A 57,671-nucleotide genomic window follows, 5' to 3' on the forward strand; every position below is an offset into this window, starting at 1 on the left:
GGGGGGGGGGGGGGGCCGGCGGCTCCCGGGGGGGCACCCCCCCCCCGCCGACCCACCCCACCGCGCCGACCCACCCCACCGCGCCGACCCACCCCACCGCGCCGACCCACCCCACCGCGCCGACCCACCCCGGCCGCCTGACTCCAGCACACGGGCCAGCCCCCCACCACACCGCCCCGCCCCGCCCCGCCCCGCCACATGAGCCAACCGCCCCGCCCCGGTCGCCTCCCCCCACCACACGGGTCAGCCGCCTCGCCCCGCCGCGGCGCCCCCGGTCACGCTCTGAGGAACGCCAGTACCGCCAGGACCCGGCGGTGGCCGTCGGTGTCGACGGGCAGGTCGAGCTTCTGGAAGATGTTGCCGATGTGCTTGTTGACGGCGGCGTCGCTGATGAACAGCCGGGCGGCGAGGTTCGCGTTGGTCAGGCCCTCCGCCATGAGGCTCAGCACCTCCCGTTCGCGCGCGCTCAGTCGCTCCAGCGGATCGTGGCGGGTCCGCAGGAGCTGGTGGACCACCTCGGGGTCGACCACGGTCCCGCCGGCGGCCACGCGCTCCAGTGCCGCCATGAAGTCGGCGACCGCGCCGACGCGTTCCTTGAGGAGGTACCCGACGGCGGCGCCGCCGTGTGAGTCGAGCAGCCTGACCGCGTAGGACCGCTCGACGTACTGGCTCAGCACGAGCACCGGCAGCCCCGGGTACCTCTCGCGCAGCGCCACGGCCGTCTGGAGCCCGTCGTCGCCGTTGCCCGGTGGCATCCGTACGTCCGTGACGACCAGGTCGGGCCGGTCGCGGTGGACGGCCGCGACGAGCGCGTCCGCGTCGCCCACGGCGGCCAGCGTGTCGTGGCCGAACCGCTGCAACAGGCCCACCAGCCCCTCCCGTAGCAGCACGGCGTCTTCCGCGACGATCACGCGAAGTGACATGGGATCTCCACGTGCAGCAGGGTCGGGCCGCCGGCGGGGCTGGACACGCGCAGTCGGCCCTCCAGGGCGGTGAGCCGGTCGGCGAGCCCGGTCAGGCCGCTGCCGGCGGCCGGGTCCGCGCCGCCCTTCCCGTCGTCGGTGATCTCCAGGACGAGCAGGTCCGCGTGGTAGCGGCCGTACACCGTCGCGCTGGTGGCGCCGCTGTGTCGAGCGATGTTCGTCATGGCCTCGTTGAGCAGGTAGTAGACGTGGGTCTCCAGCGGTCGGGGCAGTCGGCCCGGGAGCTGGAGGTCGACGGTGACCGGCAGGGGGAAGCGGCTCGCGTGGTCCTCGACGGCGGCGACCAGGCCGTGGTCCGCGAGCACCGGGGGGTTGAGCCCCCGGATCAGACTACGCAACTCCTGGTGGGCCACCGAGAGCTGCTCCTCGGCGGCGGTGAGCTGGGTGGCCAGGGGCGATCCGGCGGGGATGTCCAGCCGCATCAGGCCCAGCGCCATCCCGACCGACACCAGGCGCTGTTGCGCGCCGTCGTGCAGGTCGCGTTCGATGCGCACGCGCTCGGCGTCGAAGGAGTCGATGAGCCGCGCGCGCGAGGCGCGTACCTCCCGCAGCGACTCGCCGAGTTCGCCGTCGCGCGGCGCGAGGAAGGTGCGGGCCAGCGCCGCGCGAGCCCCGGCCCACGACGTCACGGTGTACGGCGAGGCCAGCAGCACCAGCGCGCCGAACACCGCCCACGGCCAGGTCGAACCGTCCTCCAGGGCGCTGAAGGTGAGGGCGGGCACGCCGAGGCAGAAGGCCAGGACCAGCAGGTCGAGCCACCACAGCGCCGCCGCGGACACGAGCGTGAACAGCAGCTCGCGCCAGGTGACCTGTTCGGTGAGCCGGGTGGCCACCCAGGCGCGCGGGCCGGGCGCCTCGGGTGCCCGGTGCGGGTCGGGCATCGGGTCGAGGTCGACCAGCCGCAGCCGCCGCCGCTCGACGGCGGCCACGGTGGTCGAGGACAGGACGACGCCGACCAGCGGGGCCACGCCGACCAGGACGACCAGCAGCACCAGCCCGGCCACCAGCCCGGTGGCGAAGACGGCCACGGCACCGGCGCCGACCACGACCCCGCTGGCCAGGTAGGCCAGCGAGCGCCACGGCCAACTGGAGGTCAGGAAGCTCAGCGGGCGTTGGGCCATCGCCTGCCAGGCTGTTCTGGGTCGCATGCGTCCGACGCTATCCCGGGGGGTCGGCCAGCGGGGTAGAGCTGGCTCTACCCCCGAAGTAGAGCGCGGGCCAGTGCGCGGACACCCGTGCCCCCGGTGGAATCGACCCCATGACCACCACCACCGAAACCCCGGCCTCCGACGCGATCCACCTGCACGCCGTCCGCAAGGTGCACGGCACCGGCGAGAGCGCCGTCACCGCGCTGGACGGCGTTTCCCTCGCCTTCCCCCGGGGGTCCTTCACGGCCATCATGGGGCCGTCCGGTTCCGGCAAGTCCACGCTGTTGCAGTGCGCGGCCGGCCTGGACCGCCCCACCGGGGGACGGGTGGTGGTCGCCGGAACCGACATCGGCGGCATGAACGAACGCGAACGCACCGTCCTGCGCCGCGACCACATCGGCTTCGTGTTCCAGTCCTTCAACCTGGTCGAGTCGCTGACCGCGGCCCAGAACGTCGAGCTGCCCTCGCGGTTCGCCGGCCGCCGGGTGAGCCGCGACCAGGTCGCCGGCGCCCTGGCGGCGGTCGGGCTGGCGCGGCGCGCGGGGCACCGGCCCGGCGAGCTGTCCGGCGGCCAGCAGCAGCGCGTCGCCCTCGCCCGCGCGCTGGTGACCCGGCCGGACGTGCTGTTCGCGGACGAGCCCACCGGCGCCCTGGACACCGCCACCTCGCGGGAGGTGCTGCGGATGATGCGCGCGCTGGTCGACACGGAGGGCCAGACCACCCTCATGGTCACCCACGACCCGATGGCCGCGGCCGTCGCCGACGTGGTCGTCTTCCTCAAGGACGGCCGTCTCGCCGACCGCGTCACCCTCAGCCGCGACGCCGAAGGCCACAACGCCTCCGCGATCGCCGCCCACATGGCCCAACTGGAGGCGTGATGCTGATCTTCGCCAACGTCCGAGAGCGCTGGAGCGGCTTCCTGGCGGCCTTCGCCGCCGTGCTGGTCGGCGTCGCGCTCATCACCACCACCCTGATCATCTACGACTCCTCCCGCCCCACGGTCCAACCCCGCCTGGCGGGCGCCCCCGTCATCGCCCTGCCCGACCGGGCCCTGGACGCGGACGGCCAGCGCCAGGACCGTGTCCCGTGGAGCGCGGCCGAGGCCCGCCCGCTGGTCGAGGAACTGCGCGCGCTGCCCGGCGTCGCCGCCGTCGTCGCGGACCGCTCCTTCTACGCCCAGGGCTTCCGGGGCGACCAACCCATCGCCGACGCGGGCGCGTTGGAGGCCGGCCACGGCTGGTCGAGCGCGCGGCTGGCCCCCTACGACCTGGTGGCGGGTCGGGCACCGGCCACGGCCGAGGAGATCGTGGTGGACCGGGCGCTCGGCGTGCCCGTCGGCGCGGACCTGACCGTCAACCTGGCCGCCGGCCGCACCGGCTTCCGCGTGGTCGGCACCGTGAACGGCCCCGGCTACTACGTCACCGACGCCTTGGCCGCCGCCCAACGGCCGGGCGTCGACGCCCTCGCGCTGCTCACCGAGCGCGACGCGTCCGCCGGGGACGTGGCGGACCGGGCCGCCGAGGCCGTCGGCGACCGGGGCACCGTGGTCACCGGCCACGCCCGCTCGACACTCCAGCCGGCGCACGTGGAGCACCAGCGGTTCCTCGGCGCGCAACTGATCACCGCCATGGCCACCCTGGGCCTGTTCATCACCGTCTTCGTCGTGGCGTCCATGCTCGTCCTGGCGACCGGGCTGCGCCGGCGGGAGATCGGCCTGCTGCGCATGATCGGCGCGAGCCCGCGCCAGGTCCGCCGGATGATCCTCGGCGAGGCGGCCGTCATCGGCCTGCTCGGCGCCGTGGCCGGCACCCTGGCCGGCGTCGCCGCCGCGCCACTGCTGCGCGACGTCCTGCGCGGGCTCGACGTCACCCCGCCCGACCTCGCCCTACGGGTGGCGATGTGGCCCCTGGCGAGCGCCGCGGCGATCGGCGTGGGCGTCAGCGTCCTGGGCGCCTGGTCGGCCAGCCGGACGGCCGCCCAGGTCGCGCCGATCGAGGCCCTGGCCGCCGGCGGGCCCGCCGGCCAGGCCATCAGCCGCGCGCGCCTGATCAGCGGCCTGGGCGTGCTGGGCCTTGGCGTGGTCTCCGTCGTCGCCTGCGCCTCGGCCGCCGCGGACAACCGGGTCAACATGGCCATCTGCGCGACGATGGTGCTCATCGTGGCGGCGGCGCTGCTGGCGCCGGTGTGCGTCGGCCCCCTGGGGCGGCTGCTGACCGCGCCGTTCGCGCGGTTCGGCTCGGCCACGCCGCTGCTGGTCCGGGCGGAACTGCGGGCCCACCCGGGTCGGGCCGCCTCCCTCGCCGCCCCGGTCATCGCGGCCGTCGGATTCGCCGTCCTGCTCAGCGGCGTGGTGGAGACCATGCGCGTGGCGTACCCGGCGGGCGGCGCCAGGGAGCTCAGGGGGCAGTCGATCGTGACCCCGGACGGCACCCCGGGCAACACCGACGAGGTGGTCGCCGCCCACCCGGTGGGCAAGGCGGCGCTGCCCACCCGCGCGTTCGTCCGCGACGCGGGCGGGGACCTCACCGTCATCGACGCGCTCGGCTCGCGCGACGCCCGCTGGGACAGGCCGGGCCAGGCCGTGCTCGGCGCGCGGATGGCGGACCGGTTGGGCGTACGGGCCGGCGACGAGCACCCGGTGCGGTTCGCCGACGGCGCCACCGTCAGGCTGCGCGTCGCCCGCGTCCTGCCCGATGACCCCGCCCGTGGTGACTTCGTCGTGTCCCGCGCGCTGGTGCGGGCGCACGACCCGGCCGCGCTCACCGACGACATCTTCCTTCCCTCGGGGACCCGGCCCGGCGCCGCCGTCCCCGGCACCGCCGTCCACGACGCGATGCGCTACGCGCTCGACGACTACGAGACCGACGCGCGGCTGGCCGAGAGCCTGACCACCATGCTCATCGTCATCGCGGTCGGCTACAGCGGCATCGCCGTGGCCAACAGCATGGGCATGACCGCCCACAGCCGGCGGCGCGACTTCTCCGTCATGCGGTCCGCCGGCGCCACCGTGCGACAACTGCTGGTGTTCACCGTCGGCGAGACCGCCCTGGTGACGGTCCTCGGCGCGACCCTGGGCGTCCTGGTCACCCTGGGCCCGCTGGCCGCGATGGCCTCCGGACTGTCCCAGTCGACCGGCACGGACGTCGCCCCCCACCTGAGCCCGTCCGTCGTCCTCGCGGTGATCGCCGGCTCCCTCGCCCTGGCGGTCACCACGAGCGCGGCCGTCACCTGGCGGACCCTGCGCCCCACGGCACGCTAGCCCGCCACCGCCCAGGCCCCACCGCGCTCCCCGCCACCCCCGGGCGGGGAGCGCGCGCGAGGTTTCACGGAAGGTGCCACCAGCCGGGCGCGCGGCGGGAGTTACGGAGTGGGAGTACGCGGGCGAGGGCGCGGGCCGGTGCGCGGCAGCGGTCCCGCGCGGGGGACGTACCGCCGCCCGTCGGCGCGGAGACCGGGCCGGCCGGGGTGACGGCGACGGACCGGCCGCCAGAACCGGCTGCCGTAACCCACCGTCAGAACCGGCTGCCACCCACCGCCAGCACCGACCGGTCGGACCCGGCTGTCCGACTCCCCTGCGACGCTCCGCGCATGGAGATGACAGTGCGGCTCACGATCGACTGCGCCGATCTGCCGCGCGTGGTGGCTTTCTGGGCCGAGGCCCCGGGGTACGTGCCCGAGCCCCCGCCGGGTACGTCACGTGGCGGGCCCACTGGGCGGCGGCGGGGCCCGAGGCGGAGTTGCCGGCCGGCGCCGGGGACTGCCCGGAGTCGATCGTCGATCCCGCCGGGCACGGCCCGAGGGTCTGGTGCCAGCGGGTTCCGGAGCCCAAGGCCACCAAGAACCGGTGGCACTTCGACCTGAAGGTCGGCGGCGCCCGTGACGCCCCCTGGACGTCCGCGCCCAGCGCGTCAGGGCCACGGTGGGGTCGCGCCGCGCGGCGGAGTCCGTCGTACGAGCGAACGCCCCGCACCGGGCCGCTTCGTCCATCCCGGACTTCGGCAGGTACCGCTCACGGTCCACCCATGCCCGACCCTTGGCCGTCGCGCGGGCGACGAAGACCCCGAGCCGGCAGATCTCGGTGCGGCCGACAGTGCTGGAGCACTGCCGCTGGAAACCGGCCGAAGCCGTTCCCGTCTTGATGAAGCCGATGCCGTCCAGCATCAACACGCCGTGCAGGCCGCCAAGCCGCTCGGCAACGTCATGCTGCACGTCGTCCCGGAGTGCGTTGACAGCCCAGGTCGCGCCGTTGAGCAGATGCTGCCAGCCCGCCGGGCCGCGGGGCCCGCGTACCGGTCCATCCGTTGGCGCTGCCGTCTCTGTCGTTGATCGGCACCCGCTTGATGGAGAAGTCCACGGGCCACACATAGGGCAAGTGACCGTCCCGGCGACGCGGGCGAGGACGGTGTCTCCGGCCTCCACCTTCGACGGATCGGTCGGGGCAACGATCACCTACTGTCGACTACGCATCAGTGGGGGACCTTCGAGTAGCCGCTGGGCCAGGACATCACGGTTGCCCCGCCAACGCCCCTGGCTACCGCAGCATGCAAACCATCCATCCGATGCCTCTGCACCACCCCCCCGATCAACTTCTCCGTGTCCCATTAGCGAGCATGGCGAATGTTGCCTGGCGTTGAGGTGACTGTCACTCGTCCACGTTCGCGTTACCCGGCTTGTCACGGCAGGAGAGACTCTCGATCTCGTAGACGGTGGGCCTGGCATCCTCACGGTCGGCCCTGGGGACGCGATCCAGATTGTTCTGGAAGTCCCGGTCCCAGTCGTTGCTGCCTGCGTAGTCTATAAGCGCCTGCTTGAGCTTCCGGCAGTCTTCGCGATGACCCTTGACCATGGCGATGCCGTAGTCGTTGATCGGTCCAAACACTAGGCCGTCTGGCACGGTGAGACCAGGTTCCGCTGCCTCGAACCCGTAGAGAATAAGCTGGTCAGTGGAAAGGGCATCGACCTTTCCGCTCTTCAGTGCTTTGATGCAGTCCTTTGCGTCCGTCTTCTCGACGGGAATGAGACCGCTATACGCTGTTTTTTCTAGCTCCCGTGCGGAAGTGGTGTCTTTCCAGACGCAGACAGTCCGCTCTTTGAGGTCTTTGACCCTCTTGTACCGTCCGGCGTTTTCGGTGCGTACGAGGATGCCCTGCTGGGTGGATGCGTAGGGCCCTACGAAGTCAAGCCCATCACCGCCTTCCGAAGTCGGCTTCATCCTTTGCGCCGTGATCGAAAAGGTGGCCGCGACGAGCTGGACAGCTCCATCCTGGAGCACGTCGGCCCGGTTTTGGGATAGAACACCCTCAAATTGCGGGGGCTTGGCCTCCACTCTGCGGAGCACCTCTCGGGCGACCGTGATGTCGAACCCGTTGAACTCGCCGTCGTGGGGTGAGTAGCTCGTGCCCGGCTGGTCACCCTTACTGCCGACCTCTACCTTCTTTCCGGCCAACATCGAAGCCGGTTCTGAGGAGCAGCCGGCCAGGGAAGCCCCCGCGAAGGCGACCACGATGACCCCGGTGCGGATTGTGCGGGAACGGCGCCCTGTTTTGCCCATGTACGGTCCTTGTGATTGTTTCGGTTCATGCATCGTGCAGCGTTCCTCGGGCTTGAGCGAGGCGCATGAAGCAGCCAGTGCCCGGTCGTACGGCGATTGCGAACTCGACTGCTACCTCGCGCCCGCCGAGGTCGAAGTTGATGGTCGACTGCGCGGGCACCTCCGAATTGTGCGGGGTGACGCCCGGGGTGACGGCGGTGATCGTCACTGTGGTCTTGCCGACGCAAGTGGGCGCGCTCGAATCGTCGTCCTTGACGGTCAACGTCAGGCGCAGCTTGTCCCGTACGTCGCCGGAAGCTGGCTGCTTCATCACCACCTTGAGTTGGCCGCCGGTGTCGCCTACGGGCTGCTTGCCCTGGATGATCATCTCCACGCTGACCTCGCCGGTACGGTCGACATCCACCCAGGCGAGCGCGCTGCCACCGCAGCAGAGCGTGGCAGCGCCGACGAGAATGGCGCGGACTATCCTGCTACGCCGTGTCCCGGCGGCCCGTTGCGCGGCGTCGCAGGTTTGTCCGGTCTGGCCGCTCGGGTACAGAGCGGCGGCACCTGCGACCAGCAGGGTGAGGGTCGTGAGGACGTAGAACCATACGTACTGCATCTGCGGGCCGCCGGGCCACTGGGCGACGGCAAAGATGCCGAAGGCGATGGTCGTAACGATGACAAGACAGGCGGACACCGGCATCCAGGCGACGTGCCTCAGTGGACGCCTGAGCTCCCATTTGAACGTGGCGTTGGCGCCGACCGAGCCAAACGAGGACGAGCCGACGCCACTAGAACTAACGTTGCCGGACTCGGGGCTCCCGCCTCCGCCGGGCTCGTCGGAACTCATGCTTCGGCACCGTGACGACTGCCGCCGCCGAAGTGGAACGTAGCGCCGTCTCCCACCGAGCCGATGGCGGCGGAGTTCGAACCGTAGGCCGTGACGTGGTGTACGCGCGTGGGCGCCGGCCCTGCTGCCATGAGCTCCGCCAGACGGGCCTCATCCGGACAGCCGTTCCGCTGTTCGCCGAGCCAGGCTGTCAGGGCTGAGGCCAGCCGCTGCCTGTCCTTGGAGGAGAGCGCGCCGAGTAGCTGGTCGGCGCGCTGTTCGCTACGGCCCTCGGGGAAGGGCATCAGGACGTCCTCCCTGCTGCTGCGAAAGAGCCTACGAAAGTAGCCCTGGCCCGCGTCGATCGACCCGTCCGACATGCGCTGTGCGGCACTAGCCACCACGGCGGCGCCCAAGACCTCGACTGACAGCGAGAAGTAGGTAGCGAGCTCGGCGGAGATTTCAGGAAGACTGGTCATGAGCGCCCCCGTAACTGACCTGCAGTGCATCTCATGTGCACTGTCAACTCTGCTACTTTAAGCAGGAGTTGAGGTCTTTCGCAGGTGTTCCAGGATTGCTCTGTGTGGGTACGTGAACCCTGATGGGGGACGTTCGACCGGTACGTGTCAAGGCCGCGCGGCCGGTGCCCGCCGACACTCGCCGCGCAACGTTTCACTCCCGAGCCCGGAACAGGCGGTCCCGCATCAGGGGCGCGCGGGGTGCCACTCTGTACTCATCTGGCCACACCAGCCCCCATGGGCATGGCAGTGCGATCCACTGCCTCACCATCTGGCGGAGCTGCTGGACTGAAGACGAACGGCTACGATCCGGGGCCGACGGGGCGGGCACTGGCTGACGCGACACCACGCTGTCCCGAGCCGTTCCCCTTGATGCGGCCGGTGTCGTCGACAGCCAATACACCTACTGAACAACTGAGTTAGGCAATAACGTAAAGCCCCAGGGTCCTAGTGCGTCCACCATCGCAGATCTACCTGTGAGAACCGGGCCGCCCCCGTGCTCCCTCGGCTGAGTTGCCCCGCCGACAGGCTTCCGGCGGCCTGGAGGATCCACCTCGCGCGGCTGCTCCGACGGATAGACGACCTCGACGGAGGAGTGGACGGTCACGGCGCACGCGCGGTGGGCCATCAGGGTGGAGACGAACCGCACCTCGTTGCCCCGGAGGTCGCTGAACTCCACGACGGGGCCGCACCTCTCGTGCCACGCGCCCACGTCCGCGTGGAGGGAAGTCCGAAGCGCCGACCCACTCACTCTGCGGGTCCCACTACCGCCCAACCTGCGGAAACGAGGGCGCGGGCGTGATCAGAGGGCGGACCGCCGACGTCTCGGGGGATGGGCCGAGCGACTCGCTTGGCACCCGTGCCGTGGCGGGGGGCGGGATCAGCCCCGCCACGCGCCGTCGCCCCCACGCCGCGCGTCCCGGAACGTGCCGTCCGCCACCCGCCGTACCGACTCCTCCCACTCCCGCACCACCCGCCGCCGACCGCCCGGCACCCGCGCCCAGGTGTCACGGGTGAGGGGCTGCCCGTCGTAGACGGGGTCCCAGGTCAGGGCGTGAAAAGGCCCGATGTCCGGCACGAGGGTGGTGAGACAGTGCAGCGTGCGCCGGTGGTACCACTTCCCGACGACCGCGATCCGCAACCCGGACCCGAGAGCCTCCCGCAGGTAGGGCCGCGCGAACTCCACGTTCTGCCACGTGTTCGCGGAGGCGTCCTCACACCGGATGGCGCTTTCCGGTACGTCGCGTTCGCGCAGCAGCCGCCGGAACTCCCGCCCCTCCACCACCCCGTTGTGCCGGTTGACCCCACCGGTCACAATGACCAGCGGCGCCGTCCCCCGGTGATACCACTCGGCCGCGAGCTCAGCCGGCCGCGACAGATGAGTCCCGAAAACGAGCAGAGCGACGGCCTCGCCGGCAGCCGGCGGCGCGGCGATGTCAACGAAGCCCGTGACCTCCCGAATCCGCGCGTCGCCGAGTTCCTCGTGAGCGGTGGACATGGGGGGCTCCTCCGGAGGGTGGGGGTGCGGGCGCACATTCCGTTCCCGCTCCGGAGCAACCGGAACCTCCCCACACGGCGGCCACCGGAACGCGCGCGGCACACCCGCCAGTGGGCATGGCCAGAAAGCGCCGAGGCATCCTTCGCCTACGCACGGTGACGTGATGCCATGGCCCCACCGTTACCGAGAACGTGCCCCAAGCAGCGACGAGAGCCACGCGGCGGCGCGGATCATCTCAGGTGTCGAGCGGGCGACAGGCGTGTAAGGCATGTGCGCGTCAGTGCACCATGCCTGACAGCTATCTAAGGGCCGTTCGGGCACGTACGGCATGTTCGCAACCCGGGTCCCGATCCCCGACACGCCCGTCATCGTCGAGCCTGAACCGTTCTCAGTTCCCCGGGCGTCCGTACGTGTGACACCGACCGTGGAGCCGCCGGCCATGAACGCACCCGAACCGCCAGCCTGGCCGCACTGCGCACGCGGTGCAGACCCTGCTGCCGACCCCGTCGGCTGCCGCGGCATCCACGTCCCCGGCTACACGGAATGTCTCGCCCACCTGGCCGGCGCCGACCGCGACGCCTATCTAGCCGGTCTGACCCCCGGCAGCGACATCGACCACCGTGGCACCGCCTTCACCGATTCCCTCCTTAACGCTTTACTCGACGCCCTTCGTGACTCCGCAACCGGGCGCCCTCGCTTAGGCGTGGCCGGGTTCGGGTCGGCGTCCTTCGAGGGCGACGCCTGGTTCGAGTCGGCGTCCTTCGAGGGCGACGCCTGGTTCGAGTCGGCGTCCTTCGAGGGCGACGCCTGGTTCGAGTCGGCGTCCTTCAAGCGCGACGCCTGGTTCACGTCAGCGACCTTCAAGGGCGACACCGTGTTCGCGTCAGCGACCTTCGAGGGCGTGGCCGGATTCGGGTCGGCGACCTTCGCGGGCGACGCCTGGTTCGGGTCGGCGACCTTCAAGCGCGACGCCTGGTTCTTGTTGGCGATCTTCGAGGGCGTGGCCGGGTTCGGGTCGGCGACCTTCGAAGGCGACGCCTGGTTCGAGTCGGCGACCTTCGTGGAGGTCGACCAGTTCGGGCCTTTGGTGTGTGCTGGGCGGCTTGTTCTGTCCGGTGCGATGTTCGGCAGCCCGGTGACCCTCTCATTCGCTGTGCGCCGTCTGGAGTGCCATCGCACCCGCTGGTCATCGACAGCGGAGATCCGCCTGCGCTATGCCACGGTGGACTTCGCTCACGCCGTGTTCGAGTACCCCCTCACGATTGCCGCCGAGCCGGACCCGTTCGTCAATGACGGCCGACCGCTCGCAGAAGATCTCTTTCCGAGCGCGTACGACCCAGGGGTGCGACTGTCGTCGCTGCGCGGGGTGGACGCGGCCCATCTGGTCCTGGCCGACCTCGACCTTTGGGAATGCCTGTTCACCGGCACGGTCCACCTGGACCAGATTCGCCTAGAGGGGGCCTGCACTTTCAACACCGCACCGCCCGCCCTGCACTGGCGGCGCTGGCCGCCCGTGCGGTTCACCGAGCGCCTCGTCCTGGCCGAGGAACACAACTGGCGCGCCAGTCAGCCGGGGGCAGTACAGGGCTGGGTCCCCGGCACCGGATGGGCCGGGCCGCCGCAACTGGCCGCGGTATACCGGGCGCTGCGCAAGGCCTTCGAAGACGGAAAGCACGAACCAGGGGCGGCGGACTTCTACTACGGCGAGATGGAGATGCGCCGCCACGCCGACAACGTCCCCCGCGGTGAACGAGGGCTGCTGACCGCGTACTGGGCGATGTCCGGCTACGGCCTGCGCGCCTCCCGGGCCCTGGCCTGGCTCAGCTTCGCCATGCTCCTCACCATCGTCCTGCTCATGGCCTTCGGCCTCGCGCAGGACACTCCGAAGCAGACCGCAACCGGCACCGTCCCGGCCGGCGGGGGAAAGGTGACCTTCGAGATCGACAAGGACGATCCCCAGAACCCCACCGGCGACCGGTTCACCGGCAAGCGCTTCGAGAAGGCCCTGAACGTCACGCTGAACTCGGTGGTGTTCCGCGCCTCCGGCCAAGACCTGACCACCGCCGGCGTCTACATCGAGATGACCTCACGCTTCACCGAACCCGTCCTGCTGGGCCTGGCCGCCCTCGCCATTCGCAACCGCGTCAAACGCTGACAACCCTGCTCCGGCCAAGCGCGGCCCCGTGACGCTCGATCGAACCGTCCACGTGTCTTCTTTGCCTACACCGTCGATCACGCCTGTGAGCTGAACGGATGCCCTTCGACCCCTAGGTATCGGCCAGAGGGAAGCCCGGGTGACCGAGAACGACGCGCGGAACGAAGCACCCGACGTACTGCGACAGCGCATGGTGGCGGGCCTTCGGGCGCGCGGGGCGATCAGTTCACGCGAGGTGGAGGCGGCCTTCCACGCGGTACCCCGAGACCTGTTCGCCCCCGAGACGAGCCCCGAGGAGGCCTACGCGGCGCCAGAGGCGATGCACACCAAGTCCAACGCTGCGGGTCGGCGCCCCAGTTCGATGGTCAGAGCGACGCTGGGCGCAGGCGCGCGAACAGCGGCCAGCTTCGATCGCTATGCGGCCCTGCTGGTCAGTTCCCTCGCGCGGTCGTTGTAGTCGGTCACGAGGCGATGAGCTCCGTACGTGCCCATGCGGCGGGACAGGTCGCGTACTGCCTCGGTGCAGCGGGAGGACTTGACCTGTTTCGCCAGACTGATAGCCCGTAGACCGGCAGCGTGCGCGGCTTCGAGGTCCCGGCGTTGGACGTGTGCCGCCGCGAGGGCGGCCTGTGACATGGCGCCCCGACGGGCCCGCTGTTGCCGCTTGGCCTCGCGAATGGACTCACGTGCGTGCACTTCCGCCTGGTGCGGTTCCCCCAGATCGCGAAACGTGTGGGCGTGTTCTCCGTGGAGATACGCCACGTCGATGAACTGCGCCCACTCCGGCTCCCTTTCGGGCCGCACTCGTGCAAAGGATTCCTGCGACTGCTCCACCGCGTGCTTGGCGGCCTCCTTCTGTCCGAGTCGCGCCAGCGCACGTGCTTCCAGGCACCACAGGTCCGCCATGCACGCGGGCGATGTGGAGTTCGTCAGACCGTGCCGGCCAGCCTGGGCGAGGCTGCGTCCCTCGGCGGGGTTACCAAGCAAGGTGGCTTGATCCGCCATCCCGGCGAGCACATGCGCCCCGAGAGCCGCATTGCGCGATTCCTGCGCGAGACGCAGCGACTGGATCAGGTATCGCTGGGCTGTGCCGTGCTCACCGTTGTCGTACGCCATCCAGCCGAGCAGGTACGTCTGCTCGGCCGTGGCTTCGCACAAGGCTTGGCGTACATCCTCGGCATGGGTGCGGCGAAGTAGCGGATAGACCTTGTCGTTCATGTACCGCGCGAGTGCGTGCCGGCCGGCCCCACCGCCCTGCATGACGTCCACGTGCTGGAACCTCGCGAAGACGCTGCGTACCGAGGTGACGTCCTCCAACCGAACGCGTCCCCCCGGCGTCGGCTGGCTCTCCAACGTGCTGAGCAACCAGTCGCGGGACGGCCCCACGGCCGCCACGGCAGCGAAGGGTGCGACTGCCAAGAAGTTGCGTCGTTCCACGTCCGCTCTCCCCAAGTCGGCTACAGCTTCCACCGTATCCACGAACCCCGAGCTGTAGGTGAGACCGCGTTCCGCAATGCTGCCGTCTCCGAACCCGATGTCGTAAGTCGTTACGCGATAACCCAGTGCGGTCGAAAGGACATCGGCGATGAGATCGGGCACCGGCGGCCGGGGGCGATGCCCTTCGAGCCAACGTCGCACCGTTGTGCCGTCTGGCTGCACATGAAGCTGCGAGCAGGCGTGGGCAGCGGCCCGGATACGACGTGCGAGCTCCTTGTTGCTGAGTCCTGTGCGATCAAGAAACCCGCTGAGTTCGGTGTTTGGCGCAGTCATCCGAACAGTCGCTCCCTCCCTGCGCTCAGAGCGCGGAAGTGCCACCCCTTGCCACCCTCGCGGCCGTACCCATCAAGCATGCCCGAGGTGTTGCTTAGAGAAAGCAGTCACACACGTCAAGTGATCGAGCAGCCTACTGGTTTGCCGCGTTCGTCGGCACGCCGTCGGGGGCCCGGCACGCGACGCTACCCGCCGTGGAAAGGCGAGCGACAACCATGTGGATCGATCGGAACTGCCGGAATGAACGAGGGGGGAGCGGCCAGTGAGCGTGCACCCCGAGCCACCCGTAAGGGTGGACCACTGGCCCCCTGCCCCCACCCCCGCTGACGCGAGGTTGGCGGCGTTGATCGACAAGCACGACCGACGGGCGTGGGAGGACGTGTCGGATTCGTGTGCGAGGCGTCGGGCGATCTGGATTGTCGCGGGGCGCGCGGACGCTTTGGGGGATGTGCGGCGGCGGCGTAAGGCCGTTGAGGTGCTTGGCATGCATCGCCGGCGGGACCACCAGGTTGAGGAGGGTGGGTGGTGAACGTGAGTGATCGGGTCAGGGCTGTGTTGACCGGTGAGCACGAGGTGCGTACCGCGCAGGGTGTGGTGTTGCGTTTCTTTCTCGCGAACGGGCCGCTGGCCGCGCCTGGTGCGCGGTGGATGCGGGCGAGCGATGTGGAGTTCCAGTACGCGTACGAGGTGGCGCAGTTCGATCCTCGGGCGCATGCGGAGCACACCGTTCGGCGCAACCCGGGGTGGTTTCAGGTGGGGTTGGACGCGTTGGTTGGTGCGGGGGGTTTCTTCTGGTCGGACGGCGCTGGTGTCTCGGGTGTGTTGACGACCAACGGGAAGGCTCCGGGGGAGTGTGGGCTCGACCTTGTGGCGTTGCACGCTCGCGTGCGTTCCGGGTTGGGGGTGTGGGGTGAGTAGGCGTGAGGTGCGGGTGAATGTGTTGGTGTGGCGTCCGCGTGATCCGGGTGCTCCGGGTGACTTGTCGGGTGGTTGGCCGTGTGTGTTGCAGGTGCGGAGTGTTCGTGCGCCGTGGCAGGTGCCGGGTGTGGTGTTGCGTCCGTATGAGTCGGTGATGGCGGCGGCGGGGCGGGCGGCGTTCGCGTTGGGGTTGGAGTTGCCGGTGGTGCATCGTGCGTTGACTATCGACCAGCGTCCGGCGTTGGGGCGTGATCCGGAGCAGTTGGTGATCGTCGTGGATGGTGGTTGGACTGATGGTGAGGATGTGCGGGTGGTGGGTGGTGGTCGGTCTGCGCGCTCGGGGGGTTGCTTGTATGAGCGTCGTTGGGCGCGGGCGGAGGACTTGGCTGAGGAGATCGCTGTGGCCACGGCGTTGAGTGCGGCGTTGGGTAAGACTCCGGCGTTCGTTGTTAATCAGCCGCCGGGGGGTGAGCTTCGTGGTGGGGGCTGGTGAGGGTTGTTTGTGGCGGGGCGTCCGTGGAGTGGTGGGGGTGGGTGTGGGGGAGCCCCGCGACTGCGGGGACGGAAGCGCCCTGAACATCTGGGCCGCCGCGATGGCGGGACCAACCCCGCGTGGGGGCCGACCTGCGACACCCGCTTTAGGGGAGCGGTGCTGCGGACCACGCCCGAACCGAGGACGCCGGCGCGGTGATCGTGGCCGCCGTCGGCGTCACGAGATCAGCCCCGCATCCGTGCGGGGACCGGGCTCCGAGGTGACCCGCGAGGACGCCAACGCCGGGGAGAACCCCGCAGTGCGGGGACGTCGGAGCTGTGCTCGGCGATCTGGCCGACCTCGGGGGAGCATCCCCGCATGCGGGGACCGGGCCAGCGCCACGACGACATCAGTCCTGACGCCGGGACCACCCCCGCGCGCGCGGGGACCAGTGACCGACTACGACTACGAAGCCGATGGCGACGGGACCCCCCCCGCGCGCGGGGACCAGTGAGGCCCTCAACGAGCGGGTGCCGAGCCGCTGGGACCACCCTCGCGCGCGGGGACCAGCCGCGCCGGTGTCGTCCTGGAGGGCGGTGAGGGGGACCACCTCCGCGCGCGCGGGGACCAGACCACCGCCGCCCAGCGGCGCCCCTCTTCCCCGGGACCACCCCCGCGCGCGCTGGGACCAGGTGGACCAGGAGATCATCGAGTACCTGACCTGGGGACCACCCCCGCGCGCGCGGGGACCAGGAGATCACTCGCACGGACGGCAAGGCGAGCTTGGGACCACCCCCGCGCGCGCGGGGACCAGAGCAATTGACCTGCGGTGTTGTCGCGCCGGTGCCCCGGATTCCGCAACTTCCTGAGAACGCGACATCACCCACATCCAACGCTTACCACCCACATCGTCAAACCCTCGGACACCTACGTCCAGGCTAGTCGTCGGTGCCGGGGCGTGCGCCTCGTACGCGATGTAACCCGATCCGCTCCGGCGGTTCGGTGGGGCGCGGCCCCGAGTCGGTCGGGGCGGCGGTGGGGCGGGCGGCGATAGGGCCCGCAGGTCGCGCCGTTCCCGCGTACGGCGGACGGAACGTGGGCGGTCCGCGTGCCGCGTTGGCTGGCCGGTGCTCCCTCGGCACAGTCGGTAACGCACCACCGACGCCCCAGGCGTCAGCCTGGCCTGCCCCAGCCTCACCCGTATTGCCCATGCCCATGCGTCAGCCGAGTCTGACCCAGCCCCACTCATACCGCTAAGGCCCAGGCGCCGGCCGGCCCCCGTCCCGCCCAGACCCAGGCGCCAGCCGACCCCGTACCACTCAGGCGTAGGCGCCAGCCGACCCCGTGCTGGTCGGTGCAACCGGTCCTGCGGGGGAGTTCGTCTTCCTGGGTGACGAGCCCTGGGGCCGGCCCGAGTCCGTGCGTCGCCTCGGTGGCAACCGCTCCGATAACACTCACAACCGGATCTACGACATCCGTGCGAAAGGCGGTCGAAAAGGGGAATGGGAGGGAAAGAAGTCGGTCGTCAATGGTCGAAGGACGATAGGCGAGTGGCACCAACGGAACACCAGCCGCCGACCAACGGGGCCGTGGAGCCTCGCGGGTAGGGGACGGGTGGCCCGTAAAGTAAGGCGAGCAGAGGGGAATTGGGCATGTGGCACACCCTGAGCGAATGTGATCACGACTGGATCGGCTGGAGCGGCAAGACCCGCTGCCGCAAGTGCGGCGCCACCCAGAACTGACGAGCCATCAGGCAAACGGTACTCACGAGTCCACACCGTGGACAGCGGGGGCACAGGACGTCCGGCCCGTGCCCCTGCCCCGGCAAGTGATCGGAACGCGATGACAGAACGTGTGCGGTGGGCCGACCTGCCCGCCGCCCTGCGCCGCGTGATCGAGGAGCGTACGGGTCGCGTCGTACGCACCGAAGAGGTTCCCGAGGGCCTGAACTGTTCGCTCGCCCTCGCTCTCGACACGCGGTGCGGCGAATCGCTGTTCCTCAAGGGCGTTCGTATGACCAGTCACGCGGACCGAGCCGGACTCCTGCGGGAACAGCAGGTCAACTCCCTCGTCAGCGAACTGGGGGTGGGGCCGGGAATCCTGCACAGCTTCGAGTACGGGGGCTGGCACTGCCTGGCCTTCGCGTACGTCAGGGGCGCGCACGCCGACCTCGGCCCCGGCTCCCGGGACCTGGCGGCGGTGGCGTCCACCCTCCAGCGCGTACAGCAGGCCCCACCCCCGCGGTTCCCGCTCCCGCGACTGGCCGACCGCTTCGCCGAGCACCTGTTGCCCGGCGAGGCGGAGGCCCTCGCCGGCGAGCACCTCCTGCACACCGACACCAACCCTCACAACCTCCTCATCGAGGAGGCCACCGGCGCCGCGTACGTCGTGGACTGGGCCATGCCGGCGCTCGGCCCCGCGTGGGTGGACGCGGCGTACACGGCCGTACGCCTCATGGAGTGCGGCCACACCCCGCGGGCCGCCCGCGCCTGGCTCGCGGCCTTCGCGGCCTGGCGCGCCGCCGAGCCCACGGCGGTTGAAGTCCTCGTCAACGTCGTCTGCCGCCACTGGATCGCCACGGTCGGCCCCCGCGACGCGGAACCGAGCAACGCGCGGTTCCGCAGTCTGCTGGTGAGCGGCCCGGTGTAGCCGCCTGCCGCCGGCGGCGAGCCCCGCCCGCGCGGGGACCGAGCCCTGCTGGAGCCGGCGCGCGCCTACGGGCTGGGACCAACCCCGCGCGCGGGGACGAGGACGGCGACGGCAACGAAGTCGCCCTAGGGTGAGGAGCATCCCCGCGTGCGCGAGGACGAGGTGAGGAGCCCCGCCTTCGCGGGGAGCGCGGACTCGTCGTGCTGAACGTCGGCCGCTTCGGAGGGTCATCCCCGCATGTGCGGGGACCAGGCCGAGACGTAGAGCAGCAGCGGCGCCATGAAGGGGCCATCCCGGCGAGCGGGACCAACCGGTGCCTCGCGTCTACGCCACCCCTGAGCAGGGGCTATCCCCGCGTGCGGGGGGGCAGCGGCTTCTTGTCCTCGCGCCTCTCGACTTCGCGGGGGCCACCCCCGCAGGCGCGGGGACCAGGCTTCCGGATGGCCCGGGTTGAACGGGAACGCGGGACCACCCCCGCACGCGCGGGGACCAGCGGCGCCCACCCCACCGGAAGGGCGCCGTCGTCGAGACCACCCCCGCACGCGCGGGGACCAGGGAGCATGACGGACGCGCAGTACAGCGCCGCCGGGACCACCCCCGCACGCGCGGGGACCAGAAGGACCTCGCCGACGCACGCGCGCGCATGCTGGGACCACCCCCGCGCGCGCGGGGACCAGCCTCCGTGGGCGCACGCGGACCTGCCGAACCCGGGACCACCCCCGCGCGCGCGGGGACCAGAGCAATTGACCTGGGGCTTTACGGAGCGGCTGCCCCGGAATCCGCAACTTCCCGAGAACGCGACATCACGCACATCTCACCCTTACCGCACATCATCGAGGCAGCGACAGATCGGGAGCCAGATTACCGGCCGCCGCCCCGCAGGAGACGTACTCCGTTGCCAACGCACCCCAAGCTCCACACCTGGCGTCCCGACCCCGGACCGCGCACCAACCCAAGTCAGGAAGCGGGCCGTTGGCTAAAGCGGTCGTTCCGGCCGGGGGGGGCCGGGGTTGCCGCACCACGGCTCCACGTAGCCAGCCTTGGGCGGGCCCGCTCCGGCCGTCACCAGCCCAACCCCACCCCACCCGCGGCAGGCCGGGCGCCAAGCCCACCCCCACGGTCGGGGCTGGCGGGGCCGCCCTCGCACCCCACAGCCCCCTCGGGCGCGGCCGGCCGCGTAAAGCCCGGACCACACCCACAGCCCCCTCGGGCGCGGCCCGCCGCGCAGAGCCCCCGGGCCACACCCGCAGCGCATAACCCGTCACCCCCCCCGCAGCCTGTCTCACTCCTCCTGCCCCTCAACTCCCGTCTCCGGTACGGCAATCGAGCCCGCCGCATCCACCTCGTCCGGCCCGGCCGCATGGCCGCCCGCATGGCCGCCCGCGTGGCGGCCCGGAGGTCGGTTCAGGAGGTGGCGGGGGTCCGCCGCGCGCGTGATGGCCGACTCGACGGCCGCGAGGCGGTCGGCCAGCAACCCCAGCGCGGCCACCGCCTCACCCAACCCCACCGCGCCACCCACACCCGCCGTACCGGCGAAGCCACCCGCGAGACCAGGCCCGCTCCCAGCGACCTCACCCGCACCACCACCGGCGACCTCACCCGCCTCGGCGCCGAGCCCACCCCCGGCGCCCGAGCCACCCTCGCCCAAGCCACCCGCAGGGCCTCCCGCGCGAGCGAACCCACCCTCGGCACCCGCACCATGGCCACCCCCCAAGCCACCCGCAGGGCCACCCGCGCGAGCGAACCCACCCTCGGCATCCGGCACACCCACATCCGGCACACCCACCCTCGGCACACCCACACCGAGGCCACCCGCAGGGTGACCCCCACCCAAGCCGCCGCCCCCGGCGACACCTCCGGCGGCGCCCCCGCCGGCCAAGGCCCCGCACAGCTCCTTCCAGCGGACGGCCTGCTCCTCTGTCAGCGTGCCGCGCAGGGCCGCCAGCTTCAGCAGGTTGGTCTCGGCCGCCGCGCCCAGCGTCTGGGCCTCGTTGCGGTAGTGGTCGGTGACCAGGGCGGCGAGTTCGGTGTCGTTCATGGCGGGGTTGACGCGGGAGGCGATCTGGTTCATGTCGCGGTACGAGCCCTGGAGGCCGAACGCGGGCTCGGTGCGGGTCTCGTCGGACTGGGCCGCCGACGCGATGTAGGCGGCGTTGACGGCGAGGACCGTCTCGCGGGCGGTCAGGACGTGTCGGAGTACGGCCAGGACACGGTCGAGTTCGGCGGGGGCGTACGGGTGGGTCAGCCGGTCGCGGCGGGCCGTCGGGTCGCTCGCCGCGAGTCGGATCAGCAGGTCGAGGTCGGCGCGGTCACGGCCCGCGAGGGGGGCCAGGGTGGGGTTGGAGGTCAGCGCGTTCTCCACGAAGCTGGCCTTGAACGCCTCCTCCTTGCCGGTGAGGACGTCGCCGAGGTTCCACACGTCGGCCCGGTTGGCGAGCATGTCCGGTACGCGGAAGCGCCGGCCCGACTCGGTGTACGGGTTGCCCGCCATGCACACCGCGAACCGCTTGCCGCGCAGGTCGTACGTGTGGGCCTCGCCGTCCCGCACGCCCTCCATACGTCGGGTGGCGTCGCACAGCGGGATGAACTTCTGGAGCAGTTCGGGCGAGGTGTGCTGGATGTCGTCCAGGTAGAGCAGGACGTTGTTGCCCGCCGCCAACGCGAAGTTGATCTTCTCGACCTCGCGGCGGGAGGTCGCGTTGGGCGCCTCGGCCGGGTCGAGCGAGGTGACGCCGTGGCCGAGCGCGGGCCCGTTGACCTTGACCAGGAGCAGGCCGAGCCGCTCGGCGACGTACTCGACCAGCGTCGTCTTGCCGTATCCGGGCGGCGAGACGAGCAGCAGCAACCCGCTGGTGTCGGAGCGCTTCGTGTCGCCGGCGGCGCCGATCTGGCGGGCCAGGTTGTCGCCGATGAGCGGCAGGTAGACCTCGTCCACGAGCCGGTTGCGGACGAAGGACGACATGACCCGTGGCCGGTACTCCGCGATCCGCAGCCGCGCCCGCTCCGCCGCGATCAGTTCCGTACGCCGCCGCTGGTACGCCCGGAAGCCGGGCACCACGCGGGTGGCGAAGTCGCTGGTCCGCGCGTGGAACTCGTCGATCCGCAACGCGAGCGACCGCCCGACCACGCGCGGGTGCGCGCCCAGCAGCCCGTCCACGCGCGCGGTCAGCTCCGCGTCCACGGTGCGCCGGTCGAGGTCGGGGCAGACCTCGATGGCCACCGCCTCGGCCAGATCCCCGTCCGGCGTATCGCCGGCCAGCCCCGCGCCGGCCGACCCAACGCCGGGCGCCGCCCCACCGCGCGCCAGCGCACCGCGCGCCACCGCACCGGCCGCCGCCGTACCGGAAGCCTCCCTCGCGCCCGACGTCCCGCCGGGCCCCGCACCGGAAGCCGCACCGGAAACCGGGCCGGGCTCCGCTTCGGCCAGCCCCCCGCCGGCCCGGCTCTCGACGGCCGAGCCCGCATCGGACCCGTCCACCCCACGCGCCCGGTCCGCCCCGTCCGCCCCCTCCGCGCCGCCCGGCGCCCCCGCGCCACCCGTACGGCCCGCGCCCCCGCGCGCACCGCCGCCCGGTGCGGGGGCCCCGGCGGCCACGCCGCCCTCGCCGGCCCGCGCCCCCGCGCGGCCCCCGGCCGCGACGTACGCCGTGAGCCAGCCACGCACCAGGCGGTGTGCCGCCGCCGGGTCGCCGGCGGCGAGCCGGGCGCGTACGTCGTCCTCGTACGGGGACGCCCCGACCGCGCGCCCGAACGCGTCCAGCAGCTCCCGCGCCGCCGGCCCCGTCACGAACGCCCCACCCAGCGCCAACTCCTCGACCAGATACGCCGCCGCCACCTCGGGCGATCCCGCACCGCCGAAGCCCCTGCCGAGCGCCCCCGGCGACGCGCCGGCTCCCGCCTCCGACGCCCCCGCGCCGCCGAGCGCCCCGGCGGCCACACCGCCGCCGAACGACCCCGCGCCCCCGTCCGCGCCCGCCGCCGCGCCCCGCGCGCCCACCCCCGCGCCCACGTCCCCGCCGCCACGACCGGGCCCACCCGGGCCCACTCCACCCGCCAGCGCCAGCGTCCCCGCGCTCCCGCCCCCGCTCGGCCACCCGGCCAGCGTGAACTCTCCGATCCGCCCCGCGAGCTCCGCTCGCAACGCCCCCAGGCCCGGCGCCGAGCCGAACAGCGTGCGGGCCCGCGCCAGCGACACCGCCTCGCGGGACCAGGACGCGCGGGCGGCGGCGGTCGTGCCGTGCGCCCAGAACAGGGCCGCCGTGGCGCGCGCCGAAGCCGGGTAGCGCAGCAGCTCGGCGCGGTCGTGCAGGCGGAGTACCGCCGTCAGGATCGCGGTCGCGTCGCGGTCGTGGACGCCGCGTTCGTACCCCTCGTCGTACGCCTCCTCCGCCGTCCGCCGCACCAACTGCGCCAACTCTTCCGGGGCGGTGGCGGCCAGGGCGGGGGCGCCGTGCTCGGCGAGCAGCCGGGCGGCGAGATGCTCGGAGCGGTAGACCTCGGGGGACTCCGAGGGCAGCGTCTGGCGCCAGTACGCGCGGGTGGCGGCGAAGGCCGGATCGGTGACGGGGGAGCGGTAGTCCGTGCCGGTCAGCGCGAAGGACATGCCGTGCCCGTCCGCGTCGGGCAGCAGCGTCAACTCGGCGTCCTGGGTGCTGACGGCGAACCGGTGCGCGCCGAGCCGGATGGTCTCGCCGCCGTCGGCGTACAGCTCGGTCCGGTCCCGCAGCGAGCGCAGCGCGTCCTCGCGCGCCGCCCCCAGCCGACCCGCCAACTCCTCGGCGCGTACGCCCTCGCCGAGTTCGCGCAGTTCGTCGGCCGTGCGGCGGACCTTGGTCACCAGCGCGTCGGAGGCGAAGAAGGTGGCCACCGCGTCCCGGTCCGGCAGTGTGCCGGCGCGTCGGGTCAGGGTCTCCAGGACGCGGGTGGCCGAGTCGGCCAGCGTGGCGGCGCGCCGGGCCGCGGCGTCCTCCAGCGCCTGCCGGCGGGCGGCGAACGCGTCGCTGACCTCGGTCCGGCGGTCGTCGATCTTGGCCCGGAACTCCTCGTGGTCGGCGAACCGCGCTTCCAGGTCTTCCAGCCGCAGCAGCAGCGCGGAGAGTTGGTCGTCGCACTGGCGCGGGCTCTCGCACGCGGCGAGCGCGCCCGCGACCGACTGGCCGAGGAGGGTGAACTCCGCCGCGAACTCCGCGCGCCCCTCCCGGTCGGCCAGCTCCCGGCGGCGCGCGTCCAGGGTGGCCCTGGCCCGGTTGAGTCCGCCGGTGACCTCGGCGATCCGCTCCAGGATGGCGGTGCGTACGGTGGCGTCGCCGATGTCGAGCCGGGCGATGACCTCGGTGACCTCGCGCAGTCCGGCCGAGCGTTCCGCGATGCGCTCGGCGAGCGGGTCGGCCTCGGCGACCGTGCCGATCTCGTCCGCCTCGGCGGTCAACTCCTCGGCCTGGGCGCGGTATCCGTCGAACGCGTCGGCGCGCTGGAGGAAGGCGACCGCGCGGCGGGCGGTGGTGGCGATGTCGGCCTCGACGTCGTCGGCGAGCGCGTCGATGCGCTCGACGTCCGCGTACCGCATGTCCTTGAGCGTCACCAACCGGCCCTGTGCCTGGCGCAGTTCGCCGATCCGCGCCACCCACTCCTCGGCGGTGGCCGGCGCCTCGCCGCGCACCCGGCGTACCAGGCGGGCCACCAGCGCCGCGCTCTCGGCCAGCGCGTCGGCCGCCCGCCGCGTCAGGTCCTGGACGGTCGCGAACTCCGCGAGCACCTGCTCGGCCGTCTCCCGCACCTCGGCCAGCGGCCCGCGCAGGTCGCCGACCTCCGGGTCGCCGAGCCAGTGGAACCGGTCGGCCGCCCGCGCGCACGCGGTGGCCAGCGACCGGTACATCTCGCCGGTGGGCTCCGTGTCGGCGACCTGCCGGGCGATGGACAGGCACTCCGCGATGCCCCGGACCAGGTCCGCGTTGCCGATCCGGGCCAGCGGCCCGGCGCCGGCGGTCGCGCTGGCGGCGTGGGTGTCGGAGACGTACGGGGTGCGCCAGAGCTGCACCGGGTGCACGCGCGTGGGCTCGTCGGACTCGGGGCGCAGCGCGACCAGGGTGCCGTCGTCGAAGAGGGCGTACCCGTGGCAGGGCAGCGGGGTGGCGATCTCCTCGCGGATCGTGTTGTACGCCAGCAGCAGCGTGCGGCCCCGCGCGAGGGCGTGGAAGGCGTACAGCACGTCCTCGCCGTTGGGTGAGCGCACCGCGTGCGCGAACTCCATGCCCTCGGTGTCCGCGTCGAAGCTCTTCACGGCGCCGGTGGCCAGGCAGTAGCCACCGGGGAAGACGATGCCCTGGTCGTCGGGGAGCCGCTGGCAGGACCGCCCGATGCCGTCCAGCCGCGCGACGGCGTGCGTGACGGTGTGGAAGACCAGGTGGCGCCAGGTCTCCTCCTTGTACGGCCGCACCCGCAGCAGCACCAGCGGCCCCACACTCGCGTACGCCACGTCCGCGTCGGCCAGCGACTGCAACGGCTCGTCCACCGGCTCGCGGTAGACGCCGTCGCCGCTCTCGGTGGTGTTCTCCGTCTTGACGGTCAGCGACCCGCCGACGGTGGCGACGTAGAGCGTGCCGCCGTCGATGGCGATGTGCGGGAAGCGGCCCAGGACGTGGTCCGCGCGCGTGGTCGCCGTCCACGTCACGTCGTGCGCGGCGGGGAAGACGTGGTCCCGCTCGCCGCGCGCGTCCAGGAAGCGGGCCGGCCCGTCCACGGGCAGCGCCCAGCGCAGCACGCGCAGGTCGTCGGCCTGCTCGCCGGTCTGGAAGACGGCCAGCAACTTGCCGTCCAGCAGGCGCAGTTGACGTAGTCGCGTGCCCCGGTAGTAGCGGTAGAGCGCCTCGAACTCGCGGACGAAGGCGGGATCGTCCAGCAGCCCCGGCGCGGCGTCCTCGGGCAGCGGGTTCAGCTCGCGGTCATAGAGGGTGAAGACGTCGCCGACGGTGGTGGCGCCGGCCTCGGGCCCGGTGGCGGCGTCGCGGCCGAACAGCAGCAGTTCGCCGACGGCCACGACGTCGCGGGCCACGCTGGCCCGCTCGGTACGCACCGGTTCGGTGCCGGTCAGCGTCAGCTCGGTGGAACCGAACTCCTCGACGCGCGCCGCGTTCAGGGCCTCCGCCCGCCGCGCCAGCTCGCCCGCCCGCGCCCCCAGCCGGTCGCGCAGCACCTCGTACGTGCCGACGTCGAGCCCGCTTCCCGTCCCGGTCTCCATCTGGTTCGACTCCCTGCTCTGGCTGGCGGCGCGTCCGGGACGCGCCGCGGTCGGTGGTGGGTGGGGTGTGCGGGCTCTGGTGTGCCGGACGGGGTGGTGGGTGTGATCGTGGTGCTGGTGCTGGTGCTGGTGCTGGTGATTGTGGCTGAGGCTGTGGCTGTCGTCGTGGCTGAGGTCGTGGCATGCGGGGGTGGGTGTGGCGTACGGGGTGGGTGGCTCGCGCACCGGCGCCCGGCCCGCGCGTGGGAGCTGGACCCGGGTGGGTCACGGGCCCGCGTACGCCGCGCCGGGTGCCCGTACGCCGCGCCGCGTACGTCGCGTGCGCCCCGCCGCCCCCGGGCCCTACCGCCCGGCCGCCCCCGGGGCGTACCCCCGTTCCCGAGGCGTACCCCCGGGTGCCGAGGCGTACCCCGGGCGTCGTACGCGCCGGGCCTCGGAAGCCTCCCCACCGCGCGCGCCGCGTGGTGCACTCTGCCAGCCCCGCCAGCCCTGCCAGCCCCGCCAGCCCTGCCAGCCCCGCCAGCCCTGCCAGCCCCGCCAGCCCCGCCGGCCCAGGCGACACGCGTACCCGGGTCCGGAGCCGCCGCCCCCCGCGCGGCGGCTCCGGACACCTCGACCGCTCCCCCGTGCGGTCGGCTCGGTGGGGCGGCGCGGCCCGGTGGCCGTTCCGCCCCGGGGGGGCGCGCTCAGGTCAGCGGCGCGCCGTTGACCGAGGGCGCGGGGGCGGGGCTCGCGCCGGCGCCGCCGAGCACGCCCGCGTCGCCACGGCCGACCAGCTCGGTCACCGGCAGGTCCGCCAGGCCCAGCTTGCGGGCCGAGGTCAGCAGCTCGTCGAGCTGGCTGGAACCCTGTGGCATCAGCTTCATCAGCAGCGCCGAAACGGTCAGGTTCTGTACGTCGGCGGTCGACGTCGAGGTCAGGACCTTCGTCAGGTCGTCGGTGAACGACGCCGAGCCGTCCAGCCAGGGCCCGGCCAGGGTCTGCGCGGTCTGCGAGTGCTGGACGAAGCTGTCGACGCTCTTGCCCAGCGAGATCGCCCCGACCAGCCGGTCGAAGAAGGCGCTCTCGCCGCCGACGATGCTGATGTCGGCGCTCTCCAGCCCGGTCGCCAGGACCGTGGCCTGCGCCTCGGCGACCTGCCGCTGTGCCTCGATGCCCGCCAGCCGTACGTCCTTGTCGGCCTGGATGCGCAGCCGGAACTCCTCGTGCGCCCGCGACGCCTCGTCCAGCGCGGCCATCGCCGCCGCCTTCTCGGTCAGGCCCGCCGCCTCGGCCTTCAGCTTCTCGCCGATGGCCGCCGCCTCCGCCAGCGCCTTCTCGCGCGTGCCCTCGGCCTCGGCGCGCAGTCGGGCCGCCGTCGCCTCGGCCTCGGCCCGGCCGGCCTTCTCGACGACCTCCGACTCCTTGTCCCGCACCTGCACGGCCGCCAGCCCCTCGGCCGCCGCCTCGGCCTGGATGCCCTCGGCCAGCCGTATCTTGGCCCGCGCGTCCATGTCGGCCGTCTTCGTGCGCGCCTCGGCCAGCGTCAGCTCCTCGGCCGCGCGGTGGATGGCCGCCTGCTCGGCCGCCTCCGCTGCCTTGATGTCCTTGACCAACTGCTCCTGCGCCTCGGCCTCGGCCGCGATGACCACCGCCTGCCGCTCCCGCTCGGCCTCCTCGACGGCGCGCAGCCGCTTGATGGACTCCTCCTGCTCGGCGACTGTGCGGTCCACCGCGATCCGCTCGCGCACCACCTCGGCGATCTCCCGGCGCTCGCCCTCGACCTCCTTCTCGGCGGAGATGCGGGTCAGCTGGGTCTCCCGCTCGCGGGCGATGACCTCAAGCAGCCGGTCTTTCTCGATGCGCTCGTTCTCGATGGCGATGACCCGCTCGCGGTTCTTCTGCGCCACCGCGACCTCACGGGCCTGGTTCTCGCGCTGGATGCCGAGCTGCTCCTCGGTCTTGAGGAACGCCGCCTGCGCGCGCAGCCGCTCCTCCTCCACCACGCGGGCCGTCTCGGCCTCCTCGCGGGCCCGCACGGTGTCGATCTCCCGCTTCTGCTTGATCTCCGCGTCCGCCTGGCGCCGCTCCAGCTCCAGAATCGCCTCGCGGGCGTCCACGTTCTGCCGGGTGATCTCCTTCTCCTCGTGGCGCTGGAACTCGTTGGTGCGCACGTGCTCGACGGCCGTCAGCTCGGTGATCTTGCGGATGCCCTGGGCGTCGAGGATGTTGTGGGCGTCGAGCTGGTTCAGCGGCGTCTGCTCCAGGTGGTCGATCGCCGCGTCCTCCAGGCTGTAGCCGTTCAGATCGGTGCCGATGACCTCGATGATCCGGTCTCGCAGCTCCTCGCGCTTGGTGTACAGGTCGGTGAAGTCGAGCTGCTTGCCGACCGTCTTGAGCGCCTCGGAGAACTTGGCGTTGAACAGCTCCTGCAACGTGGCCTTGTCGCTCGCGCGGGCCGTGCCGATGGCCTGGGCGACCTTGATGACGTCCTCGACGGTCTTGTTGACGCGGACGAAGAACGAGATGCGGATGTCGGCGCGGATGTTGTCCCGGCAGATCAGGCCGTCACGGCCGGTGCGCGAGATCTCCATCGTCTTCACCGAGATGTCCATCACCTCGGCCTTGTGCAGCACCGGCAGGACGACCCGACCGGTGAAGGTGACGTCCACCTTGCGCATCTTGGACACGATCAACGCCTTGCCCTGCTCGACCTTGCGGAAGAGCCGACTGGCCACGAACAGCAGGACCAGGGCGATGAGCAGGACGACAACGACGAGTACGCCGATGCCTATGGTGAAGGTACTCATGGAAAGTCCCCGTAGAAGAGATGGAGCGGAAAGCGAAGCGGGCGGCCGGAGCCGGGGCGCGCGACGGCGTCGGGCGCGCCGGTCGTGATCGGCGGTGGGTGTGCCGGCCGGGCGGGTGGGTCGGCGGCGGTGGTGGTGGTGCTGGTGGTGCGCGGTGGCCGGGTGGCGGATCGCGCGGGTGGGCGTTCGGCGAGTGGGGGCGTTCCCCTCGTGCGGGTCGGCGCGGGCGGTCGGCGCGGGCGGGTCAGCCTCTGGGGTCGAGCGCCGCGTCGAAGGGCGCGACCCAGAAGAACTCGCCCGAGTCGTCGTAGGCGTACAACAGCCCTGTACTGCCCAGGGCGAGGTGGTCCCCGTCGTTCTGCCGCACCTGCACCAGCGCCGTGGAGCCGTCCCGGGCGGTCACCTCCGCCTGACCGAACCTCGCGTCCACCCGCCCGGTGCGAATGATGCAGGTCAGCCCGATGAAGTCCTGCCGGGACGGCTCGGGTTCGTCGGGGAAGAGGGTGGCCAGTGGTCGGTTCAGCAGGCGGGCCACCCACCACGCGCCGAGCACGCTGCCACCCAGGACGGCGAACTCCAGCGACAGCCGCGGGGAGCCGGTCAGGTCCGCCTCCCCGAGCAGCCGGGAGCCGGCGAGACTGAGGAACCAGCCGAACGCGATGAACAGCGAGGCCGACACCGCCACCGGCACCCCGCCCAGGTGTAGGGCGTCGGAGTTCACGTCGGTGTCGAAGGTGCCGTGGCCGGCGGCCCCGAAGGCGACCAACAGCCAGAAGCCGACCACGACCAGCAGGGCGGCGCTGAACAACACGGTGGGAAAGCCGGCGGCCACGTCCAGGAAATCGGCCATCGTCATTGCCCCCTCAGCGCGACGCCCGCCCACGACCGCGACTGTTTCCGTGCCCCGTCGAGCGGGACACTCCACTTCCGGCTGCCGGCACCGCATGGTTCCGACCGCCCCGGCGATCTCATCCTGCCAGCGCACAGCAGCGTCGCGCATTGCCGCGCGCCGGCAGTCTTTACGCCCTCTTAATGCCGATGGCCGCCCCCGTCATGCCGCGTGCAACCCTTGAGCCCCGCGCGCCACCAGGGCGACGGCGGCGCGCGGAGGGCGGAGGAGCCATGACGGAACGCGGCATACCCGAGGACTACCTGGAGGGTTACGCGGAGATCCTCACCAGCGCCTGCGCCACCGGCCGGCGGCTGGTCCGCGCCGAACTGGTGGCCCTGCGCGCACGGGGGGAGAGCGCCGCCGAGGCGGGCCTGGGCCTGCGCGCCCTGGTCCACGCCCACCTGGTCACCGCCCAGGCGGTCCGCCCGGACCTGCGCGACGCGGACGCCGACCACCTGCTGGCCGCCGCCACCCAGGCCATCGACGCCTTCGCCGAGGGGTACGAGCGGGCGCAGCGGCTCGCCGTGCGCCAGGAGGAGGCCGCGCGCCGCGAGTTCATCGACGACCTGCTCTACGGCCGCAGCGACCTGGGCCGCCTCGCCGAACGCGCCGAACGCTTCGGCCTGCTGCTGGCCCACGCGCACGCGGTCGCGGTGGCCCAGGGCGCTGAACCGTACGACGACGGCGACCCGGTCACCCGCGGCATCGAGTCGTCACTGCTGGCCCGCTTCGGCGACCGCCGCATCCTGCTCACCACCAAGGACGGCCGGCTGATCTGCATCGCGCCCGTCGACGAGTTCGACGTCCTGCGCTACTTCGCGAAGCAGGCGTACGCGGCGACCGACGGCGGCCAGGTCGCCATCGGCCGGGCCCACCCCGGCGTGGGCGGCGTCGTCCACTCCTACGAGGAGGCGCTCAACACCCTGGACCTGGCCACCCGCATGAACCTGAACGACCCCGTCCTCAACGCCTCCGACCTGCTCGTCTACCCGGTCCTCACCCGCGACCGGCAGGCCATGACCGACCTCGTACGCACCGTCCTCGGCCCCCTCCAGCAGGCCCGCGGCGGCGCCCAGCCCCTCATCGACACCCTGGCCGCCTACTTCGACACGGGTTGCGTGGCCGCCGAGGCCGCCCGCCGCCTCTCCCTCAGCGCCCGCGCCATGACCTACCGCCTGGACCGCATCCGCAAACTGACCGGCGCCGACCCCGGCGACCCCGTCCACCGCTACACCCTCCAGACCGCCGTCATCGGCGCCCGCCTCCTGGACTGGCCAGAAGCGGGAGCCTGAACGCGCCCCACCACCCCCCGAGCCAGGCCGACCGGGCCTGACCGGGCCACCAGCGCCCGAGCCGGGCCCACCCCGCGTGGGCGGGGACGACCACCCCTCGTCGGTCAACAGCGCCGTGTAGACCGGAGCAACCCCGCGTGGGCGGGGCGGGCCGGATTTCGGTGGCCTTCTCGTTGTACTCGCGCGGGCCAACCCCGCGTGGTGCGGGGACGACCACCCTTCGTCGGTGAACAGCCCGGTGTGGACCGGAGCAACCCCGCCGGCGCGGGGAGGGTCCTACCCCGGTGGAGTCTCGTCGTCCGCGCACGGGTCGGCCTCGCCCTGGCGGAGCGACCCCACCCCCGTTCGTCAACAGCCTGGTGTATACCGGACCGACCCACCCGTGGCGACACCCGTCGCGGACCGGCGGGTGGGTGTGCCGTATCCGGGTGTGGGGTGGCGCGGTGGGTTCGTTCGGGATCGCCGTGTCGGGGCCGCGTCGTCGCTGGTCGCCCCCGGCCCGTCATTTCTACAGTGTTGTAGATTTGCGGCAGTAGCCAACGCAGGGGAACAGGGGAAGGGCAGATCATGGGTGTTTCGCTCGCCAAGGGTGGCAATGTCTCGCTGAGCAAGGAGGCGCCGGGGCTGACCGCCGTGGTCGTCGGACTCGGCTGGGACGTGCGGACGACCACCGGGACCGACTACGACCTGGACGCCAGCGCCCTGCTGTGCAACGACTCCGGCAAGGTCGCGTCCGACCGGCACTTCATCTTCTACAACAACCTGACCAGCCCGGACGGTTCCGTCGAGCACACCGGCGACAACCTCACCGGTGAGGGCGACGGGGACGACGAGGCCGTCAAGGTCAACCTCGCCGGCGTACCCGCCGACATCACGAAGATCGTCTTCCCGGTGTCGATCCACGACGCCGCGGCCCGTGGCCAGAGCTTCGGCCAGGTGCGCAACGCCTTCATCCGCGTGGTCAACCAGGCCGACGGCGTCGAGCTGGCCCGCTACGACCTGACCGAGGACGCCTCGACCGAGACCGCGATGGTCTTCGGTGAGCTGTACCGGCACGGCACCGAGTGGAAGTTCCGCGCGGTGGGCCAGGGTTACGCCTCCGGTCTGGCCGGCATCGCCGCCGACTTCGGCGTCAACGTCTGACCTGGTAAGGGCGGCTTTCCGTCGCACCACCGGGGCCGTGCGGCGCGCACCGCGCGCTGATGGCCCCGCCCCACACGGGGCTGCCCGGGCCCGCCCCCTGGCCGGGCAGCCCTTCCTTCGTCGCCGCTCGCGGCCGGCCCTCGTCGCGTGGCCCCGGCGGCGACCCGACCCGGCGGCGTCCGACCCGACCCGGCGGTGTCGAACCCGTCCCGGCCGCGTCGGACGCCGCTTGGTCCGCCCGCGCCGCCGCGTCCCGCGCGTCACAGCGCGGTGGCCGCCTTGAGCACGACGAACAGGGCCACCGCCGCGTTCAGCGAGGAGAGGGCCGAGGCGGCGGTGCCGGCCGCCGCGATGAGCGCCGCCGCGTACAGCGAACCGTCGGCCGGCGGCCACAGCCGGGGCGAGGGGACGGGCCCCAGCAGCGCGGCGATGCGTCGCGGCACCGGGCCGGCCGCCGCGAACGCGGCGATGCCGGGCGCCGGCGCGGGCCCGGCGATCAGCGCCGCCTTGCCCACGGCCGTGGCCACCACACGCCGGTCACCCACCTCGCGGGCCGCCTCCTCGTCCGCCCAGCGCTCCGCGCTGAAGGCGACCGCCGTCCACAGCGGGCGCAGGAACGGGTTGGCGCTCGCGGCCAACCGCGAGCCCAGCAGATAGCGGTGGTGCCGCCCGGCCAGATGGGCCCGCTCGTGGGCGACCAACGCCCGCCGCTCCGAGGCGCCGAGCCCGGCCAGCATCGCGTCCGAGACGACGACGCGCCCCGACCCCGACCGGTCGGGCAGCGCGTACGCGTACGGCACCTCGTCCGGCAACACGGTCAGCGCGGGCCCGCCGGCCCCCACGAGGGTGTCGGTGCCCGCCAGGGTGCCGCTCCCCGCGCGTGGGCCCGAGGCGGTGGGCGGCGCGGAGGCGGCCGGTGCCGGGCGCGGCGCGGAGGGCAGTTCGGCGAGCGCGCGCCAGGCCCCGTTGCGTACCCGGTAGTGCCGCCACAGGGTGCGCCCGCAGGCCGCCGAGACCAGGGCCAGGACGCCGATGGCGGCGAAGCCGACGTTCTCGTCGTACGGCACGGCCGCCCGCACCTCCGGGTCGGCCCAGCCGTCGGGCAGCGGGTTGCCGGGGACCTGCGCGGTGCCGACGACGACCAGCAGCACCAGACACAGCGTGCTGCACACCGCGAGGATCACGCCGACGCCGGTCAGCAGGACCGTCGCGGTACGCGGGTGCAACCGCCGCTCGGCCAGCCGCGACATCGGCCAGGCCGTGAGCGGCAGGACCAGCGGGAGGACGACGAAGACACCCACCGGCTCACGGCTCCCGTTCGCGGTAGCGGCGCGCGGGGTCGTCGGCGGGGGCCGGGCCCGGCCCGTCGTCGACACCCTCCGGCCCGGCGGGCATGCCGTGCAGCAACTCCCGGACCAGCCGCTCGTCCTCGGCCGACAGGCCGGACACGAAGCTGGCGAGCACCGCGTCCCGGTCGCTGTGCCCGTCCAGCACGCGCCGCATGCGCTGCGCGGCCAGCCCCGCCTCGTCGGCCGCCGGCGCCCACCGGAAGGACCGGCCCGAACGGCGCCGGGTCACGCTGTGCTTGCCGTGCAGCCGGGTCAGGATCGTCACGACCGTGGTGTATGCCAGGTCGTCGCCCAGATCCTGGCGCACCCGCGCCGCGGTGACCGGTTCGCCGGCCTCCTGCAACACCCGCATGACCTGCGCCTCCAACTCGCCCTGGCCGCGCCTGCGGCCCCGCTGTGGCGAAGGCCGGGCAGCGTCCTCGTCCTTGTCGTCACCCACCGGTCCCGCTCCTTCCCGCGCGCCGTCCCCGATCGCCGGGGCCCGCGAGCCCGCGTACGCGGGCCGCCGGCCGGCCCGGCTCCGCGTGGGCCGCGCGCCGTCCCGGCCGATCCGGGAGAGCGTAACGGCAGGCGGGCCGACGGGCCGACGCCCGCCCGCCACTTCCGCGGGCCCGGCCGTTCGCCCCGGCTTGTTCCGCCCCCTTGACGCGCGCGCCGGTGCGCGCGCCGGCCGCGCATTCGGCCGTTGTCGCGGGCGGATGTGCCGGGCCGGCCGTCGGGGCGGGGGTCGGTTGGTTACGCTCGCCACGGCGGGCGGACGCGCCCCGCCCAGGTGCGGGAGGGGGCCAGTGGTGAGCTTGACGGGACGCGAGGTCGTGCGGGCGCGGCCGGGGGAGCGCGGGGCCACCGGCGCCGGGCCGACGCCCGCACCGGACCCGGCGACGACGGTCGCCCCCGTGACGGCCGAACTCGCCCGGGCTGCGCTCGGCGCGGCGCTCCACGACCGTTACGAAGCCCCGTTCCGGCCACCGACCGCGCCCACCCCCATCGCGCACCCGAACGGCTTCGTGAAGCTGCCCCTGGCCCAACTCCGCACCGACGGGCGCCGGTTGTTCCTGCACGTGTGGCAGGCCGGCGGCGAGGACGCGCAGATCCACGACCACCGCTGGGACTTCGCCGCCACGGTGCTGGCCGGCGAGCTGTACAACACGCTCGTCGAGATCGCCCCCGACGCCCCGCCCGCCCCCTCGAACCCGGCCGCCGCCCCCGCCGCCTACGCCCCCGAGGCGTACGACGTCGTGCGCTACCGCCCCCGGGACGGCGGCTTCCACTTCGACGCCGGCGACGCCCGCCGGGTGCGGGTGACGTCGGCCCGCACGCACACCGTGCCCGCCGGCGGGCACTACGGCATGGTGGCGGACACCCTGCACCGCGCGGGAGCGGCCCCCGGCACGCTGACGCTGGTCGCCCGGGGCCGGCCCGTACGCGAGGCGCCCCGGGTGCTGGTGCGCGGTCCCGTGACCGAGGGGTTCCGGCAGTGGCGGTACGTCGACGCGGCCGAACGCCACCGGCACCTGCGCGCGGCACTGGACCTTCTCGGATGAGCCAGCCGGCCGACGGCGGCGCGGGAGGCGGGGCCCCGGGGGGCGCGCCCGGGACGGCCGACCCCGACGTACTGGTGCGCCGGGACACCGTGTTGATCATCGCCGTACGGATCGACGAACCCCCGGGTGCTCCCTTTCACCCCGGGCCGCTGGTGCGCGTCTGGCGTCGCCGTCGCGGCAGCGGCGACGTCGACTCCTCGACCCGTCGCCGGGTGGGCCACACGGATCAGCGACTGGTGCCGTTGCTGTGGGAACCCACGGTGCGCTGGCACACGGAGGAGGTCGACCCGCGACCCTCCCCGGGCGGCTTCGTGCTCAGTGCCGTCGAGCTGATCCGCCTCAACGACTCGGCGCTCGGCATGCTGCGCCGCATGGACGTGAGCCCGACGGCGAACGGCGTCGCCCTCCTCCACGGCAGCCTGCCGGCGAAGCCACCGGCACAGATGCCCGGAGCGCTGCGGAACTGCGCCGACCTCGATCCGCACCACGCCGACGGCGTCCACCGCGCGTGGGCCGCCGACCAGCTCCCGCCCGGCTGCCGCATCTCCACCGCCGAACGCGAGGCCGTCTACTGCACCCTGCTCACCGCCCGGGGCGACCTGCCACGACTCACCACGGACAGCACCCCACCGGGCTCGGAGAGTTGGAGCGCGGTGGACCAGTGGCTGTGGCAGATGTACCACGCGACGAACTTCCCCCCGGGGCCGGAGGCGCGGGCCAAGCTGGAAACCCTGCGGCTCCAGCTCCCCAGCAAGGTGAGCGGCGTGCTCGGCCTGCGCGGGCTGGTGCTGGTCGGCAGCGAGCCCGACCCCGGCCGGGACGACCGGGGCAACTACTACAACGGCGCCACGCACTCGGTGGCGACCCTGTACGCCGACGCCCTGGCCCTGGCCCGGCTGCACGAGATCGTGTTGGCGGCCTTCGGCGCCGAGGTGGCGCGCATCGCCGAAGGCATGCCACGCCAGCGGGTGGTCGCTCAACTGGAACGCGACCTGCTGGTGTTCCGGCGTGGCTACTGGGCGGCGGATTTCGGCCGTACCGAGACCGCCACCACGCTCCTGCGCACCTGGCGGCTCAGCGCGGGCCTGGCGGACGAGGTGCAGTCACTCAAGGACGACCTCGGCGAACTCTCCCGGCAGGTGCTGTCGAGGGAGACGGAGGCCAGCAACGCCATCCTGGGGCTGCTGGCCGCCGTGGGCCTACCCCTCAGCGTCGGGCTCGGCATCTGGCAGGGACTGCCCGGCTCGGGCGGTGCCGCCCTCGCCCTCACCCTGGTCATCACCGGCGTCACCATCGCCCTGCTCCTGCTCGTCTTCCCCGGCCTGCGGCGCCTGTTCGTCCACCTCTTCCAGTGGGAGACGTGGCGGGAGTGAGCGCGGTGTGGTCTCCACGGGATGTCGGGCGCGGCCGGTCGGTTCGGCGGGCGGAGGTGGCGGCTGTGGCTGTGGCTGTAGGGAGCTTCGAGGGCCCGGCGGGCCGGCCCGTGGGCGCCGGGGCCGCGTGTGGGGAACCGCGTGCCGCGCGCGAGGGTCGGAGGCGGGCGTGACCCCCGCGTACCGCTGGCCGCCCCGGCACGCACCCGGCTTCCCGGCCGACTGCGCGGACGCGGGGGACGTGCTGGCGCACGTCGCCGACTCGGGTGACCGGGCCGTGACGCTGATCGTCGTCACCAGTGCCCTGCGGGCCAGTGTGGAGGACGACGGCGACCACGAGGCGGGCCTGGAGCGGGTACGCCGCAGCCTGGCCGCCGTCGGTCGGGCGGCGGGCGCCGCCTGGCACCCCGCGTACTACGGCAAGGACCTGGTCCTGGTCCGTACCGCGCCGGACGGGCCCCGGGAGCCCGTGCCCGCCCCGCTGGTCGCGGGCGCGCGCGGCGTACGGCACGGCTGGGCGTGGGACCACGTGCCGCTGGGCGCCGGCGGGGCCGCCGAGCGGCGCGGTGCCCTGCTGCGCGCCTGCTACGCCGTCGCCATGGCCGCCCGGCTGCGCCGGGACCGGCCTGACCTGCCCTGGCGGCGGGCGCCCGAAGCGCTCGCCCGGGTTCCCGAGCTGCTCTCCGTGCCGGCCAGCGCCTCGCTGCTGGCCGGCGTGCTGGTCCGCCCGCTGGACGGGCAGCCCACGCGGGCGGGAGCGGGCGACGGCGAGGATCCGAGGCTGCCGGGCGTGCTGTCGGCCGACGGCGCGTCGGGGCGCGTGGCGGGCGGCGCGCGTGGCCTGTTCACGGTCACCGACGTGCACGACATCGAGTGGGGCACCACCTCCCGGGCCGGCGACGGCGCCCGACTCACCCGGGGCAACGCCAGCGAACTGCTGCCGCTGGCCACCGCGTGGCACCGCGCGCCGCTGCCCGTCGCCGACCTCGTCCGCCGCGCCTACCCGTCGCGCGCCGCGCGGGAGGCCGTGCTCGCCGACCACCTGCGGGCGATCAGCGACGGCCTCGCGGGCACGGGACGGCTGTTCGCGACCCTCGGCGACGGCCTGTCGGGCACGGTGACCGACGCGGACGCGCTCCGCGCGGCGGTGGCCCGCGCCAACCGGTGGAGCGCGGGCCAGATGCACAGCGGCGCGGGGGCCGCGCCGATGACGGCGGGCGAGGGGAGCGCGGCGGGGCCGGCGGACGCCCGCCGCCGCGCCCACTTCAGCCTGCACGTCACCAAGACCCTCAAGGGCACGCGACACCCCCAACGCCTCCTGCACCTCTACGGGCAGCCGCTGCCCCCCGACGCGGCGGACGCCACCCTCGACTTCCTGGCCGCCCTCGGCACCGCCGGCCCCGGCGCCCCCGGCGCCCACCACCTGACCCACGCCAGGCGCCTGCGCGCCGACTGGCGACGCCACCTGCCTCCCGCGCACTTCGACCACCTGGAGCGCCTGTTCACCACGACGGAGGCCCGGTAGGGGGCGCTCTGGCCGCCCTGCCAGTGGGCCGCGCCCCCGTCGGTCCACTGCCCCGGGTGCGCGTCGGCCGCGGTGTGCCCGGCGGTCGAGGCCCGGGGTGGCTCACGTGGGCTGCCACCGCCACGCGGTGGGGGACCAGGACCGGGGCGGGGCGGTGGCGTCCGTCGGCGTGGGTGCGAGGTCGCCCGGCGGCGTCGCGGGTGGCGCGTGCGTGGGGTCGTACGGTGCGGCCGGCGCCGCGAGGACCGGGGCCCAGAAGGCCGCGAGGCGGCGTACCGCCTCGGGCAGTCGGCCGAAGGGCCAGCCGGCGCGGAAGGTGGCCGTGTCCCAGAAGTCCAGCCACTCCGGTGGCGGCGGGGGCAGGGCGGCCGGCCACGCGCGGCCCATGGCCGCGAACTCGACCGCCACGTCCCGGCGCAGCTCGTCCAGGTCCAGGCGCGGGGCGCGGTGGCCGGCGGCGGCGATGAGGAAGTCCGCGAGGTCGGACCAGCGCGTGTTGATCTTTCCTGCTTCGCGCTGCCGTGTGTACCGCAGCAGCTTCTGGGCCAGGCATCGGCTGAGCGTCGCGGCGGGCACCGGGTGGGCGCCCGCGTCGGTGGGGAAGGCCAGCGGCGCGGTGCGTGTGTCGCGGGCGGCCGTGGCCTCCGGGACCAGCAGCACGTTCACCAACACGGACCCGTCGACCCGTTCGCCCGCCACCTCCACCAGTGCCCGATGCACCGCGGCCCGGCCCGGTGAGCTGAAGACCACCGGCTCCGCCCGCGACAGCCGCACGCGTTCGCCGCCCGGCCCGCATGGCAGCGGAGCACCCCGCAGCAGCTCGCGCCCCGCGCCGGCCGGTACCGCCAGATCCACATCGCCCGGCATCCGGGCCACCGGCCCGAGCCAGCCGAGCAGCGCCGTCGACCCCTTCAGATGCCAACGTCCGCTGGGCAACGCGCTGTCGAGCGTGGCCACCACCACGCCGATCGTGCGCAGTTGCTCCCGGTCGGCTCTGGCCAGGGCGGCCCAGTCGGCGGCCCCCCAGGCACCGCGCGCACCCCCCGGCCGCGCCGTGGTCCCGCTGCCGGCCATGACCGGACCCGCCCCCTCCGCTCGCGCGTCGCGTACGTCATCGACCCGGCCGCTGCTCACGAAACCCCCCGTCACCGTGCCCCGCGCCCGAACCCGCCTCGGCCCCGTCCCCTGCCCGGGCCCGTCGCCCGCCCCGCGCCCCGCGACCCGCGTACGGCCTCGCGTGCGGACTCGACCCCGAGCCGCGCCCCTTCACCGCTGCCCGGCGCCCGCCGACCGCTCCGCGCACACCGCCCGCCCGGCACTCGCCCACCCCGGCCACGTGACAGCCCCGGTTCGCCGCCTACTCCCCGGGCCCGCGTCCGCCCGCTCTCGACGGCCCGGTGCGCGGGCGTCACAGCAGCGTATCCACGCTCGGCGGGGAGTCGCCGGCGTGGCCGCCGGCGCTCAGCCAGGGGCGTAGGCGTGGGGTCGGGTCGGGGGCGAGGTGGGGGCGGCGGGCCAGGACGGCGACCCGGGTCGCCAGTTCGCGCAGGCCCACGGGCGAGAGGTCGTCGGCGGCCAACTCCAGCACCGCGTCCGGTACGAGGTCGGCGACCTCCGCGTACCGGCTCGCCAGCGCGAGCAGCCGCGCCGCCGCGTACCGGTCCCGCCCGACGCCGTCGAGCAGCTCCGCCACCGCCGCCCGCCCGTCCGTGGTGTCCACCGCCCTGTTCAGGTACATCACGGCCCGGGGCAGCAGTGCGGGCCACTTCCGCACGGCCGCCGGCACCTCGCGGGAGGCCCGGGGGTCTGGGGGCAGGCGCGGCAGCGCGAACCGCATCCCGCGCAGGTCGTCCTCGCGCGTGCTCGCCCGCCACACCCTGCTCGGCGCGCCCGCCACGTCCCGCGCCGGCCCCGCCAACACCGTGGCCGCCGGCCGCAGGCCGCCCTTGGCCGACGCCAGCGTGAGCCCCAGGGCGGCCAGCGCCTCGCGCACCGCCTCGCGCACCCGGTCCGCCTCGGCCTCGTCGCGTACGAAGACGTGCCAGTCGTCGGCCCAGCGCAGCCACCGGCCCGGCACCAGACCGCCCAGCGTCGCGTCGACCGGGGCCAGCGCCGCGCCGCCGACGCGGTTGGCCCAGCGGTGGCTGGAGAAGACGACGTGACCGGCCGCCGCGTGCAACTGGCTGACCAACGCGCCGAGTTGCTCGCTCATCCAGGACGCGCCCAGCACCGTGGCCAGGGGGAGCGAGCGGCCGAAGCGGTGGACGTCCAGGCCCAGCACCAGCGGCAGGTCGTCCCGCCCGGCCAGGTCCCGCAGGCGCTCGCCGCGCCGCCGGAAGGCGGTGGTGTAGTCCCAGCCCGGGCCCCGGTAGCTGAACACCTCGGGTGGTGCCGTGACGCCGCGCAGCGCGCGCTCGGTCGCGTGGTGCAGTCGGGCGCGGACGGCGGTCGAGACCACGGGGACGACCTCGCGGCGGTGGGCCAGCGGCACCCGCAACCACTCGACGGCCAACGCGCCCGAGCCCGGCGCGCGCCCGGCCGCCAGCCCGCGCAGGACATCGGTCGCGCCGAGCGCGTCGGGTATCCAGTCCGTCAGCAGATCGTGGCCGAAACTCACGCTCAGGGCCAGGTCGTCGTCCGTCACGGCGGCATGATGCCACCGGGGGTGGGACCGGTGGTCCCGGCTGGTCAGCTTGGCCGTAAACGATGGCGGAGCGGACCGAGAGGGACGCCCTGACCACAGCGACGAGGCGAGGGAGGGACGGCATGCCCGACGGGCCGTACCGTGACGCGTGGGACCCGGCCGTGTCGTTGGGTGTCTGCGTGGCCAAGACGCCCCGGCGGGGCAGCGACGAGACCATGAGTCTGGTCGCCACCCACCTGCTGGACACCGCGGCCGTCGCCGAGCGCCTGTGGGACGACTACCTGGCCCCGGCCGCGCGCCGTCAGCTCGACGAGGCGGCCGGCGGCCCGGGCCGGGGCCGCACCCTGCTGGCGTGGATCTGCGGCCTCCACGACCTCGGCAAGGTCACGCCCGCCTTCCAGTGCCGGCTTGAGGGCTACCCGCCCTCGCTGCACGCGGCCGGTCTGACCTGGCCCTCGCTCGTCCCGAGGGTCCCGTGGCGGCACGGCGCCGCCGGCGGCTACCTGCTCATCCCGCTGCTACGGGAGGAGGGTTGGCCCACCGAGCAGATCGCCTGGGTGTGGCCGCTGGTGGCCGGCCACCACGGCATCCTGCACGCGGCGCAGGAGCTGGAGCCGGCGCCGAAGGGTCTGGGCGAACTCCAGGGCGGCGAGCGCTGGGCGCGGGCGCGCCTGACCCACCTGCGCTACGTCACCGAGCAGCTCGGGCTGCCCTCCGTCGCCGCCGTGGCCCCCGTGGCCGTCCCCTCGCGCGCGCTCCAGCTCATGGTCAGCGGACTGGTGGTGATGGCCGACTGGATCGCCAGCGGCACCGCCGAGTTCCCCGGCATCGACGACTTCGCGCGGGTCGGGATGGCCGGCGCGCGCGAGCGGGCCGCCGCCGCGTGGCGGAGCATCGGCCTGCGTGGCGGCTGGGGCACACTGCCCACCCCGCCCGCCGACGCCTTCGAGCGACGCTTCCAGCACCCGCCCCGCCCGGTGCAGACCCTGGCCATGGAGACGGCGCGGGCCATGGAAGCGCCCGGGCTGCTGGTCGTCGAGGGTCCCACCGGCGAGGGCAAGACCTGGGCCGGGCTGATGGCGACGGAGATCCTGGCGTCGAAGTTCGGCGCCGACGGCGTCTTCGTCGGCATGCCCGAGTGGTCGGCCAACGACCCGCTGTTCGCCCACGTCCGCGAGTGGGTCGGCCGCGTCGACCCCGAACTGGCCCCGCACGTCGCCCTCCTGCACGGCCAGCGCAACCTCATGCGGGAGTGGAGCGCCCTGATCGCGGCCCCCGCCGAGCGCCAGCGGGCGGCGGTCGGCACCTGCGACGAGGACGGAGAACCCGGCGCGGAGGGTGGCGGCGACGTGCGGGCCGTGCCACGACAGACGCCCGCCGACTGGTTCTTCGGCTACGACCGCGGCCTGCTGTGCCCGTTCGTGGTCGGCCCCACCAGCACGCTGCTGCACGCGGCGACCCGCACCAAGTTCGTCATGCTCCGGATGGCCGGCCTGCTCGGCAAGGTGGTGCTGCTGGACGAGGTGCACGCCGCCGACGTCAGCGGCTCCCGCTTCCTGCTGGAGGGACTGCGCTGGTTCGGTGAGGCTGGCGTGCCCGTGGTGCTGCTCTCCGCGACCCTGCCGCCCGCCCACCGGCAGGCCCTGGCCGACGCGTACCTGGCCGGCGCCGCGCGGCGTGAGGAACCCGACCACCACGCCCTGGCCCACCCGGACCAGCAGCCGGCGGTCACCGCCGTCTGGCCCACCCCGGGCGGCCCCGCCAGCCTCACCCGTACGACGACCGCCCGCCGCCCCTCGGTGCCGCTGAGCGTCGAACCGATGCCGGAGACCGTGCCGGCGGCCGGGGCCGGGCCGGCCGCGCACGCCCGAGCTCGCGCGGTCTCGGACGCGGCCGTGGCCGGTCGGCTGCGCGCCGAACTCGCCGACGGGGGCTGCGCCCTGGTCATCCGCGACTCGGCCGACCGCGCCCAGAGCCTGTACACGCGCGTGCGAGGCCACCTCCCCGACACCCGCGTGGTCCTGCTGCACGAGCAACTGACCGCCGCCGAACTCGCCACGCGCATGGCGGAGTGCCTGGACGTGCTGCGGCCCGCCCGGCCCGGCGAGACCACCCCGCCACCGCGCCCCCACCGGATGGTCGTGATCGCCTCCCAGGTGGCCGAGCAGTCCTGCGACCTCGACGCCGACCTGCTGCTCACCGACCTGGCCCCGCTGGACCTCCTGCTGCAACGCGTCGGCCGACTGCACCGTGGCGACCACGCGCCCCGCCCCGAGCGGCTGCGCACACCGCGCGTCATCGTCACCGGGTACGCCGACGGAGACGCCCCCGCACCCGAGGCCGCCGCGCCCGCCGCGCCGCCCGCGACCGCCGGCCCCACCCCGCCGGGCGGCCCGGGAGCCCACGTCCCCGTACCCCGTTTCCCGGCGGCGGCCGAGGACCGGTACGGGCGCCACGCCCTGCTGCTCGCCGCCGCCCACGTACGCCGTGCCGCGCGGCCCGAGCACGCCTGGTCCCACCCGGCCGACGTGCCCGGCCTGGTGGCGGCCGCGTACGACGACACGGACGAGACGGGTCACCTGGCCGACGTGGTGCCGGGGAGCTGGCGCGAGACGGTCGCGGTGGCCCGCCGCGCGGCGGAGGAGGAACGGCGGTCGCGCGCGGTGGTGGCCGACGAGCGCGTGCTGTCCCGACGAGGGGCGCGCGAGACCGCCACCCTGGAGGGCCTGCACCGGCTCACCCAACGGTTCTCCGGCGGCCCCGACGACCTCGACGCCGTGGTCCAAGACCACGCCGGCGAGCGGGCCGCGCTGCTGACCAAGGACGGCGACGTCCTGCGCACGGTGGACGGAACGGAGTTCGGCGAGAACGAGCGCCCCGACGCCGCGCTGTGCGCCGCGGTGACGGCCGCCACCGTGGGCCTGCCCCCGTCGTGCCACGGCGCGGGCCGCCGGGACCTGCCCACCCGGCGGCCCTGGGGGTGGACCCCGCTCGCACACACCCGGGTCCTCATCCTGTGCTCCGACGGGCGAGCCACCCTGGCCGGCCGCACGCTCCGGTACGACCCCGAGCTGGGCCTGGTCGACGAGGGACCGGCCACGTGAGCGCCTGACCCACCCGCCGCGTGCCCCCGGTGACACCGGCGGGCAGCCACCCGGGCGGGCGCGGGCGGACCGCGTACCGCCCGGGCGGGCCCGAGCATCCCCGCGAGGCGCGGGGCCGACCTGCGTCGCGAGACGAAAAGCGGGACAACCCCCGGCGCGCCGGGGCGCGGACGCACCCATTCAGCTCCCGCTTCAGGAGATTCTTGCATTCGGCCCGCGACGCCTCGCCGGCTGTGCCAAGCTGACATCCCCCCACCCCGTAGACGAAAAGCATTGTGTGGAGGCTGGGTTGTGGAGTCTGCTCGATGAGCCGTGGCTGTCGGTACGCGCCGCTGACCAGGGAGATACGTCCGCGTCACCGAGCTCGGTGGAGCCAGGTGGACATGACGTAGGAGTGCGCGAACTCCTGCTGGAAGCACACCGTTTCCGGGACTTCGAGGTGGACATCCCCACCCAACGGCCGGCGATCTTCCGACAGCTCCTGCTGCCGCTGGTGGTGGACGCGCTGGACTTCCCGAAGAACGCCGCCGACTGGTCCGAGCGGTTCTCCCGGGGCTCCTTCACCAAGGACGAACGCGAGCGCCTGAGCGCCTACTTCGACGCCCACGGCCACCTCTTCCACCTCTTCGCCGCCGACGGGCCCGCCGCCCGGGACGGCGACCTGGACGAGCGGCCACCGGCCACCGACCTCTTCGCCCAGGTCCCCGGCCTGCGGACAGCGAAGGGTGAGACCAAGACCTCCGCGCTGCTGGTCCCCACCGCGGCCCAGGGCAACAACGTGCCGCTGTTCTCCCCGCGCACGGACGCGGACCCGCTCGCCCTCACCCCCGCCGAGGCCGCCCGCTGGCTGCTGCACACCCACTGCTGGGACACCGGCGCCATCAAGACCGGCGTGGTCGACGACGACCAGGCCAAGGGTGGCAAGACCACGGGCAACCCGGTCGGCCCGCTGGGCCAGTTGGGTGTGGTGATGCCGCGCGGCACGACGCTGTACGAGACGCTGCTGCTCAACATTCCGTACGGCACGACGCGCCTGGCCGGTGACCTGCCGCAGTGGTCGCGCCGGGAGCGGGGTGAGCAGGCCGCCCGTACGCACTCGACGGCCACTCCCAACTGGCAGGCCCGCACGGCGGCCGGCCCCCTGGAGGTGTGGACCTGGCAGGCCCGGCGCGTGTTGTTGGTGCCCGAGCGGATCGCCGACGGGAGCCTGCGCGTCACCCGGGCCGTGCTGGCGGCCGGGGACCGGCTGCTGCGGGTCTCGCAGGACCACGAGACGCACACGGCCTGGCGGGAGGAGAGCCCCGCCTCGTACGCCAAACGCAAGGGAAAGGCCGCCGAGGTGCCCCGGACGCGCCCGCTGCGACACCGCGAGGGGCGCGCCGCCTGGCGCGGGTTGGACTCACTGCTGGCCGTGGACCGTTCCTTCGACGCCACCAAGGCCCCGAACGACCAGCACGGCTACTACACGAGCGAGTTGCTGAAGCAGCTCAGCGCGGCGCGTCAGGAGTACGGGACACCCCGCTCGGACTACGCGCTGCAACTGGAGCTCACCGGCGTCACGTACAGCAGCAAGCTCGGGGCCGTCGAGGACCTGTTCTTCGACGAGATCCCGCTGCCGCTGGCCGCGCTGGACCGGGCGGGCAGGACGCGCGGCGCGCTGCTGGGCGCGGTGGAGCAGGCCGAGGAGCTCTCGCTGGCCGCCAACCGGCTCGCGGCCGATCTGCGCCGGGCCGCCGGGGCCGACGCGCCACGGCGCGGCACCTGGGAGTACCCGGGCGAGGCGCTGCTGCACGCGCTCGACCCACGGGTACGAGCCCTGCTGGTGGAGCTGCGGAAGGCCGACGAGGACGGCGAGCGCATCCAGGCGGAGCTGGCCGCGTGGGAGGAGATCGCCGCCCGCGAGGCGTGGAAGGTCGCGGACCAGGTCCTGACGAACGCCGCCGCGCCCGGCCTCTTCCAGGGCCGCGTGGTCGCCAAGGGCGACGCCAGCCGGGTCTACCGACTCAGCGAGGCGGAGGCCGGGTTCCGCAAGAGCCTCAACAAGATCCTCTGGCGGCGGACCGAACGGCGGGCCGAGGGGCGGCGCGCGCGAGCCGCGGAGGCGCAGGCGGCGCGGGCCGCCGCTGAGGCCGAGGCCGCCGGGGAGGCCGGTGTCCCTGGGCCGGGCGCGGCGGAGACACCGGGGCCACCCGCCCCCGACGCCCCCACCCCCGAGGCCACGGGGCCCCACCCTGTCGGCCCTGACGCCAGCGGACGCCACCCCGGCGCCCCCGACAGCCCCGGGTTGGACGGCCGCGTGCCCCGGCCCGACACCAGCCAGCCCGACAACCCGCCGACGGAAGGCACCTCGCGGTGAGCATCCCACCCCAGACCGCGCCGAACCCCGCGCCCGCGCGGGACACCGCGACCGCGCCCGCCCCAAGCCCTGCGACACCCGCGACCGCACCCGCGCCGGCCACCCGGTACTGGAGCCGCTACCTGGACGCCAGGGGCCGCTGGCAGGGCCACGCCCTCAGCGGCCCGCCCGGCGAGGAACTGGCCGACCTGCGCGCCGGGTTGGGCCGGCCGGCCGGCACGGTGCCCGCGATGTGGCCGTACTACACGAGCCCCACCGACGGCGAGGTCACCCTCGAACTCGACGCCGAGCACGGCGCGCTCGCCCTCTACGGCCTGCACCAACAGAGCCAGCAGCGCCCCATGCACCGGGCCGACATCAACCTGGGAACGGCGCTGCGCTCGCTGCGGGTGGCCGACCGGTTCAGCCCGGAGGCCCTGGACCGGCGGGTGGCGGCGGCCGTGAACGCCACGTCGGTGAAGGCCCTGCTGCACCGGCTGCGCGGCCTGATCCCGCAGCTCCGCGCCGAGGCCATCGCCCTGGACTACGACTGGCTGACGCTGGACCTGGCCCGCTGGACCCGCCCGGAACAGCGCCAGCGCGTCCGCCGCAACTGGGGCCTGTCCTACCACGCGTGGAAGCCGCTCGGGGACGACGCCGCGACCGACGGGGCGTAACCGCACGGCACCATCCGGCCTTCCGCCGCGCCCGGCACCCCACGCCCGGCACCTCCTCGTCCACCCGCCCACCCTCATCCGCGTGGCCGCCACGGCCGCGCGGCTCCCTACCGAGCCCTGGAGGCCCCATGGAGCTGCCCGCTCCCCGCGCGTTCGTCGACATCCACATCCTGCAGACCGTGCCCCCGGCCAACCTCAACCGTGACGACCAGGGCAACCCCAAGGAGGCGTTCTACGGCGGGGTGCGCCGCTCCCGCGTCTCCTCGCAGGCGTGGAAGCGCGCCACGCGGCTGCACTTCACCGACCAACTGCCCGAGCAGGACCTGGCCACCCGCACCCGACGGGTGGCCGCCGCGCTCACCGCCCGGCTGCGCGAGACCGCCGGCCTCGGCGACGAGGGCGCCGCCCGGCTCGCCACGGCGCTGCTGGCCCCGTTGAAGATCCGCGCGGGCAAGAAGGAGGGCGACACGGCGTACCTCTTCTTCTACGGACATCGCCAGCTCGACGCCGTCGCCGCGCTCGTCCGCGACCGGGCCGCCGAGTACGTCGGCTACGACGACAAGAAGCTGGCCGACGAGATGGAGAAGCTGCCGATCCAGGACGTGTTCACCTCGGGCCATCCGCTGGATGTCGCCCTCTTCGGCCGGATGGTCGCCGATATCCCCGCGCTGCGCGTGGACGCCGCCGTCCAGGTCGCGCACGCGCTGTCCACGCACGCCGTCGAGCTGGAGTTCGACTACTTCACGGCCGTCGACGACGAGGCGCGCAAGGGCCAGGAGACCGGCGCCGGCATGATCGGCACCATCGGCTTCAACTCGGCCACCCTCTACCGGTACGCCAGCGTCGGGTTGCACCAGCTCCGGAACAACCTGGGCACCGTCGAGGACGCGATCGACGGCGTGCAGAAGTTCGTGACCTCCTTCGCCCGCTCCGTCCCCAGCGGGTACGGCAACTCCTTCGCCCACCGCACCCTGCCCAGCCTGGTCGCCGTCACGGTCCGCACCGACCAGCCCGTCAACCTCGTCTCCGCCTTCGAGGAACCCGTCACGCCGGACGTGGGCATCGCCGCCGAGTCGGCCCGACGGCTGGCGCGGGAGCACACCACCGCCCTCAAGCTGTGGGGCGACGCCCCGGAGCACCAGTCCGTGTGCCACGCCTTCGGCGACGACTCCACGGCGGGCACCGCCATCACGACCGCCTTCGGTAAGGGGGTCACCTTCCCCGAGCTCCTGACCGGCCTGGGGGAACACCTGACGTCGCTGGCCGGATCGGCCGCCACCCCGGCCAACCGATGACGCTCCCCGGCCCCGCCCACCGGGGCACACCCGCGCCCGTCGCCCCTCCACCGGCACCGGACAGCCCGTCGGCGGTCCTCCTGCTGCGCCTGGCGGGCCCCCTCCAGGCATGGGGCTCCAAGGTCGCCCTCAACCGTCGGGAGACCCACTCCGAACCCACCAAGTCCGGCGTGATCGGCCTGCTCGCCGCCGCGACCGGCCGCGACCGCGACGAGCCGCTGGGCGAGCTGCTGGACCTGCGCCTTGGCGTACGCGTCGACGTGGCCGGATCGCTGCTACGCGACTACCACATCATCTCCGACTACCGGGGCCGCCCGCTGCCCCAGTCGGGTGTCTCCGCCAAGGGCGTCCAAAAGCCCACGCAGCCGGCCAAGTTCACGCACGTGACCAGCCGCTACTACCTCCAGGACGCGACGTTCCTGGCCGCCCTGGCCGGCCCCCGCGAACTGCTGGAGCGCCTCGACCGGGCCGTCCGCGCCCCCGCGTTCCCGCTGGCGCTCGGCCGCCGGTCCTGCCCGCCCACCCAGCCGGTCGCGCTGGGTGTGCACGAGGGGGAGCTGGCGGACGTGCTGGGCGCCCACCCGTGGCAGGCGTCCGCGCGCCTGCGCGCGCAGTACGCGGCGCGCACCGGCCGCGAGCAGGGCCTGGACCAGCCCGTGTACCCGGCGCGCATCGACCTGTCGGTGACCGTGGAGAGCCCGCGGGGCGACGACGAACTGTGGGACGCGCCGCTCTCCTTCGACCCGCTGGCCCGCCGCTTCACCAGCCGCCGGGTGTACCGCGACTGGTTCGCCGTACCCACCGGCTTCCCCGCCGCCGACATCACCCCCGACTCCGGCCCCGGGGACGCCGACCCCGGCGCCACCGGGCACGACCCCTTCGCCCTGCTGGGCAGGTGACCGAGATGACCTACCTCTCCCGCGTCCGCATCAACCCGCTCCGGGCCGAGAGCCGGCGTCTGCTGGCCAGCCCACGCGCCCTGCACGGCGCGGTCCAGGGCGGCCTGCCGGGTACGTCGAAGGAGCGCGTGCTGTGGCGCCTGGACGCGGACAACCCGCGCCGGCCCCACCTCGTCGTCCTGACCCGCTCCCGACCCGACTGGACGCACGTGGTCGAACGCGCCGGCTGGCCCGACGCCGAGGGCGAGCACGCCCTCGTACGCGACTACACCCCGCTCCTGGCGCACATCGTCACCGGCCGCGAGTTCGCGTTCCGCCTCACCGCCAACCCGGTGCAGAACACGACCTCGCCACTGTCCCCCACCCCCGCCCAGGCCAAGCGGCTGGCCGACGTGCCCGAGGGGGGGCGGCCCCGTGGCTTCCGGCTGGCCCACCGCACCGCCACGGCCCAGCTCAACTGGTTCCTCGACCGCACCGCCCGCTGGGGCTTCGAGGTCCCCGCCTCCCGCGTCGACCCGGCGGCCCCCGGCCTGACCACGGCCCCCCCGCCGGACCCCGAGCTCGCCTCCGACGCCCGCGAGGTCCGCATCACCGCCCGCCACCGCCACTCCTTCACCAAGTCAGGCCGAGGCGCCCACGTCACCTTCCACAGCGCCACCTTCGAGGGCCGCCTCCGCGTCACCGACCCGGAGTCCCTCACCACCCACCTGCTGACCGGCCTCGGCCCGGCCAAGGCCTACGGCTGCGGCCTCCTGACCCTGGCGCCGTTGGCGGGGTGAGTGGACGCGGTGCCGGGCCGCCACCGACGACTACCAGCCATGTCAAGTCGCACAAAAACTGTGTGCGGCAAGGGAGTTGGATGGCGTGCAATGTATGCGTTGTGTCTCAGGCGTTCGGTGTGCGTTGCACCGGAGCCGTGTGCCACTGTCTACTCGGATCAGCACACTGTCGTCGCTTCGTCGCGGCAGGTGATCAACGGGGTGTGCCCGTCGGCGTGGGCGGGGACCCGCACGGGAGGGGTTACCAATGGGTATGAAGTTCGACATGGGCAGTCAGACGATCTCCACGCTGACCAGTCAGTCACGCTATTCGTCGGACGACCTCGGCGGCCTGATCAGGCAACTGGTGGACGCGGCGCAGCCGTTGGAGGGCAAGTTCAACGGGCAGGGCAAGGCCGCCTTCGACCAGTTCAAGGCGCGTTCGGACGAGGTCACGGCCGGGCTGAACGCCGCGCTCGCGAAGATCCTGGGCGGTCAGACGGGCATGGACAAGGCGTTCACCTCCGGCGACCAGGAGTCCGCCGAGAACGCCCACCAGTCGATGGCGTCCGCCAACTTCGACGCGGCGCGGTTCGGCGGACGCTGACCCGCGGGGACGTACGACGGCCACGGCCAGACGACTTGAGGGGGAACACCATGGGTTCGAACTCCGACCGCAACAGCTACGACGGCGGCGCCTCCAGCGAGGTGCAGGGCAGCCTGGGCGGCATCGTGGCCCGGCTCGAAGCCGTGATCACCGACCGGGACCGGCAGGTCAAGGCCGCGATGGCCGACTTCCAGGCCGATGGCGTATCCGACCAGTACCACGCGGCCGAGCAGCGCTGGAACCGTTCGGCGAGCGAGGTACGGGAGATCATCCGGCTCGTCCGGGCGACGCTGGAGAAGAACGACGGCACGGCCCAGTCGTCGCTGAGCCGCGCCAAGTCGGCCGTGGACGGGATCGGCTGACGCGACGCGGTGCGCGGCGACGGGCCGCCACGTGTCGTGCCGTGGTGTGCCCTGAGGTGCCGCGTCGTGGGGTGTCGTCGGGGTGCCGCGACCGGGCGCGTACGGCGGCTCGCCGGCTCAGGGCGTACGGCGTTCGCTGGTCCGGGACGTACGGGGCTGGTGGGCGTACGACGGCCCGCTGGCGCTGGGCGTACGAGGCGGGGTGGGGCTGTCGGGGTGTCGCGGGGCGTGGGTGGACGCGGGGTGGGGCCTGCCCGAGGCGGGTCGCGGGGCCGGCGTCGGGAGGCTGCGGCGGTCGCGCGGAGAGACGGGACGGCGAGAACACGGCAGCGAGTGAGGCACCCCGCACGCCTCGACGTGGGGCGTGTGGGTGACGGTTGAAGGGGGAGGCAGTCGATGACGGGCTGGGACCTACGGCCGCCGGACATCGGGCGGACGTTGCGGGACACGGTGGAGATCGCCAAGCGGCTCCAGGGTGAGGCGAAGGCGTTCGGCGAACACCTGAAGGACGCGGCGACCCACGCGGGCACGCTCGCCACGGGCGGGGAGACGCCGGAGGCGGGGCTGGTGGGGCTCGCGCTCTCGGAGTTCGCGACCCATGCGGAGAAGGACCTGCGGTTCGTCGCGGCGCGGTCCGCGAAGTCCGTGAAGGGCGCGAGCGACGCGACGACCGCGTACATGCACGGGAACTTACAGATGGCTGCCGACGCCCAGCGGGAGGCCGGCAAGGCCCCCGACCCGGACTTCGGCAAGCCCACGGGGGAAAAGAAGTAGGTGGGGGGCCGCCATGGGTGACACGCCGGACCGGATCGACCCTTCGGGCATCCCGACCTTCACGGGCAGCCTGGAGTTGTTGGAACACGACATCACCGGGTTGCGCGGGGACGCGGGCAAGGTGCGGAGCACGGGCGCGGACACACACTCCGAGTTCCAGAAGCTCTCGGCCTTCTACCAGGCGCCCGAGGCCGACCAACTCTTCGCCACGACACAGCCGGTGAAGGACACCGCCGGCCGCTTCGCCGACGACCTGACCACCGTCGCCTCGGCACTGGAGGGTTACTCCACCGAGGTCCGCCCGATCATCGACAGGCTCAAGCGGCTCAAGGCCGAGGCCGCGGCCTTCGTCGAGGACATCGAGGACGACGACGACTGGAAGTACGACGGCGGCAAGGTCGACAAGAACAACGACCTGGTCCAGGACGTGTCAACGGCCGTCGCCCAGTTCTGGGCGGCCGAACGCGCCGCCGCCAACAAGATCAGCGGCCTCGTCAACGGCGGCACCGTGTGGCGCGAGGACGACGGCTCCGGCGGCAAGAACATGTACGGCTACAGCGTCGACGACATGAAGAAGGCCGGCGAGACCCCCTGGGGCAAGGCCGTCGAGGAGAAGCACCACGCCTGGGAGATCGGGCACTGGGCCAAGAGCTTCGTGTGGGACGGCTTCATCGTCGAGGGCGTGTGGGGCACGCTCAAGGGGCTCGGCGGCCTGGTCGGCCTCGGCGGCTGGGAGACGTTCAAACAGTCGTGGAAGGGGCTGGGCCAACTCGCCACCGGACTGGCCATCCTGTCGATACCCGGCGGCATGATCGCGTACGACCTGCTGCCGGAGGGCGGCGTGAAGAACTGGAGCCGGCAGAGCCTGAAGACCACCAAGGAGGTCGGCAAGTCCCTGGTGGCCTGGGACGAGTGGCGCAAGGACCCGGGCAAGGCGGCGGGCCTGGTCAGCTTCAACGTCATCACCACGGTCGCCACGGGCGGTACCGGCGCGGTGACCAAGACCGGCACGGCGGGCAAGGTCGTGTCGGCCGCGGGCAAGGTGGGCCGGGCCGTCGACCCGATGACGTACATCGTCAAGGCCGGTTCCGCGGGCCTGGGCAAGATGCCCAAGATCGGCGACGTGACGGCGAGCTTCCGGGGCCTGAACACGGTCGAGGGCGTCGACCTCCCCGACGGCACCGTGCGCCTCCCCGACGGCCAGGTCTTCGACCCGACCACGCCGGAGATGCCGCGACTGCCACCGGGCAAGACGGGCGTGGAACTGCCCAACGGCGTCCCGAGCCTGGACGTCCCGGAGGGCTCCGTACGCCTGCCCGACGGCGACTTCCTCGACCTCGACGGGACACTCCGCAACCCCGACGGCACGATCAAACAGGCGGGCGAGAAGGCCCAGCACGAGCTCAGCGCCAACGACCGCGCGGCCCTGGACGGCGACACGCCCGGCGCGCCCACGCGCGCGGGAGAGGGCGCCCCGGTGGGCCGCTCTCCCGACGCGGCGACGGCCGCGCGGGTACCGGAGCTCGACCTGGCCACGGTCGGGGCGGGCACACGGGGCGCCGACGACGTGGTGCGGCTGGGCGGCGACGACGCGGCGCGGGTGGGCCCCGGCGAGGTGCCCCGGGTGGGCGACGACGCGGCGCGGGTCGGTGGCGACGGTGCCACCGGGCCGGGCGCGCGGCCGGGCGCGGTGGGTGATCGTCCGCCGACGGGCCCGGTGGCGCACACGGGGGACGGGCCTGGTGGCCCGCCGCCTGGCTCGGGGAATGGGCCTGGCGGCCGGCCACCTGGCTCGGGAGACGGGCCTGGTCCCGGTGGGCCCGGTTCCGGTCCGGCGGACGGGCCTGGTGTGCGGCCGGGTGACGGTCCGGGGGTACGGCCCGGGGACGGCCCCGGTACGCGGCCGGGTTCCGGCTCCCGCCCCGACGTCGGGCCCGGAGGGCCCGTGCGCGAGGTGCCGGGTGCCCCTGCCGGGGCCGGGCGTGAGGTGCCGGGTACGGGTGGTGGCGAGGTGCCCGGAGGTGGGCGTGACCTGCCCGAGTCGGGTGGCCCTGGCCGGGACCTGCCCGAGCCGGAGGCCGCCGGCCGCGACCTGCCGGAGTCGGCCGGCCCACGCGAGCCGGACGCCGGCCCCGGCGAGCGCGAGCCCGCTCCGGGTGATCGCGAACCCGGCTCGGGCGAGGGGGAGCCCGGCCCGGGTGAGCGGGTGGGGGACGAGGGGGGTAAGCGGCCTGATGCGGGCGACGACCTCGGCTCATCGGCTAAGCCCGGAGCATCCGAACCGGCGTCCCCTCCAGTTACAGAGGTTCCGGGATTCGATGCCGGAGACGGGATCACCTACGCCGAACGCCCTGAGCCGTACAACCAGAAGACGATGGACGACTATCAGCACTACCGGAACTCGACTACCGACGTACCCGCGATCGCACAGAACACCAACATAAGTGAGAGTGTGATCCAGCGCGCGAAGGAAAATCTCTTCCTTAACAGGCATGATGTGGCGGTGGGGCCGGACCAGATCGCTCGTGGCGTCTATTTCACTCCTGACGATCAAATTGCACAACTCTGGAGGAAGGCTGAGAGGGGGACACTTAAGGCTGATGAGGAAGCCTATTTCCGCGGGCTCATTGCTCACGAGTTCGTGGAGAGTAAACTCCTGGAGGCCGGTTTGCCCTACAGGCCGACTCATCCGGACTACTGGGATCCTGAGCGCCTCACGGTTGACACGAAGAATATAGGTGCACATGATGTAGCGCCGAGATCGTTCTCTCCCGCGCCGATCAGCGCCGAAGGTTCGTTGCGTGTTTGGTCCAAGCTGGGTTTGAAGGCGCCATCCGAAGTCATAGCTGCTGACCTATCCAACTTGGATGTGGTCGTGGATGCTGCCAAGAGAGGTTTGAAACTTGAGTGACAAACTCATGCGCGACGTGGCCGAGCGCCTTTTGAGCGTCGACTGGACTGATGAGGACAAAGCTGCGCGCCATGCACCCTCTAGGTCGAGGCTGTTCCGTGAATACCTGCGCAGACTGGCCCTCCAGGTGGAGCGGTTCGAAGGGGAGGTTCCTGACTGGCCCTACACGGATCTCGTGCGATTGTTTTCGCCAGAGAAGCACGCGGAGGGAAGTGGCTCAGTAGAGCAGATTGTGCGAGAGATCTCTGATCGAGGAGCTCAGCTTAGAGTCGAGTATTTGTGCCGATCGGCTCTGCACTGGGCTAGAGTCAAGAATTCGCATGATGTGATCAATGAGGATCTACCCGATCCGTTTGAGCCGCTCCTCATGCTCTTCGAGCGAGGTGGCGGGTTCGTGGTCGAAAATGGCGTGGCGGATTTCGAGTTCATTCACGTGCGTTTGGGGAGATGGCAGGATCACGTTGCTCGGACTTCTGTCACTTCTCTCGACGAATCAGCATTGCGCGAACTGGATGACCTGGCTGACTGAACCTCCGCGACGAGTCGCCGCAGGGCCAGGGTGGAGCCCCAGGCGCGGGCCTCGACCGTCTGGTACCTGAGAGCGGCCCGATGCGGCCCGAGCAGGAGGCGGCCGTCACGGGTGAGCTCACCCGCGCGAAAGTGTCTCTGAACGACCAGCAGCGCATTATCACTCAGCTGCGGAAGTCCCCCTACGGGGCCAACATCTCGGAAATCATCGCTTCGAAGAAGTTCTCCGATGTCGAGGGTTTCAAACAGGTGCTCTCTGACATCAAGAACAAGCAGGAGCAGCAAGCGGTTCACATGGCCCTACAGCACGCGGTCGATCTGGAACGGAGTGGCGTGCCTATCGACCGGATGGGCTTCGAGAAAAAGATGCCGGATGATAAGTTGGACCTCGATGTCTTTACTCGGGAATCGGGTCCACGTGTCGACCCGGCTACGGGAAAGCCTATTGAGCCGCCGATCGACTACGCATACCAGTTGAAGGGTGTTGAGGGCGTAGACGGAATCAAGAGTGCCGCTCGCAAGATTTCCCGGAGTCAGCTCTACGGAAACCTGCCCCACAAGATCGCCATACTTGATGTGCACTCGACGCGGGCGGCGTTCACGTCTCAGCACAGGGCGGACATCACGCATTTCTCAAAGAAGTCAAATATTGTCTTCCATCTGCGCTTTCAGGATGGGTATATCACAGTGCCACCTCGTGGCAAGTTGTTCCCGTAAGGAGTGGTTGTGGCCTGGTCTATGCGTGCGCCGGAGCACTGTGGCGCCTGGATCTGGGAGCTAGAAGGTTACGCTCCGGCGGGGTTGGAAAACTCTTTGCTGGTTGCCGAGAAAGTGGCGCGGGTGCTCGACAAGTGGCGGCTCCATACTCCTCATGCTCTCTCGTTCGACTGGTACGCGGAGGAAGGGGGAGGGACCGGCTTCGCGTCGCGACTCGCCCTGAAGGTGCCCTTCGCTGATCAGGACACGGTCAGGCGTATCCACGATGCCCGACCGGTTGGGCTTGTCGGAGGCGCGGTGGGCGATATTACGGTCCAGGGGCGCGGGGAATGGATTGACAGCGAAGGTGTCCCGCATTCCGAAGTCAATCTGATCGAGCTGATCACTTCGCCCGACCCCACCGGTCTGGCTATCGAGATCTCGGTGGCGCACGACGTGTGGAAACCACACGACTACTACGGACGGCCGCATCCCGAGTTGTACCGCCGCAACGCTCCACGTCTTGCGGCGGCGCTGGAAGAGATCGACGGCCTGTTCGGTGTGGCGGGGGTTCCCGGAGAGCCTACGTATTTCGGAGTGGCTGAAGGGTATGGGATCGCCGAAGCCGACCTTGATGATGCCGGTTTCGGCCCGAACCTGACCGACAAGATGTAGTCAGGGCCGGGTGGGACGTAGCCGTGTCGGGTCGCGCGTCCTGCCCGCGATCACTTCGACAGATGGCGCGTCTCTCGTCGAGGTGAACGCCGCTGTCGCGTTCGGTGACGTGCGGTTCGCATCCGTTGTGTGGTGAAGCCGCAGGTCGCCGAGCGGGTGGGCCGCGCGATCTCCCCAACCCCCGGCGGCTGTCGGACCCGCGTCGTATGGTGTAGGCAGTGCATCACAGAGCGTGAGGGGGTGGGGGGCTTGGCGCGGGACTATGACAGTCAGTTACTGGAGTCGGTGGCCGTGCGGCGGCGGCGGTTGCGGGATGCGGTGGTGTTCGGGGGGCAGCGGTCGCGGCGGTCGTTGGACGAGGGTGTGGGGAAGGTGTTCGGGGGGATCGCGCTGGCGGCGGTGGTGTGTGCGGGGTGTGTGGGGTGGTCGTTCGTCTCCGGGAAGTTGGCTGACAAGGAGAAGGAGCGGCGGGAGTCGCCTCGGGTGGTGGTGACGGCGTCGGCGGGGGTGGGCGATCGGGCCGGGTCGGCGGGCGGGGCGGGGGCTCGGTGGTGACCGTGACGGGGCGGCGGGCCGGGTTGAGCCGGGTCACGTTGGTGGGGAAGCGGCGGCGGATCGACATGCTGCTGCCCGCCGACGAGCCGGTGGGTGAACTCCTCCCGGACATCATGGAGATGGTGGGGGAGCGGCCCGGGAAGGAGCCGATGCTACGTCGGCTCGTGCTGGCCGACGGTGCGGTCCTGGCCCAGGACGACACGTTGGCGTCGCTGGACGTGCCGGACGGGGCCGTGATTCGGCTCGTACGCGAGGTGGAGACGCCGGCGGCTCCCGTGGTGCACGACGTCAGCGACGAGGCGGCCGACGACCTCGACGTACGCGGGTGGCGGTGGGACGAGCGCGGCCGTGTGTGGGCGGCGGGTGTCGCGCATCTGGTGCTGGCGTTGGTGGCGGCGGGGTGCGCGCGGCAGTGGCTGGGGGCGGACGAGGCGGGCCCGCCGATCCTGGTGCTGGCGGCGGTGGCCGCGGGGGTCGGGGCGCCGCTGGCGCGATGGGTGGCTCAGGCTCTGGGCACGGTGTTGGTGCTGGTGGGCGGGGTGTTGGGCGCGTTCGGCGGCTGGATGGTGACCGGTGCCGAGGGCGGGCCGGAGCTTCGGGTGGCGGCTGTCGGGCTCGCGGTCGTCGTCGCGTTGGCGCTGCTCGGGCTGTGCACGCCGGTCGGGCGGGGTGGCCTGGTGGGCGCCGGGGCCGTGGCGGTGGCCGTGGGTGGGTGGGAGCTGGGCTGGGCGCTGACCGACGGGTATCGGGTGGGCGTCGCGTTGGGTACGGCGTCCGTGTTGGCGCTGGGGTTGCTGCCACGGCTGGCGCTGATGGGGGCGGGGCTGACGCGCTTGGACGACCAGCGTTCGGGTGGCGCCTCGGTGAGCCGGTACGGGGTGGACATCGCGCTGGCCGCCACACATCGCGGGTTGGCGCTGGCCACGGTGACGGCGGCGGGTTCGGCGGCCGCCGGGGGCTGGTTGGCGTTGGAGCGGGCCGAGCCGTGGACGGTGGCGGTGGCGGCGTTGCTGGTGGTCGTGCTGCTCTCCCGGGCCCGGGCCTTCCCGCTCGGCGTCGAGGTGGTGGCGTCGCAGGCCGCCGCGGTGGTGCTGGTGGTGCGGCTGGTGGTGCTGTGGGCCGAGCGGGGGACGGCGTACCCGTTGGCGGCCCTGGCTGGCGCGGCGCTCGTGCCGCTGGTGGTGCTGGCGGTGCGACCGCCGGACCATGTGCGGGTGCGGCTGCGGCGGTTGGC

The 57,671-nt window shown here is 73.0% G+C and carries 40 protein-coding genes, 3 pseudogenes and 1 CRISPR repeat array (1 of these 44 cut by a window edge); of the genes and pseudogenes, 28 read left to right on the forward strand and 15 right to left on the reverse strand.

Annotated elements, in window-relative coordinates; genetic code table 11:
* Positions 1 to 275: 275 nt before the first annotated feature.
* A complete protein-coding gene (locus ACFVFR_RS18860; RefSeq protein ID WP_383702939.1) occupies positions 276 to 923 on the reverse strand; it encodes a response regulator in 648 nt (215 codons plus the stop codon).
* A complete protein-coding gene (locus tag ACFVFR_RS18865; protein WP_383702942.1) occupies positions 908 to 2,131 on the reverse strand; it encodes a sensor histidine kinase in 1,224 nt (407 codons plus the stop codon). Before ACFVFR_RS18865 ends, ACFVFR_RS18860 begins: the two co-directional genes overlap by 16 nt.
* Positions 2,132 to 2,241: 110 nt before the next feature.
* Here ACFVFR_RS18865 and ACFVFR_RS18870 point away from each other — a divergent pair, with 110 nt between their 5' ends.
* From ACFVFR_RS18870 to ACFVFR_RS18880, 3 genes and pseudogenes are all read left to right on the forward strand, one after another.
* A complete protein-coding gene (locus ACFVFR_RS18870; RefSeq protein ID WP_383702945.1) occupies positions 2,242 to 3,009 on the forward strand; it encodes an ABC transporter ATP-binding protein in 768 nt (255 codons plus the stop codon).
* On the forward strand, positions 3,009 to 5,390 hold the full coding sequence (locus ACFVFR_RS18875; protein ID WP_383702948.1) for an ABC transporter permease: 2,382 nt from the start codon (positions 3,009 to 3,011) through the stop codon (positions 5,388 to 5,390). The genes ACFVFR_RS18870 and ACFVFR_RS18875 overlap by 1 nt, the downstream gene beginning before the upstream one ends.
* A gap of 329 nt (positions 5,391 to 5,719) precedes the next feature.
* A pseudogene (locus ACFVFR_RS18880) lies at positions 5,720 to 6,137 on the forward strand (VOC family protein); the annotation flags it as partial.
* Here the strand turns inward: ACFVFR_RS18880 and ACFVFR_RS18885 are convergent.
* The 5 genes and pseudogenes from ACFVFR_RS18885 to ACFVFR_RS18905 form a co-directional block, all read right to left on the reverse strand.
* Positions 6,086 to 6,496 (reverse strand): annotated as a pseudogene (locus tag ACFVFR_RS18885) (transposase); the annotation flags it as partial. The pseudogenes ACFVFR_RS18880 and ACFVFR_RS18885 sit on opposite strands and share 52 nt — an antisense overlap.
* Before the next feature lie 277 nt (positions 6,497 to 6,773).
* Positions 6,774 to 7,682 (reverse strand): transporter substrate-binding domain-containing protein, encoded by a 909-nt coding sequence (locus ACFVFR_RS18890; protein ID WP_383702950.1) that lies wholly within the window; start codon positions 7,680 to 7,682, stop codon positions 6,774 to 6,776.
* A gap of 25 nt (positions 7,683 to 7,707) precedes the next feature.
* Complete coding sequence (locus ACFVFR_RS18895) at positions 7,708 to 8,514, reverse strand: hypothetical protein (RefSeq protein ID WP_383702953.1); 807 nt, start codon at positions 8,512 to 8,514, stop codon at positions 7,708 to 7,710.
* The gene (locus tag ACFVFR_RS18900) at positions 8,511 to 8,972 is read right to left on the reverse strand and encodes a hypothetical protein (protein ID WP_383702956.1); all 462 of its coding nucleotides are present in this window, start codon (positions 8,970 to 8,972) and stop codon (positions 8,511 to 8,513) included. Before ACFVFR_RS18900 ends, ACFVFR_RS18895 begins: the two co-directional genes overlap by 4 nt.
* Positions 8,973 to 9,891: 919 nt before the next feature.
* Positions 9,892 to 10,509, reverse strand: a complete 618-nt coding sequence (locus tag ACFVFR_RS18905; RefSeq protein ID WP_383702959.1) for a YdcF family protein — start codon at positions 10,507 to 10,509, stop codon at positions 9,892 to 9,894.
* 439 nt (positions 10,510 to 10,948) lie between these two features.
* On the opposite strand from ACFVFR_RS18905, the gene ACFVFR_RS18910 reads away from it, so the two are divergent.
* Positions 10,949 to 12,664, forward strand: coding sequence for a pentapeptide repeat-containing protein (locus ACFVFR_RS18910; RefSeq protein WP_383702962.1), 1,716 nt, complete (start codon positions 10,949 to 10,951; stop codon positions 12,662 to 12,664).
* Positions 12,665 to 12,803: 139 nt separating this feature from the next.
* Positions 12,804 to 13,121: a hypothetical protein gene (locus ACFVFR_RS18915; protein WP_383702965.1), complete on the forward strand. Its 318-nt coding sequence runs from the start codon at positions 12,804 to 12,806 to the stop codon at positions 13,119 to 13,121.
* Here ACFVFR_RS18915 and ACFVFR_RS18920 read toward each other — a convergent pair.
* The gene (locus ACFVFR_RS18920) at positions 13,079 to 14,434 is read right to left on the reverse strand and encodes a transcriptional regulator (RefSeq protein WP_383702968.1); all 1,356 of its coding nucleotides are present in this window, start codon (positions 14,432 to 14,434) and stop codon (positions 13,079 to 13,081) included. The genes ACFVFR_RS18915 and ACFVFR_RS18920 overlap by 43 nt on opposite strands.
* 522 nt (positions 14,435 to 14,956) lie before the next feature.
* Here ACFVFR_RS18920 and ACFVFR_RS18925 point away from each other — a divergent pair.
* The 3 genes from ACFVFR_RS18925 to ACFVFR_RS18935 all read left to right on the forward strand — a co-directional run bounded on the left by ACFVFR_RS18925 (position 14,957) and on the right by ACFVFR_RS18935 (position 18,473).
* The gene (locus ACFVFR_RS18925; protein ID WP_383702971.1) at positions 14,957 to 15,352 is read left to right on the forward strand and encodes a hypothetical protein; all 396 of its coding nucleotides are present in this window, start codon (positions 14,957 to 14,959) and stop codon (positions 15,350 to 15,352) included.
* Between the two features lie 82 nt (positions 15,353 to 15,434).
* Complete coding sequence (locus ACFVFR_RS18930; protein ID WP_383702974.1) at positions 15,435 to 15,845, forward strand: hypothetical protein; 411 nt, start codon at positions 15,435 to 15,437, stop codon at positions 15,843 to 15,845.
* Between the two features lie 404 nt (positions 15,846 to 16,249).
* Positions 16,250 to 16,638: a CRISPR direct-repeat array (repeat unit 29 nt; unit sequence GGGACCACCCCCGCGCGCGCGGGGACCAG).
* 1,028 nt (positions 16,639 to 17,666) lie between these two features.
* Positions 17,667 to 18,473, forward strand: coding sequence for a phosphotransferase (locus ACFVFR_RS18935; protein WP_383702977.1), 807 nt, complete (start codon positions 17,667 to 17,669; stop codon positions 18,471 to 18,473).
* A 1,852-nt stretch (positions 18,474 to 20,325) separates the two neighbouring features.
* Here the strand turns inward: ACFVFR_RS18935 and ACFVFR_RS18940 are convergent.
* The 3 genes and pseudogenes from ACFVFR_RS18940 to ACFVFR_RS18950 form a co-directional block, all read right to left on the reverse strand.
* Positions 20,326 to 25,710 (reverse strand): annotated as a pseudogene (locus ACFVFR_RS18940) (DNA repair ATPase); the annotation flags it as partial.
* A 686-nt stretch (positions 25,711 to 26,396) separates the two neighbouring features.
* Positions 26,397 to 28,499, reverse strand: coding sequence for an SPFH domain-containing protein (locus tag ACFVFR_RS18945; RefSeq protein ID WP_383702981.1), 2,103 nt, complete (start codon positions 28,497 to 28,499; stop codon positions 26,397 to 26,399).
* A gap of 244 nt (positions 28,500 to 28,743) precedes the next feature.
* A complete protein-coding gene (locus ACFVFR_RS18950) occupies positions 28,744 to 29,349 on the reverse strand; it encodes a hypothetical protein (protein WP_383703123.1) in 606 nt (201 codons plus the stop codon).
* 272 nt (positions 29,350 to 29,621) lie between these two features.
* Here ACFVFR_RS18950 and ACFVFR_RS18955 point away from each other — a divergent pair, with 272 nt between their 5' ends.
* Positions 29,622 to 30,683 carry a PucR family transcriptional regulator gene (locus ACFVFR_RS18955; protein ID WP_383702984.1) on the forward strand — a complete coding sequence of 354 codons (1,062 nt, stop codon included), beginning with the start codon at positions 29,622 to 29,624 and terminating at the stop codon, positions 30,681 to 30,683.
* Positions 30,684 to 31,250: 567 nt separating this feature from the next.
* Positions 31,251 to 31,826: a TerD family protein gene (locus tag ACFVFR_RS18960; protein WP_383702986.1), complete on the forward strand. Its 576-nt coding sequence runs from the start codon at positions 31,251 to 31,253 to the stop codon at positions 31,824 to 31,826.
* A 260-nt stretch (positions 31,827 to 32,086) separates the two neighbouring features.
* Here the strand turns inward: ACFVFR_RS18960 and ACFVFR_RS18965 are convergent, their stop codons facing one another.
* On the reverse strand, positions 32,087 to 33,127 hold the full coding sequence (locus ACFVFR_RS18965) for a M56 family metallopeptidase (protein ID WP_383702989.1): 1,041 nt from the start codon (positions 33,125 to 33,127) through the stop codon (positions 32,087 to 32,089).
* A gap of 4 nt (positions 33,128 to 33,131) precedes the next feature.
* Positions 33,132 to 33,614 carry a BlaI/MecI/CopY family transcriptional regulator gene (locus ACFVFR_RS18970; RefSeq protein ID WP_383702992.1) on the reverse strand — a complete coding sequence of 161 codons (483 nt, stop codon included), beginning with the start codon at positions 33,612 to 33,614 and terminating at the stop codon, positions 33,132 to 33,134.
* Positions 33,615 to 33,966: 352 nt separating this feature from the next.
* On the opposite strand from ACFVFR_RS18970, the gene ACFVFR_RS18975 reads away from it, so the two are divergent.
* From ACFVFR_RS18975 to ACFVFR_RS18985, 3 genes are all read left to right on the forward strand, one after another.
* Positions 33,967 to 34,719, forward strand: a complete 753-nt coding sequence (locus tag ACFVFR_RS18975; RefSeq protein ID WP_383702994.1) for a hypothetical protein — start codon at positions 33,967 to 33,969, stop codon at positions 34,717 to 34,719.
* On the forward strand, positions 34,716 to 36,092 hold the full coding sequence (locus ACFVFR_RS18980) for a hypothetical protein (protein WP_383702996.1): 1,377 nt from the start codon (positions 34,716 to 34,718) through the stop codon (positions 36,090 to 36,092). Before ACFVFR_RS18975 ends, ACFVFR_RS18980 begins: the two co-directional genes overlap by 4 nt.
* A 169-nt stretch (positions 36,093 to 36,261) precedes the next feature.
* Entirely contained in the window at positions 36,262 to 37,617 is a 1,356-nt protein-coding gene (locus tag ACFVFR_RS18985) for a hypothetical protein (RefSeq protein ID WP_383702998.1), read from the forward strand.
* Between the two features lie 102 nt (positions 37,618 to 37,719).
* Here the strand turns inward: ACFVFR_RS18985 and ACFVFR_RS18990 are convergent, their stop codons facing one another.
* Together ACFVFR_RS18990 and ACFVFR_RS18995 are read right to left on the reverse strand one after the other, a co-directional pair.
* Positions 37,720 to 38,751, reverse strand: coding sequence for a nucleotidyl transferase AbiEii/AbiGii toxin family protein (locus ACFVFR_RS18990; protein WP_383703000.1), 1,032 nt, complete (start codon positions 38,749 to 38,751; stop codon positions 37,720 to 37,722).
* 274 nt (positions 38,752 to 39,025) lie between these two features.
* Positions 39,026 to 40,261 (reverse strand): hypothetical protein, encoded by a 1,236-nt coding sequence (locus tag ACFVFR_RS18995; protein ID WP_383703001.1) that lies wholly within the window; start codon positions 40,259 to 40,261, stop codon positions 39,026 to 39,028.
* A gap of 122 nt (positions 40,262 to 40,383) precedes the next feature.
* Here ACFVFR_RS18995 and ACFVFR_RS19000 point away from each other — a divergent pair, with 122 nt between their 5' ends.
* From ACFVFR_RS19000 to ACFVFR_RS19070, 15 genes are all read left to right on the forward strand, one after another.
* Positions 40,384 to 43,365 carry a CRISPR-associated endonuclease Cas3'' gene (locus tag ACFVFR_RS19000; protein ID WP_383703003.1) on the forward strand — a complete coding sequence of 994 codons (2,982 nt, stop codon included), beginning with the start codon at positions 40,384 to 40,386 and terminating at the stop codon, positions 43,363 to 43,365.
* 277 nt (positions 43,366 to 43,642) lie between these two features.
* Positions 43,643 to 45,721 (forward strand): type I-E CRISPR-associated protein Cse1/CasA, encoded by a 2,079-nt coding sequence (gene casA / locus ACFVFR_RS19005; protein WP_383703005.1) that lies wholly within the window; start codon positions 43,643 to 43,645, stop codon positions 45,719 to 45,721.
* Complete coding sequence (casB, locus tag ACFVFR_RS19010; protein WP_383703007.1) at positions 45,718 to 46,377, forward strand: type I-E CRISPR-associated protein Cse2/CasB; 660 nt, start codon at positions 45,718 to 45,720, stop codon at positions 46,375 to 46,377. Before casA ends, casB begins: the two co-directional genes overlap by 4 nt.
* Before the next feature lie 128 nt (positions 46,378 to 46,505).
* Complete coding sequence (gene cas7e / locus ACFVFR_RS19015) at positions 46,506 to 47,672, forward strand: type I-E CRISPR-associated protein Cas7/Cse4/CasC (RefSeq protein WP_383703010.1); 1,167 nt, start codon at positions 46,506 to 46,508, stop codon at positions 47,670 to 47,672.
* Positions 47,669 to 48,571: a type I-E CRISPR-associated protein Cas5/CasD gene (gene cas5e / locus ACFVFR_RS19020; protein ID WP_383703012.1), complete on the forward strand. Its 903-nt coding sequence runs from the start codon at positions 47,669 to 47,671 to the stop codon at positions 48,569 to 48,571. The genes cas7e and cas5e overlap by 4 nt, the downstream gene beginning before the upstream one ends.
* Before the next feature lie 5 nt (positions 48,572 to 48,576).
* Positions 48,577 to 49,350, forward strand: a complete 774-nt coding sequence (gene cas6e / locus ACFVFR_RS19025; RefSeq protein ID WP_383703014.1) for a type I-E CRISPR-associated protein Cas6/Cse3/CasE — start codon at positions 48,577 to 48,579, stop codon at positions 49,348 to 49,350.
* Between the two features lie 253 nt (positions 49,351 to 49,603).
* Positions 49,604 to 49,936 carry a hypothetical protein gene (locus tag ACFVFR_RS19030; RefSeq protein ID WP_383703125.1) on the forward strand — a complete coding sequence of 111 codons (333 nt, stop codon included), beginning with the start codon at positions 49,604 to 49,606 and terminating at the stop codon, positions 49,934 to 49,936.
* Between the two features lie 50 nt (positions 49,937 to 49,986).
* Positions 49,987 to 50,298: a pore-forming ESAT-6 family protein gene (locus tag ACFVFR_RS19035; RefSeq protein ID WP_383703016.1), complete on the forward strand. Its 312-nt coding sequence runs from the start codon at positions 49,987 to 49,989 to the stop codon at positions 50,296 to 50,298.
* Between the two features lie 396 nt (positions 50,299 to 50,694).
* Positions 50,695 to 51,072 carry a DUF6507 family protein gene (locus ACFVFR_RS19040; RefSeq protein WP_383703018.1) on the forward strand — a complete coding sequence of 126 codons (378 nt, stop codon included), beginning with the start codon at positions 50,695 to 50,697 and terminating at the stop codon, positions 51,070 to 51,072.
* 13 nt (positions 51,073 to 51,085) lie between these two features.
* Complete coding sequence (locus ACFVFR_RS19045; protein ID WP_383703020.1) at positions 51,086 to 53,983, forward strand: hypothetical protein; 2,898 nt, start codon at positions 51,086 to 51,088, stop codon at positions 53,981 to 53,983.
* Positions 53,976 to 54,512, forward strand: a complete 537-nt coding sequence (locus ACFVFR_RS19050) for a hypothetical protein (protein WP_383703023.1) — start codon at positions 53,976 to 53,978, stop codon at positions 54,510 to 54,512. The genes ACFVFR_RS19045 and ACFVFR_RS19050 overlap by 8 nt, the downstream gene beginning before the upstream one ends.
* Before the next feature lie 80 nt (positions 54,513 to 54,592).
* A complete protein-coding gene (locus ACFVFR_RS19055) occupies positions 54,593 to 55,228 on the forward strand; it encodes a hypothetical protein (RefSeq protein ID WP_383703025.1) in 636 nt (211 codons plus the stop codon).
* Positions 55,229 to 55,237: 9 nt separating this feature from the next.
* Positions 55,238 to 55,882 (forward strand): hypothetical protein, encoded by a 645-nt coding sequence (locus tag ACFVFR_RS19060; protein WP_383703027.1) that lies wholly within the window; start codon positions 55,238 to 55,240, stop codon positions 55,880 to 55,882.
* A 249-nt stretch (positions 55,883 to 56,131) separates the two neighbouring features.
* The gene (locus tag ACFVFR_RS19065) at positions 56,132 to 56,437 is read left to right on the forward strand and encodes a hypothetical protein (RefSeq protein ID WP_383703029.1); all 306 of its coding nucleotides are present in this window, start codon (positions 56,132 to 56,134) and stop codon (positions 56,435 to 56,437) included.
* Positions 56,431 to 57,671: the 5' portion of an EsaB/YukD family protein gene (locus tag ACFVFR_RS19070; RefSeq protein WP_383703031.1), read on the forward strand. 91 nt of this gene lie beyond the right edge of the window; 1,241 of the gene's 1,332 nt are visible here — the first part of the coding sequence; it begins with the start codon at positions 56,431 to 56,433; the stop codon falls past the right edge of the window. Before ACFVFR_RS19065 ends, ACFVFR_RS19070 begins: the two co-directional genes overlap by 7 nt.

It is taken from the genome of Streptomyces sp. NPDC057702, assembly GCF_042799315.1.
Lineage (GTDB): Bacteria > Actinomycetota > Actinomycetes > Streptomycetales > Streptomycetaceae > Streptomyces.

Coding starts and splice junctions, on each gene's coding strand:
- ACFVFR_RS18860 (WP_383702939.1), bottom strand. CDS start 923: ATGTCACTTCGCGTGATCGTCGCGGAAGACGCCGTGCTGCTACGGGAG.
- ACFVFR_RS18865 (WP_383702942.1), bottom strand. CDS start 2,131: ATGCGACCCAGAACAGCCTGGCAGGCGATGGCCCAACGCCCGCTGAGC.
- ACFVFR_RS18870 (WP_383702945.1), top strand. CDS start 2,242: ATGACCACCACCACCGAAACCCCGGCCTCCGACGCGATCCACCTGCAC.
- ACFVFR_RS18875 (WP_383702948.1), top strand. CDS start 3,009: ATGCTGATCTTCGCCAACGTCCGAGAGCGCTGGAGCGGCTTCCTGGCG.
- ACFVFR_RS18890 (WP_383702950.1), bottom strand. CDS start 7,682: ATGGGCAAAACAGGGCGCCGTTCCCGCACAATCCGCACCGGGGTCATC.
- ACFVFR_RS18895 (WP_383702953.1), bottom strand. CDS start 8,514: ATGAGTTCCGACGAGCCCGGCGGAGGCGGGAGCCCCGAGTCCGGCAAC.
- ACFVFR_RS18900 (WP_383702956.1), bottom strand. CDS start 8,972: ATGACCAGTCTTCCTGAAATCTCCGCCGAGCTCGCTACCTACTTCTCG.
- ACFVFR_RS18905 (WP_383702959.1), bottom strand. CDS start 10,509: ATGTCCACCGCTCACGAGGAACTCGGCGACGCGCGGATTCGGGAGGTC.
- ACFVFR_RS18910 (WP_383702962.1), top strand. CDS start 10,949: ATGAACGCACCCGAACCGCCAGCCTGGCCGCACTGCGCACGCGGTGCA.
- ACFVFR_RS18920 (WP_383702968.1), bottom strand. CDS start 14,434: ATGACTGCGCCAAACACCGAACTCAGCGGGTTTCTTGATCGCACAGGA.
- ACFVFR_RS18935 (WP_383702977.1), top strand. CDS start 17,667: ATGACAGAACGTGTGCGGTGGGCCGACCTGCCCGCCGCCCTGCGCCGC.
- ACFVFR_RS18945 (WP_383702981.1), bottom strand. CDS start 28,499: ATGAGTACCTTCACCATAGGCATCGGCGTACTCGTCGTTGTCGTCCTG.
- ACFVFR_RS18950 (WP_383703123.1), bottom strand. CDS start 29,349: ATGGCCGATTTCCTGGACGTGGCCGCCGGCTTTCCCACCGTGTTGTTC.
- ACFVFR_RS18955 (WP_383702984.1), top strand. CDS start 29,622: ATGACGGAACGCGGCATACCCGAGGACTACCTGGAGGGTTACGCGGAG.
- ACFVFR_RS18960 (WP_383702986.1), top strand. CDS start 31,251: ATGGGTGTTTCGCTCGCCAAGGGTGGCAATGTCTCGCTGAGCAAGGAG.
- ACFVFR_RS18980 (WP_383702996.1), top strand. CDS start 34,716: ATGAGCCAGCCGGCCGACGGCGGCGCGGGAGGCGGGGCCCCGGGGGGC.
- ACFVFR_RS19000 (WP_383703003.1), top strand. CDS start 40,384: ATGCCCGACGGGCCGTACCGTGACGCGTGGGACCCGGCCGTGTCGTTG.
- cas7e (WP_383703010.1), top strand. CDS start 46,506: ATGGAGCTGCCCGCTCCCCGCGCGTTCGTCGACATCCACATCCTGCAG.
- cas5e (WP_383703012.1), top strand. CDS start 47,669: ATGACGCTCCCCGGCCCCGCCCACCGGGGCACACCCGCGCCCGTCGCC.
- cas6e (WP_383703014.1), top strand. CDS start 48,577: ATGACCTACCTCTCCCGCGTCCGCATCAACCCGCTCCGGGCCGAGAGC.
- ACFVFR_RS19030 (WP_383703125.1), top strand. CDS start 49,604: ATGAAGTTCGACATGGGCAGTCAGACGATCTCCACGCTGACCAGTCAG.
- ACFVFR_RS19035 (WP_383703016.1), top strand. CDS start 49,987: ATGGGTTCGAACTCCGACCGCAACAGCTACGACGGCGGCGCCTCCAGC.
- ACFVFR_RS19040 (WP_383703018.1), top strand. CDS start 50,695: ATGACGGGCTGGGACCTACGGCCGCCGGACATCGGGCGGACGTTGCGG.
- ACFVFR_RS19045 (WP_383703020.1), top strand. CDS start 51,086: ATGGGTGACACGCCGGACCGGATCGACCCTTCGGGCATCCCGACCTTC.
- ACFVFR_RS19055 (WP_383703025.1), top strand. CDS start 54,593: ATGCGGCCCGAGCAGGAGGCGGCCGTCACGGGTGAGCTCACCCGCGCG.